Annotated in this window: 37 protein-coding genes; 26 read left to right on the forward strand and 11 right to left on the reverse strand. The window is 67.1% G+C overall.

Features of this window, described 5'->3' with window-relative positions; genetic code table 11:
* Nucleotides 1–75 precede the first annotated feature (75 nt).
* The 5 genes from C1876_RS15205 to C1876_RS15225 form a co-directional block, all read right to left on the reverse strand.
* Entirely contained in the window at nt 76–1,287 is a 1,212-nt protein-coding gene (locus tag C1876_RS15205; protein ID WP_114547575.1) for a molybdopterin molybdotransferase MoeA, read from the reverse strand.
* Nucleotides 1,288–1,378: 91 nt separating this feature from the next.
* Entirely contained in the window at nt 1,379–2,530 is a 1,152-nt protein-coding gene (locus C1876_RS15210) for an ABC transporter substrate-binding protein (RefSeq protein ID WP_114547576.1), read from the reverse strand.
* Nucleotides 2,531–2,564: 34 nt separating this feature from the next.
* Nucleotides 2,565–3,347: an ABC transporter ATP-binding protein gene (locus tag C1876_RS15215; protein ID WP_114547577.1), complete on the reverse strand. Its 783-nt coding sequence runs from the start codon at nt 3,345–3,347 to the stop codon at nt 2,565–2,567.
* Nucleotides 3,344–4,450 carry a FecCD family ABC transporter permease gene (locus C1876_RS15220; protein ID WP_114547578.1) on the reverse strand — a complete coding sequence of 369 codons (1,107 nt, stop codon included), beginning with the start codon at nt 4,448–4,450 and terminating at the stop codon, nt 3,344–3,346. The genes C1876_RS15215 and C1876_RS15220 overlap by 4 nt, the downstream gene beginning before the upstream one ends.
* Nucleotides 4,451–4,589: 139 nt before the next feature.
* Nucleotides 4,590–5,417 (reverse strand): DUF364 domain-containing protein, encoded by an 828-nt coding sequence (locus C1876_RS15225; RefSeq protein ID WP_114547579.1) that lies wholly within the window; start codon nt 5,415–5,417, stop codon nt 4,590–4,592.
* 121 nt (nt 5,418–5,538) lie between these two features.
* Between C1876_RS15225 and C1876_RS15230 the strand changes: the two genes are divergently transcribed.
* Nucleotides 5,539–6,183 (forward strand): nucleoside-triphosphatase, encoded by a 645-nt coding sequence (locus C1876_RS15230; RefSeq protein ID WP_114547580.1) that lies wholly within the window; start codon nt 5,539–5,541, stop codon nt 6,181–6,183.
* 118 nt (nt 6,184–6,301) lie between these two features.
* Entirely contained in the window at nt 6,302–6,988 is a 687-nt protein-coding gene (locus C1876_RS15235; RefSeq protein WP_114547581.1) for a flavin reductase, read from the forward strand.
* A gap of 62 nt (nt 6,989–7,050) precedes the next feature.
* Here C1876_RS15235 and C1876_RS15240 read toward each other — a convergent pair whose 3' ends face one another.
* The gene (locus tag C1876_RS15240; protein WP_114547582.1) at nt 7,051–7,959 is read right to left on the reverse strand and encodes a class I SAM-dependent methyltransferase; all 909 of its coding nucleotides are present in this window, start codon (nt 7,957–7,959) and stop codon (nt 7,051–7,053) included.
* Nucleotides 7,960–8,072: 113 nt separating this feature from the next.
* Here C1876_RS15240 and thyX point away from each other — a divergent pair, with 113 nt between their 5' ends.
* The 8 genes from thyX to C1876_RS15280 all read left to right on the forward strand — a co-directional run bounded on the left by thyX (nt 8,073) and on the right by C1876_RS15280 (nt 16,546).
* Nucleotides 8,073–8,753 (forward strand): FAD-dependent thymidylate synthase, encoded by a 681-nt coding sequence (gene thyX, locus C1876_RS15245; protein WP_114547583.1) that lies wholly within the window; start codon nt 8,073–8,075, stop codon nt 8,751–8,753.
* 1 nt (nt 8,754) lies between these two features.
* Nucleotides 8,755–10,119, forward strand: coding sequence for a DUF1385 domain-containing protein (locus C1876_RS15250; RefSeq protein WP_114547584.1), 1,365 nt, complete (start codon nt 8,755–8,757; stop codon nt 10,117–10,119).
* A 136-nt stretch (nt 10,120–10,255) separates the two neighbouring features.
* Entirely contained in the window at nt 10,256–10,987 is a 732-nt protein-coding gene (locus tag C1876_RS15255) for an ABC transporter ATP-binding protein (protein ID WP_244910169.1), read from the forward strand.
* Nucleotides 10,984–12,165, forward strand: a complete 1,182-nt coding sequence (locus C1876_RS15260; protein ID WP_114547586.1) for an ABC transporter permease — start codon at nt 10,984–10,986, stop codon at nt 12,163–12,165. The genes C1876_RS15255 and C1876_RS15260 overlap by 4 nt, the downstream gene beginning before the upstream one ends.
* Nucleotides 12,166–12,376: 211 nt before the next feature.
* Nucleotides 12,377–13,108: an amino acid ABC transporter ATP-binding protein gene (locus tag C1876_RS15265; RefSeq protein WP_114547587.1), complete on the forward strand. Its 732-nt coding sequence runs from the start codon at nt 12,377–12,379 to the stop codon at nt 13,106–13,108.
* A 183-nt stretch (nt 13,109–13,291) separates the two neighbouring features.
* Entirely contained in the window at nt 13,292–14,164 is an 873-nt protein-coding gene (locus C1876_RS15270) for a transporter substrate-binding domain-containing protein (RefSeq protein WP_244910170.1), read from the forward strand.
* 1 nt (nt 14,165) lies between these two features.
* Nucleotides 14,166–15,884 (forward strand): ABC transporter permease subunit, encoded by a 1,719-nt coding sequence (locus C1876_RS15275; protein WP_114547588.1) that lies wholly within the window; start codon nt 14,166–14,168, stop codon nt 15,882–15,884.
* A complete protein-coding gene (locus C1876_RS15280; RefSeq protein WP_114547589.1) occupies nt 15,884–16,546 on the forward strand; it encodes an amino acid ABC transporter permease in 663 nt (220 codons plus the stop codon). The genes C1876_RS15275 and C1876_RS15280 overlap by 1 nt, the downstream gene beginning before the upstream one ends.
* Here C1876_RS15280 and C1876_RS15285 read toward each other — a convergent pair.
* Together C1876_RS15285 and C1876_RS15290 are read right to left on the reverse strand one after the other, a co-directional pair.
* On the reverse strand, nt 16,543–17,670 hold the full coding sequence (locus tag C1876_RS15285; protein WP_114547590.1) for an Mbeg1-like protein: 1,128 nt from the start codon (nt 17,668–17,670) through the stop codon (nt 16,543–16,545). The genes C1876_RS15280 and C1876_RS15285 overlap by 4 nt on opposite strands.
* 4 nt (nt 17,671–17,674) lie before the next feature.
* On the reverse strand, nt 17,675–18,142 hold the full coding sequence (locus tag C1876_RS15290) for a hypothetical protein (protein ID WP_114547591.1): 468 nt from the start codon (nt 18,140–18,142) through the stop codon (nt 17,675–17,677).
* A 510-nt stretch (nt 18,143–18,652) separates the two neighbouring features.
* Here C1876_RS15290 and C1876_RS15295 point away from each other — a divergent pair.
* Together C1876_RS15295 and mdh are read left to right on the forward strand one after the other, a co-directional pair.
* The gene (locus C1876_RS15295; protein WP_114547592.1) at nt 18,653–21,202 is read left to right on the forward strand and encodes a DNA topoisomerase I; all 2,550 of its coding nucleotides are present in this window, start codon (nt 18,653–18,655) and stop codon (nt 21,200–21,202) included.
* Between the two features lie 55 nt (nt 21,203–21,257).
* A complete protein-coding gene (mdh, locus tag C1876_RS15300; protein WP_114547593.1) occupies nt 21,258–22,181 on the forward strand; it encodes a malate dehydrogenase in 924 nt (307 codons plus the stop codon).
* Nucleotides 22,182–22,207: 26 nt separating this feature from the next.
* Here the strand turns inward: mdh and C1876_RS15305 are convergent, their stop codons facing one another.
* Entirely contained in the window at nt 22,208–22,606 is a 399-nt protein-coding gene (locus C1876_RS15305) for a nuclear transport factor 2 family protein (protein WP_114547594.1), read from the reverse strand.
* A gap of 75 nt (nt 22,607–22,681) precedes the next feature.
* Between C1876_RS15305 and C1876_RS15310 the strand changes: the two genes are divergently transcribed.
* The 14 genes from C1876_RS15310 to C1876_RS15375 all read left to right on the forward strand — a co-directional run bounded on the left by C1876_RS15310 (nt 22,682) and on the right by C1876_RS15375 (nt 38,633).
* Nucleotides 22,682–23,476, forward strand: coding sequence for a nitroreductase family protein (locus tag C1876_RS15310; RefSeq protein WP_114547595.1), 795 nt, complete (start codon nt 22,682–22,684; stop codon nt 23,474–23,476).
* A gap of 2 nt (nt 23,477–23,478) precedes the next feature.
* A complete protein-coding gene (locus tag C1876_RS15315) occupies nt 23,479–24,669 on the forward strand; it encodes a winged helix DNA-binding domain-containing protein (protein WP_114547596.1) in 1,191 nt (396 codons plus the stop codon).
* An 87-nt stretch (nt 24,670–24,756) separates the two neighbouring features.
* Complete coding sequence (locus C1876_RS15320; protein ID WP_244910171.1) at nt 24,757–25,794, forward strand: fumarate hydratase; 1,038 nt, start codon at nt 24,757–24,759, stop codon at nt 25,792–25,794.
* The gene (locus tag C1876_RS15325) at nt 25,787–26,326 is read left to right on the forward strand and encodes a fumarate hydratase C-terminal domain-containing protein (RefSeq protein ID WP_170139527.1); all 540 of its coding nucleotides are present in this window, start codon (nt 25,787–25,789) and stop codon (nt 26,324–26,326) included. Before C1876_RS15320 ends, C1876_RS15325 begins: the two co-directional genes overlap by 8 nt.
* A 36-nt stretch (nt 26,327–26,362) precedes the next feature.
* A complete protein-coding gene (tmk, locus tag C1876_RS15330) occupies nt 26,363–27,097 on the forward strand; it encodes a dTMP kinase (RefSeq protein WP_114547598.1) in 735 nt (244 codons plus the stop codon).
* A 2-nt stretch (nt 27,098–27,099) separates the two neighbouring features.
* On the forward strand, nt 27,100–28,251 hold the full coding sequence (holB, locus tag C1876_RS15335; protein ID WP_114547599.1) for a DNA polymerase III subunit delta': 1,152 nt from the start codon (nt 27,100–27,102) through the stop codon (nt 28,249–28,251).
* Nucleotides 28,229–29,833, forward strand: a complete 1,605-nt coding sequence (locus tag C1876_RS15340) for a PSP1 domain-containing protein (protein WP_114547600.1) — start codon at nt 28,229–28,231, stop codon at nt 29,831–29,833. Before holB ends, C1876_RS15340 begins: the two co-directional genes overlap by 23 nt.
* A 28-nt stretch (nt 29,834–29,861) precedes the next feature.
* Entirely contained in the window at nt 29,862–31,322 is a 1,461-nt protein-coding gene (locus tag C1876_RS15345) for a nicotinate phosphoribosyltransferase (protein ID WP_114547601.1), read from the forward strand.
* A 61-nt stretch (nt 31,323–31,383) separates the two neighbouring features.
* Nucleotides 31,384–32,286 (forward strand): DegV family protein, encoded by a 903-nt coding sequence (locus C1876_RS15350; protein WP_114547602.1) that lies wholly within the window; start codon nt 31,384–31,386, stop codon nt 32,284–32,286.
* Nucleotides 32,287–32,352: 66 nt separating this feature from the next.
* Nucleotides 32,353–33,282: a DegV family protein gene (locus C1876_RS15355; RefSeq protein WP_114547603.1), complete on the forward strand. Its 930-nt coding sequence runs from the start codon at nt 32,353–32,355 to the stop codon at nt 33,280–33,282.
* Between the two features lie 49 nt (nt 33,283–33,331).
* Nucleotides 33,332–34,321, forward strand: coding sequence for an NAD(P)-binding domain-containing protein (locus tag C1876_RS15360; protein ID WP_114547604.1), 990 nt, complete (start codon nt 33,332–33,334; stop codon nt 34,319–34,321).
* Nucleotides 34,322–34,323: 2 nt separating this feature from the next.
* Nucleotides 34,324–35,256, forward strand: a complete 933-nt coding sequence (locus C1876_RS15365; RefSeq protein ID WP_114547605.1) for a radical SAM protein — start codon at nt 34,324–34,326, stop codon at nt 35,254–35,256.
* An 87-nt stretch (nt 35,257–35,343) separates the two neighbouring features.
* Complete coding sequence (locus C1876_RS15370; protein ID WP_158544711.1) at nt 35,344–36,759, forward strand: helix-turn-helix transcriptional regulator; 1,416 nt, start codon at nt 35,344–35,346, stop codon at nt 36,757–36,759.
* A 185-nt stretch (nt 36,760–36,944) separates the two neighbouring features.
* The gene (locus tag C1876_RS15375) at nt 36,945–38,633 is read left to right on the forward strand and encodes an FAD-dependent oxidoreductase (RefSeq protein ID WP_114547607.1); all 1,689 of its coding nucleotides are present in this window, start codon (nt 36,945–36,947) and stop codon (nt 38,631–38,633) included.
* A 96-nt stretch (nt 38,634–38,729) separates the two neighbouring features.
* Here C1876_RS15375 and C1876_RS15380 read toward each other — a convergent pair whose 3' ends face one another.
* Both C1876_RS15380 and C1876_RS15385 read right to left on the reverse strand, forming a co-directional pair.
* The gene (locus C1876_RS15380; RefSeq protein WP_114547608.1) at nt 38,730–39,644 is read right to left on the reverse strand and encodes a TIGR03915 family putative DNA repair protein; all 915 of its coding nucleotides are present in this window, start codon (nt 39,642–39,644) and stop codon (nt 38,730–38,732) included.
* A complete protein-coding gene (locus C1876_RS15385) occupies nt 39,635–41,095 on the reverse strand; it encodes a putative DNA modification/repair radical SAM protein (RefSeq protein WP_114547609.1) in 1,461 nt (486 codons plus the stop codon). The genes C1876_RS15380 and C1876_RS15385 overlap by 10 nt, the downstream gene beginning before the upstream one ends.
* Nucleotides 41,096–41,254: the final 159 nt, after the last annotated feature.

Consider the following 41,254-nt stretch of genomic DNA (forward strand, 5'->3'; position numbering starts at 1 on the left):
GGGGAGAGGGCACCAAGAAGGGGGAGAGGGCGCCGGGAAGGGGGAGAGGCCACCCCCCCGCCAAGGGGCGCTCGCTTACTCCCCAATAAACTCCTCGCCGCGTAGCAGCTCTACCTCGAGCAGGTCGCCTTTCTCCCAGCCGGCTTCGCCGAGCGGGGAGACGCGTTGGGCGTTCGAGGTCATGCAGGCGGCCAGTTCGCCGGCCTTGAAGTTGAGGAAGCGCGCCGTGTACCCCTCGTCGTCGCGGGTGAGGTGCACGCGGCCGATGTTCGCCATCTTCGGGATGCTCGACTTCGCCGCCTCGGCCCGCGCCGTCACCGTGGGGCGCCGGTGCAAGGGGATGCCCAGGAAGCGGGCCGTGATGGCCTGCAGGCACCATTCCGAGCCGAAGTAGGCGGCCATCGTGGGGCCGGGCAGGTCGATCACCGGCTTGCCGTCCACCACCGCCATCATGAGCGGCCGCCCCGGCACGGCGGCGATGTAGTGGTGCACCACCGTCCCGCGCCGCTCGATGAGCCGCACGTTGAAGTCCTCCTCGCCAACGGCGGAGCCGCCGTTCACCACCACGACGTCGGCGGTGGACAGCGCGGCCTCGAAGGCGCGCTCGAGTTCGGCGGGGTCGTCGTGGACGATGGGGAACACGAGGGGCTCGGCGCCGTACTCGATGAGCAGGTGCTTGCACATGAGGCTGTTCGTGTCGACGTTCTGCCCGCGGCGCGGCTTGATGCCGGCGGGCACGAGCTCGCTTCCCGTGGGGATGAACGCGACGCGCGGCTTGCGGCGCACGGGCACCATGGCGACGCCTCCCATGGCAAGGGCGGCCAGGTCGGTGGGGCGCACGATGCTGCCGGCGCTCAGCAGCGGCTCGCCGGCGCGCAGCGTCGAGCCGGCCGCACGCACGCCCGAGCCGGCTTCCACGCGCACGTCGTCGTCGAGCACGACCGAGCCGTCCGGCTGGATGGCCGCCTTCTCTATCATCACCACGGCGTCGAACTCGTCGGGGAAGTCGTCGCCCGTGTCGGCGCGCACGTAGTCGACGCCGAGCCGCCATGCGCTCGTGTCGGGCGGGCCGCTCGCGAACGCGGCGGACTTCACCGCGATGCCATCGAACGACGAGGCGCGCACCACCGGCAACGTGTTCGCCGATACGACGTCGCAGGCAAGCACGCGCCCCACGGCGTCGTCGAGCGTCACGTGCTCGGTGCGCATCGGCGGCTCCCACGCGGCGAAGAAGTCTGCCAGGGCCTCCTCGCGCGACGGGAAGCCGTCCATGATCTTCTCTCCCATATGCATCTCCTTGCTCGGCGGATGTTCTCGATCATATCAAGAAAGCCCGGCACGCGCCGGGCTTTCTTGGGGCTTGCGCACGCGGCGGAGGCTAGGCCTTCGGCTGTGCGTTCGCGGCGATCTCGTTGAACTCGGACTCGCTCAAATCGTAGTGGTAGAACGTCTTGAAGTAGCTCTTCGCCACGTCGTAGATGGAGTCGTCGAACTGGTCGGGGTACAGCAGGCGGGGCAGCCACTGCATGCCCATCACCTGGTTCACCGTCGGAGGGCTGTTGAGCCAGTTCCACGGCGTGCCGGGCACCTCGTAGTAGCTGCCGTTCTTCACGGCGTCCAAATCGGCGAAGGCGGCGTCGGAACCCACCGTGTCGTAGATGCTGCCTTCCGCGAACAGGATGGTCTGCGGGTTCCAGAGGGCCAGCTGCTCCATGCTGATCTCCACGCCGGCGCCGCTGCCCGACACCTCGCCGAGGTCGGCCACGTTGTTGGCCACGAGGTCGACCACCTGGCCCTGGTAGGAGTCCTTCGCGATGGTGTTCGTGCCCTTGTCGCCCAAGAGGTAGGCCACGTTCACGCGCTCGGAGTCGGGGATGTTCTTCATGACGGACACGGTCTTGTCGTAGGCGGCCGTGCAGTAGTCGGACAGCTCCTTGCCGCGGTCCTCCATGCCCAGCAGATCGCCGAGCATCTCGTAGGCCGCACCGTAGTCTTCCATCTTCGTCTCGATGACCACGACGGGGATGCCCAGCTGCTCCTGCATCGTGTCGAGATCCTCGGCGATGCCGTCCTTCAGCTCGCCGGTGTCGATGAGGATCTGCGCGCCGGAGGCGGCCACGGCTTCCTTGTTGAGGTCGCCCTTCGCGCCGAAGGCAGCGCCGGTGACGGGCAGGCTCGCGTAGTCCGCGCCCAGGTACTTCGCCTGGTCATCCGTCAGCTCCTGCGAGATGGTCACCATCTTCTCCGGGGCCATCGTCAGCAGGATCTGCGTGGCGGTGTGGCCGGCCGGCGCGATGCGGTCGATCTGCGCGGGAATCTCGACCGTGCGTCCGGCCGAGTCGGTGAACATGCGCGTCTCGCTCTTCGTCGCCTGATCGGACTGCGCGGACTGCTCGGCGCTCTGGTCCGTGGTCGCTTCCTGCTCCTGCTGCGCGCAACCGCCCAGCGCACATGCCACGCCGAAGCACAGCATGCAGGCGATCAGCAGGCGCGTTGCCCACGTTGTCTTTCGTGCTTTCGTCCCTCCCATGGGGCCTTCCTTTCGTCGTTCTTACTCTTCGAGCCTATCGCTCTATCTCGCGTACGGGCACGCAGACGCGCACCTTGTCGCCATACAGGGAATTGACCTCCACGTCCACGTGGTAGATGGTGCTCACCAGCTCCTTCGTGATGACGTCCTTGGGATCGCCGAAGGCGTGCACGCGGCCCTCGTTGATAACGAGGGTGCGGTCGGAATAGAGAAATGCCTGGTCGGGTTGGTGCGTCGACTGCACGATGGACATGCCCTCGCGCGCCAGCTGCCGCACGGTGGAAAGCACGCGCACGGTGTTGCCGTAGTCCAGCGCGCTCGTGGGCTCGTCCATCACGATGGTGCGCGCGTTCTGCGCGATGGCGCGCGCGATGAGCACGAGCTGCTTCTCGCCGCCCGATATCTGCGTGTAGGGCCGATGCCCCAAGCTTGCGATGCCCACGCGGTCGAGCGCCTCCCATGCGCGGTCGACGTGCTGCTTCTTCGGCGTGCCGAACAGGCCGATGTTGCCGCCCGCGCTCATGAGCACCACGTCGAGCACGTCGTAGTCGTACGTCGACGAGTGCGACTGGGGGATGTAGGCGATCTCGCGCGACCGTTCCCGCACGGACAGGTCGCGCAGGTTCTTGCCGTTCACGGTGATCTCGCCCGTCCAGTTCGCGTTGAGGCACAGGATGCAGCGGAACAGGGTGGACTTGCCCACGCCGTTCGGGCCGAGCACGTTCACCAGCATGTTGTCGGGGATGCTGAAGCTCAGGTCGTGCAGCACCTCGTGGTGCCCGTAGGAGAAGCTCAGGTTCTTCACGTCGATGCTCATAGCTGCTGCTTCCTCCTCGTGATGAGGTACAGGAAGAACGGCGCGCCCACGAACGCGGTCAGGATGCCGATGGGGATCTCGGAGGAGGCCACGAGGCGGGCGATGTCGTCGACGATGAGCAGGAAGCTGGCGCCCATGAGCATGCTGGCGGGCAGCAGTTTGCGGTAGTCGCAGCCGATGACCATGCGCGAGAAGTGGGGGATGACGAGGCCCACCCAGCCGATCATGCCCGATATGGCCACGCTCGAGGCGGTGACCAGCGTGGCGGCCAGGATGACGATGAGGCGCACGCGGCGCGCGTTCACGCCCATGGTGGAGGCTTCGTCGTCGCCCATGGTGAGCACGTTGATGCGCCACCGCAGCGCGAACAGCACCGCGATGCCGGCGGCGATGGGTCCGGCGGCCAGGGCCATGTCGGTCCAGCGTGCGCCGGTGAGGCTGCCCATGAGCCAGTACGTGATGGCGGCCAGCTGGTCGTTGGGGTCGGCGATGAGCTTGGTGAAAGACACGCCGGCCTGGAACAGCGAGCTGACCATGACGCCGGCCAGCACGACGATGAGCAGGTGGTTGCCGCGCGCCCGCGTGCCGATGAGCAGCACGAGCAGCACCGCCGCGATGGAGAACAGGAAGGCCGAAGCGGAGACGGCGAACGACCCCAACCCCAGCAGGATGGCGCACGCGGCGCCGAACGCCGCGCCTTGGGACGCGCCCAGGATGTCGGGCGAGACGAGCGGGTTTTGGAAGGTGCCCTGGTAGGCGGCGCCGGCCGTTGTCAGGCTGCATCCCACCATGATGGCCAGCACGATGCGCGGCAGGCGCACCTGGAAGAAGAGCGTCTCCTGCTGCGATGTCCAGAAGGGATCGATGGGCACCACGAGGTTGGCCAGCATGCCCACGGCTTCGACGGGCGTGATGGGGTAGCGGCCGAGCATGAGCGAGGCCAGCGTGCTTGCTACCAGCAGCACGCCGAGCGCGACGAGGATGAGGTTCGCGTGGCGCGCGTTGCGCTGGGAGGCGCAGCGAGCAGCGCTCTCGTCATCCGACCGAAGGGGCGCCCCTTCGGTCCCTCCGGCGCTTGCAGCGCCGGAGGGACCGCTTACCACCTGATCTAAGGTCTCTTCAATAGCTTCGATTGTTCTCGTCCCCCATGATTACCAAACAAGGATAATGCTGGGAGCAATATATACTAAATCTGAATTATTATCAATCTAGCATAATAAAAGACAAGCGATCAGCTTTGGGTTAGGCACGGGCGATGGAGGTCATCTGCAGCGCTTCGCCGAAGAACTGGCCGGCGCCGTTCATCACGGCGAAACGCGCCTTCTCCGGGTCGGCCACGACGCTGCCGGCCAGCATGTCGGCGCCCTGCTCGAACAGGTACGGCGTCATGACCACGCTCGGGCCCACGAACACGGTGGTCGCCCGCTTCGCGAGCTCGAGCAGGCGCGGCGCGGTCTTGTTGATGATGGTGACGCCGGTGATGAAGGCGTAGTCGGCGGAGGGCAGCACGTATTCGCAGGCGGGATCGGGCGTGTCGAGCTCCTGGGTGCAGTTTCGCTCGAGCACCGTGAGGTTCGCGTACTCGGCGATGCGGTGGACATGGGGGAAGTGGCCGATCACCGTGACGTTCTTGCGTTCCGCCCGCTCGATGCGCGGGCGCCACATCTCGAAGGCGTCCATCTTGCGCACGGTGCCGTCGGGCAACTCGACGGGCTCGTCATAGGTCGCTCCGAGGGGGTCGAGCAGCTCCTTGCGCGCGTAGAAGGCGTTGAGGGCCGCCACGCCGAGCGTGGCCTCTTCGAAGCACCACGACTTCGCCAACTGAGCCATCGTCCGCAGCGACGTGCCGCGCAGGTCCTGCTTGTACGTGCGCTTCGCGCCGCCTTTGCACGTGAAGCTCACGCCCATGCCGCAGTCGGCCTCGACGTAGGACCAGTGCGTGCCCAAGCAGTAGTCGCGCACGGCGAGATCCTCGGGAATGCCCTCGATGAGGTGGTTGTAGAGCGCCCACGGCGAGGCGGGGTCGTGCGTGCCGGGGAAGTCGATGACGGCGGTTTCGGGGCGGGCCATGGTAACCTTCTCTCCTTGGGGCGGCGCGCGTCCGGTGCGCCGCGGCTCTTCGGTATGCGGTAGAGTATAATATACGTTCGAGAATAAACAACCTGCGCAAGGGGAAGGGTGGGGCATCGCGATGCTGTTCCTGCTGACGGGAGACGTGCAAATAGGCAAGACGCGCTGGCTCGAGCGCCTGGCTGCGGAATTGGCCGCCGAGGGCGTGACGGTGGCCGGCGTGGTGGCGCCCGGCGTGTGGCGGGCGGACGGTGCGGGGTCGTTCGAGAAGCTCGGCATCGACAACGTGCTGCTGCCGCAGGGCGAGCGGGTGCCGTTCGCCCGCCGCCGCGACCTGGCGATGGCCGAGGGAACGTTCGACCCGACGAGCCAAAGCGCCGCCGCGCAGCTTGCATGGGAGATCTCCGACGACGCGATAGCGGAGGTCAACCGTCACTTCGATGCGATCATGCGAACGGATGTTTCACGTGAAACATCCGGGGGACCGGGAGATGCGGGAGAGGCGTCCGGCGCCTTTCGCGGGCTGGCGGTGGTCGACGAGCTGGGACGGCTCGAGCTCATGCGCGACTGTGGTTTGACCTCGGCCGTCGCGCTGCTCGACGCGGGCCCGACGGCGCGCCTCCCCCATGCGCTCGCGGTGGTGCGCGACTGGCTGCTGCCGAACGCCGAGGCGCGCTTCGCCGCCCGCTGGGGCGGCGCGCAGGTCCTCGCGCCCGGCGACGATGCCCGCGCCCTCGTGCGTGCGGCCTACGGGTTGGACCGGTGAGGGGCGCGCACCTTCGCGCACGCTTTCCCCACCCCGGGCTTCTTGACCCTTGCTTTCCTTATTGATAATCATTATCATTATTGATAAGGAAACCGAGAGAGCAGGGAAAGGCACCCATATGATCGATCAGACCGCGTTCTTCAGCTTGAGCTACGGGCTCTACATCGTTGCCGCGACGGACGGCGAGCGCAAAGCAGCCTGCGTCGCCAACACGTTTCAGCAGGTCACGTCCTCGCCGCTGCAGGTGAGCGTGGCGCTGAACAAGGAGAACGCCACCACGGACGTCATCCTCGACTCCGGTCGCTTCACGGTGTCGTGCCTGGCGAAGGACGCGACGATGGAACTCATCGGCACGTTCGGGTTCCACAGCAGCGCCGACACCGACAAGTTCGCCGCATGCGAGGCGCGCGCCGACGCGGCGGGCGTGCCGTTCGTGGCCGAGCAGTGCGTCGCGCGCTTCTCCGTGCGCGTCACGCAGGCCGTGAACCTCGGCACGCACATCCTCTACATCGGCGAGGTGGAGGAGGCGGAGAAGGTGTGCTCGGGCGATCCCATGACCTACGCCTACTATCACCAGGTGAAGGGCGGCAAGACGCCGCCGAAGGCCTCGAGCTACCTGCCCGACGCGCCCGACCCGGCGCCGGCGACGGCCGCGTCTGCAACCGACGGCGAGAAGGCCGCGCCGAAGTACGCATGGCGCTGCAAGGTGTGCGGCCACATCGAGTACGGCGACGAGCTGCCCGACGATTTCATCTGCCCCGTCTGCAGCGTTGCCCCCGACATGTTCGAGCGCATCGAACTCTAGGAGCGCCCTGTTCCCTGCATGCGAAAGCGGCCCCGAACCATCAGGTTCGGGGCCGCTGCGCGTTACTTGTTCCAGGCGAGGAAGGCCCAGGTGACGGTGCGGGGCTCTTTGAGGCGCAGCGCCTTCTCGGGCAGGCCCTTCTTGTCGAGCTGCCCCACGTGCTCGTTGGACACGAGGTTGTCGGCGAGCCAGGCGCGCAGGCGGACGAACGCCGCGGCGCGCTCATCCTCGCCGATGAACGTCGCGGTGGCGTCGTTCACCATGCGGGTGAACACGCCGTAGGCATCGTCGGCGGAGTCGAACGTGTCGGTACGCGTGCTGTCGATGTAGGCCACCTCGGGACGCAGCCCCTCGTTCGCCAGGATGTTGAAGGCGTAGAGGTGGTCGCGGCCGAGCACGCTGTGCAGGCCGATGGCGTTGAGGATGCGCTCGTCGGTGCGCGGGGACGTGCCCGTGGCAAGCGTGACGCACACGCGGCGGCGCGCCACGTCGGTGAGGCGCAGCAGCGAGTCTCGGAGATCGGCCGTCGCCACCGAGCGCGAGGCCACGGCAACGTCCACCATGCCGGGGCGCACGCCGAAGCTGGGCCAATCGTCCTCCCAGCTCATCTGCTTGGGGAACACGGAGCGGACGCCTTCCTGGTCGAGCGCCGCCTGCAGCTGGTCCAGCATGCCGCGCGAGAAGTCGGCGGCCACCACCTTGATGCTGCGCTTGCCGAGCGGCACCGACAGCGCGCCCGTGCCGCAGCCCATGTCGAACACCGTTTCGCCGGGCTCGATGCCGGCCAGTTCGAGGAACCGTTCGACGTAGGGGTTCGGCGCGTCCTTCGTGGAAAACGTGGCCGAGCGCTTGTCCCAGTAATCGGCGTCGTCGAATCGACGTCGTGCCTGTTGAAGCTGCTTCCACTCGTCGTTCCAGTCGCGGGTGGTCAGCTGCGGAACGAAGGGTTCGGGCGTGTTGTTTTCGGGCATGGGCGCGCCTCTCGCTTTGCGGGTTGTCGGCTTCGGGTACTATACTAGCGAACTACAACGCCCTTGTGCGCGCGATCCGCCGAATTTATCTCGAAGCGAGGAGCATCCATCCCATGCAAGTTGAACTGCTGTACCACACGCCCGATCCCGAGCGCGCCATCGCCACGGCGGCGCGCCTGTGCTATGCGCCCGTCGGCGCGTCCGAGCTCATGGAGACCATGCCCGAAGAGCGCGTGAAGAGCGTGCTGTCCACCATCATGAGCAGCGGCCACTTCTCCACGCTCGAGCACGCCAGCTACACGTTCGCCGTCGACGGCGTGTCGCGCGCGCTCACGCACCAGCTGGTGCGCCACCGCATCGCCAGCTTCAACCAGCAGAGCCAGCGCTACGTGAAGTTCACGAACGGCCTGGCCACGGTGAAGCCCGAGAGCATCGCGGCGGACGAGGAGACGAACGCGGTGTTCGACGAGGCCATCGAGGCCGCCATCGCCGCCTACGAGAAGCTGCTGGCCGCCGGCGTGCCCGCCGAGGACGCACGCTACCTGCTGCCGAACGCGGCCGAGACGAAAATCGTCATCACCATGAACGTGCGCGAGCTGCTGCACTTCTTCTCCCTGCGCTGCTGCAACCGCGCGCAGTGGGAGATTCGCGACATGGCGCACCGCATGCTTGAGTTGGCGTTGCCTACAGCGCCGTTCATCTTCATGGACGCCGGCGCGCCGTGCATCCGCGGGAACTGCCCCGAGGGGAAGATGACCTGCGGCAACCCGTATCCGCGCGTGAAGAGGGACTAACATGGCCGAGCAGAAGAGCGACCTGTCGCGCGCGTTCTCCGAGGACGGCGCGCTGAAAACCCACGTCGGCGGCCAGGCGCTCATCGAGGGCATCATGATGCGCGGCAAGTACAACTGGTCGGTGGCCGTTCGCGAGCCGAGCGGCGGCATCTACGTGGAAGAGCACGATCTGGCCTCGGGCCGCAACAAGAACGGCTGGATGCACTGGCCCCTCGTGCGCGGCTGCCGCGCACTGGTGGAGTCGCTCGTGCTGGGGTACAAAGCGCTTGAGATCGCGGCCATGCACGCATTCGGGGAAGAAGATGCAGCCGACGAACCGGTGCCCCGTTCCGTTGCCGCTGGCGAACTGGTGCCCCATCCCATTGAGGCTGACGAACCTGCGTCCCATCCCAGTGCGCCCGCTGATGGGCTTGCTGGTGACGGGAGTTCCTCCGCGGGCGCAAGGAGTGGGGGCGCTGGTTGCGGGGATGGGGATGCGGCCTCTTCTCCCTCCTTCTCCTGGAAGGACGACTTCGGGCGTCCCGACACCATGATCGATGCGCTTGGGGCGCAGCGCAGCCTCGAGGTGGTCGACGAGCCCGAATCTCAGCCCGAGAAGAAGTCCTTCATGGACGAGGAAGTGGAGTTCGGCAAGAAGGAGATGGCCGTTTCCATGGTGCTCGGCCTCGTGCTGGGCGTGGTGCTGTTCATCGTGGCGCCGGCGTTCATCACGAACCTCATCGTGGGCGAGTACGACTCCAACACGGTGCTGTGGAACATCGTGGACGGCCTTCTGCGCGTGGGCGTGTTCGTGTTCTACCTCTGGCTCATCGGGCGGATGCAGGAGATCAAGCGCATGTTCGGCTATCACGGCGCCGAGCACAAGACCATCCACTGCTACGAGCACGGGCTTCCCCTCACGCCGGAGAACGCGCGCAGCTTCCCGCGCCTGCACGTGCGCTGCGGCACGGCGTTCCTCATCATGGTCATGGTCATCGCCATCTTCGTGTACACCATCACGCCCTTGAACGGGCTCATCGCGGCATGGGGCGTGCCCGACGGCGCGCCGAAGCTGCTGCTCGTCATCGTCGTGCGCATCCTGCTCATGCCCATCATCGCCGGCATCTCGTACGAGATCACGGTGAAGTGGGCCGGCAGCCATCCCGACAACCCGCTGGTCAAAGTGGTGCTGTGGCCCGGCATGCAAATGCAGTACCTCACCACGAACGAGCCCGACGACGGGCAGATCGAGTGCGCCATCGCCGCCATGCAGAAGGTGCTCGAGCGCGAGGAAGCCGAGGACGCGAAGGCGAAAGCGGGCTCGAACGCGCCGGCGAACGCGAGCGCGAACGACGCCGTGGAAGAGCCGGCTTCGGCAACCGCCTAATCGGGGCAAGCGAAAAACGCTTGCCCCCCCCCCCCCTCACTGTTATACTCAAGCGGAATCGTTCCCGTTTCGACTCAGAGAGGTGCTTCCGTTGGAATCAGCCATATCCGCACAAGGGTTGCGGAAGACGTTCAACTTGTCCGCGAAGCAGCGCAAGGTGGAGCACACCGACACGCGCGTGAAGGTGGCCGTCGACAATCTGTCGTTCGACGTCGCGCCCGGCGAGATCTACGGGCTGCTCGGCCCGAACGGCGCCGGTAAAACCACCACGCTGCGCCTGTTGGCCGCGCTCGTGAAGCCCGACGAGGGCGACGCGCTCATCGAGGGCGCCTCCATCGTGTCCGACCCCACGCGCGTGCGGAGCCTCATCGGCTTCCTCACGAGCGAGCTCAAGCTGGAGGACGTCTTCTCGCCCGACTACCTGTTCGACTTCTTCTCCGAGCTGCACCATGTCGATCACGCTGTGCGCGACGAGCGCAAGCGCGCGCTGTTCGAGCGCTTCGGCATCGACCGCTTCGCCCACACGAAGGTGGCCGACCTGTCCACCGGCATGAAGCAGAAGACGTCGCTCGCGGTGTCGCTCGTGCACGACCCCGACGTCATCATCTTCGACGAGCCCACGAACGGCCTCGACGTGCTCACGGCGAAGACCGTCACCGACTTTTTGCTCGAGCTGGCCGCCGAGGGCAAGACGGTGCTCCTGTCCACCCATATCTTCAGCCTCGTGGAGAAGGTGTGCGACCGCGTGGGCATCATCATCGACGGCCGCATGGTGGCCTGCGGAACTCTGTCCGAAGTGGCGGGGGAGCGCACGCTCGAGGACGCGTTCTTCGACCTGTACGCGGCGTGTGTGGGTGAGGCCTCATGAGCGGCGGCAAGAGCAGCGCCATCACCATCGCGCGCAAGGAGCTCGCGCGCTTCTTCAGCAACAAGACGTCGGCGTTCATCTCCATCGTGCTTCCGGGCCTGCTCATCTTCTTCATGTGGACGTTCATGGGCGACGCGATGGGCGGCATGTTCAAGCCGGACATGAGCAAGACCCCCGTCGTGGCCGTGGTGAACGCGCCCGACAGCGTGAAGGCGCTCGCGGGCGACTCCGTCGTCAAGGTGGTGGACGAGGGCGCGCTGCCGAGCGCCGAGGAGATGCGCGAGCGCATCGAGCGGGGCGACGTCCAGGCATTCGCCGTGTTCCCCGAGGGCTTCGACGAGGAAGTGGCCGTCTACGATCCCGCGTCGGGAACGCCGGCGCCGCAGGTGGCGATCTACTTCAACTCCGTCGACCCCGATTCCTCGCAGGCGTACGCCACGTTCAAGAACCTGCTCGACGCCTACGAGTCGTCGCTGTCGAACCGCTTCGACGTGAACGCGGGGCAGGGCAGCTACGACGTGGCCGAGGAGCGCGACATCGCGGGCACGTTCGTGGTGTCCATCGTGCCGTTGCTGCTGCTCATCCTCGTATTCACCAGCGTCATGTCCATCGCCGCCGAGTCGGTGGCGGGCGAGAAGGAGCGCGGCACCATGGCCACGCTGCTGGCCACGCCCATCAACCGCCGCGACATCGCGCTGGGCAAGGTGCTGGCCATCACGCTCATCGGCCTGCTCATCGCCACGTCGAGCGCCATCGGCATCTTCGCGGGGCTTCCCAGCATCATGCAGGGCGCCGTGGACATCAACGTGTACGGCGCAACCGAGTACCTGCTGCTCGCGCTCGTCATCCTGTCGACGACGCTGCTCATCGTGATGCTCGTCACCATCGTGTCGACGTTGGCGAAGTCGGTGAAGGAGGCCACCATGTTCCTCACGCCGCTCATGATCGTGGTCATGCTCGTGGGCATTCTGGGCATGTTCGGCGGCGCGAGCGACGAGGTGGCGTACTACTTCATCCCGCTGTACAACGCCGTGCAGTGCATGATCGGCATCTTCTCGTTCGACTTCCAGCCGGTGAACGTGGTGGTGTGCGTGCTGAGCAACCTCGCGTACACGGCCCTCGGCGTGGCCGTGCTGCAGCGCATGTTCAACAGCGAGCGCCTCATGTTCGCCCGCTAGCCGATCCGAGCGCCCCGTGCCGAAAGGTGCGGGGCGCTTTGCCGATTTCGCGCGGAACGAGCCCGCTTTCGCTCTTGTCAAGCTCCCGTAACCTCCCTGCCATCTGGCACGATGACGTGCATGCTAGACTGAACGACGCATTCCATCACCAAACGAAGACCGCGGCGCCCCACCGAGATCGCGGCCTAGAAGCATACGGGAGGCGTCAAGCGTGGCTAACGCGATCACGGTTACGGATATCCGCAAGAACTTCGGCGCGGTCGAGGCGCTCAAGGGCGTGTCGCTCGACGTGGCCGAAGGCGAGAAGGTCGTCGTCATCGGGCCGTCCGGCTCGGGCAAGAGCGTGCTCATCCGCTGCATCAACGGCCTGGAAGTGCCCGACTCGGGCACGGTCGTGGTGGAGGGGATGAACCTGGCCGACCGCAAGGTGAACGCCCGCGCGCTCGCCCGCGACGTGGCCATGGTGTTCCAGAGCTACAACCTCTACCCCCACAAAACCGTTCTGGAGAACGTCACGCTGGCGCCCATCAGGGTGCTGAAGGTGGCGCGCGACCAAGCTGAACGCGACGGGCGCGCCTACCTCGAGCGCGTGGGGCTCTCCGACAAGGTGGACAAGTACCCCGATCAGCTTTCCGGCGGTCAGCAGCAGCGCGTGGCCATCGCCCGCGCCCTCAACATGCACCCGAAGATCATGCTGCTCGACGAGCCCACGAGCGCGCTCGACCCCGAGATGGTGCAGGAGGTGCTCGACGTCATCAAGTCGCTCGCCGAGACGAACATGACCATCGTCATGGTCACCCACGAGATGGGCCTGGCCCGCGAGGCGGCCGACAAGGTCGTGTTCATGGAGAACGGCCTGGTGGTGGACCAGGGCACGCCCCATTATCTGTTCGACGAAACCGACAACGCTCGCGTCAAGAGCTTCCTGTCGAAGATCCTGTAGGCCATGATGAGCAGGATGAAAGAGATAACAGGTGGCACGTGCACGGCGGCGAGCCTCGCTTGCGAACCTGCGCGCCCCCTTCCTTGCGCCGCGCGAACGACGGGTGGACCGGTGACGGTCCTCGCGACGCAAAGAGAAGAGGTGCGGACGCAAAGGGGAGGAATGCGGACGCAAGGGGAAGAGGTGCGGACGCAAACGCAAGGGGCGGAATCCAACCTGCAAACGACAGGCTCCAACTCGCGCTCCTCCTCCCTCTCGCGACGTTCGTTTGTGCGCATTGCGGGGCTTGCCGGGATCACGCTTGCGCTCGGCGGGGGGCTGGCGGGGTGCGCGCCCGATCCTAACGTGCTGCGCGTGGGCACGAAGATCGACGTGCCCGGCTTCGGCTTCCAGAACCCCGAGACGGGCAACATCGAGGGCATGGAGGTGGACATCGCGCGCGAGCTGGCGAAACGCATCAAGGGCGACCCGAACGCGCTCCAGGTCACCGGCGTGAACGTCACTACGCGCGGCGCCATGCTTGACAACGGCACGCTCGACGCCACCCTGGCCACGTTCACCATCACCGAGGCGCGCAAGAAGAGCTACAACTTCTCGCGCCCGTACTACACCGACCACATCGGCGTGCTCGTGAAGAAGTCCTCGGGCATCACCGAACTCAAAGACCTCGACGGCAAAACCGTGGGCGTGGCGCTGTCGGCCACGACGCGCGACAAGCTGACGGCGGCCGGCGACGAGATCGGCATCACTATGAAGTTCGCCGAATACTCGACGTATCCCGAGATCAAGATCGCGCTCGTCACGGGGCGCGTCGACGCGTTCTCGGTGGACCGCTCCATCCTCAACGGCTACGTGGACAACTCCACCATGCTGCTGAACGCGCAGTTCGCGCCGCAGGAATACGGCGTGGCCACCAAGAAGTCCAACACCGAGCTGGCCGATCAGGTGGACGCCGCCATCGGCGCCATGCAGGACGACGGCACCCTGACCGCGCTGCAGCAGCGGTGGGGGCTCGTGGACGAGACGGCGTCCGACGACGGCAAGGGAGGCGAGTAGCATGCTGGAAATCTTCGCCCCCTACAAGTGGGAAGCGCTGTTCGAGCGCTGGCCCGACATCCTCACGGCGTTCGGCACCACCGTGGGCATCTCGGTGCTCGCGCTCATCATCGCGCTGGCGCTCGGCATCGTGTTCGGCGTGCTGTCGGTGTCGCGCATGCCCGTGCTGCGCGGCATCACCCGCGTGTACGTCGAAGTCGTGCAGAACGTGCCGCTGTTGCTGCAGGTGTTCGTGTTCTACGCCATCTTCCCGCTGCTCGGCCTGTCGCTGGCGGCGTTTTGGATCGGCGTGCTGGCCATCGGCATCTACCACGGCGGCTACATCTCCGAGGTGGTGCGCTCGGGCATCGGCTCCATCCACCGCGGGCAGTTCGAGGCGGCGAAAAGCCAGGGCTTCTCGTACTGGCAGTCGATGTTCATCATCATCTTGCCCCAGGCCATCCGCATCATCATGCCGCCGCTTGCCGTGCAGGCCGCCAACTTGGTGAAGAACACGTCGGTACTCGCGCTCATCGCGGGCGGCGAGCTCATGTACTTCTCGAACTCGTTCGCCGGCGCGACGAGCTACTACGGCCCCGTGTACGTGGTGGCCGCCCTGCTGTACTTCGTCATCTGCTTCCCGCTGTCGCGCCTCGCGCTGTACCTTGAGCGACGCACCCGCTCGCACAAGCACATCACCACGGGCGATGCGACCGACGAGCTGGCCGAGGACGCCATGGAAGTCACGCCGGGCACGCACGACATCACCGGCCGCGCGGCGGCCGACACGATGGCCGGCGGCGTGCAAACCATGTACGGCACCGTGGACATCGCCCCGGCGCGCGTGGCTCCCTCGCCGCGCCACCCGCTGCACACGTTGGCCGAAGACGCGCTCGAGCCGGGCGTGGCGCCGGAGAACCCCTACGACCAGACGTTCACCGGCAATCAGGCCGCCGAGATCGCCGACGAGATCGGGCGCGAGATCGCCCAGGAGATCGCCGACGAGTACGGCGACGAGGAGCACGCCGCCCGCGCCATGCGCACGAAGTCGGGACGCGTGAAGGCGCACCGTCGCCTCGAGCGCCGTGTTGCTGCGCGCCGCGGCGTGGAGAGTTCCCGCGATGAAATGGGGGCGGCCGTGCCCACGACGCCGAGCGCCGCCGCCGAAGGCGCGCGCGACGAGCAGGCGCGCCGTCGTTCCCCCGAGGCCGACGAGGCGCTGGCCTCGCGCGCCGAAACGGTAACAAGCGATCGTATTACGAGCGACGTCCGACGTCGCGTGGACGCGGGTGCGCAGGCGCAAGCCGAGCGCGAGCGCGTACGCGACCGGGCGGAGCTTGGAGAGGAGGCCTTTATGGACAACGACTACCTTCCGGGCGAGCTGGAGCAGTCCGACGAGCGCGTCGCCCAGGTGCGCGCACCGCACGACGAAGCCGATTTCGACGCCGAGGCGACCGACGCCGTGCAGCGCGAGGATCGTCGCGAGCAGCGCGAAGAGCGCCGCGAGGAACATCGGGAGGAGCGCCGCGAGCGTCGCGAAGCGCGCGAGAAGGCCGACCAGACGGGCGGCCCGCAAACCGTCGAGCCCGACGACGTGCGCCTCGACCAGGAAGCGGACGTCGCGGTGGAGGATGCCGAAGAGGCGGCCGAGACCGACGAGCGCTCCATGGACGTCGAGCGGGGCGAGCTCGCCGACGGCGAAGAAGCCGCCACTACCGACGAAGGGCGAGAGGACCGCTGATGAGCGACATCGCCGCCTTGTTCACCTGGGTCAACATGCGCTTCCTGCTGCAGGGGCTCGGCATGACGCTGCTCATCTCGGCGCTGGCCATCCTCTGCTCGGTGGTGCTGGGCACGGTGATCTCGGTCATGCGCACGTCGCACAACCGCCTGCTGCGCGGCATCGCCACGGTGTACATCGAGATATTCAAGAACACGCCGCTGCTGCTGTGGATCATGTTCACGTTCTTCGTGGCGCAACTGCCTCCCATCGGCGCAGCCGTGCTTGCATTCACGCTGTTCACCAGCGCGAGCGTGGCGGAAATCGTGCGTGGCGGCCTGGCAAGCGTGCCGCACGGGCAGTACGAGGCCGCGAAATCGCAGGGCTTCAGCACCGTGCAGACCTACGCCGTGATCATCTTGCCGCAGGCGCTGCGCAACATGGTGCCCGCGCTGCTGAGCCAGTTCGTGACCACCATCAAGGACACGAGCTACCTGTGGGGCGCCATGGCGCTGCAGGAGCTCATGGGCCGCGGCATGATCCTCATGAACAGCTACAACTCCACCGCGCAAATCTTCGCCATCTTCGGCATCATGGCCGTGATCTACTTCATCGTGTGCTTCACCCTGTCGCAGATCGTGCGCGCCTACCAGCGCCGCTTGAAGGAAGCCCGCGCCAGCTAGGGCCGCACATGCTCGGGGCGCGCGACGCTCGCGGCAAGGCGGCCGACGAACGAGCGCGTCACGCGACGCAGCCGACGGCGGCCCTCGCAGGGCAGCGCGCAGTAGGCGCGCGCCGTCGTTTTCGCGTGCGCGACCAGCCTGAACGGCAGTCCTGCGAGCGTGTCGGCACCCGTTGAGGAGAGGACGGCGAACGCGTCGTCGATGAATCCCCGGCGCTCTTCGAGCGGCAGCTCGGCAAGCCAGGCTTGCAGCTGCGCGGCGGCGCTTGCCGTGCGCGGGCTGAGCGAAGGCGCGGGGACGAATGCGTGCGTGCGCACGTGCCACGTGCCGGGCGGGTGCGCTGCGAGCCCCCAGCCGGACGAGGCGACGATGCGGCAGGAGGCCGGGTCGGTGAACAGCAGGCCGTAGAAGGACGAACGCGGGATCACTTTGTGCAGGCGGGCTTGCATGCGGCGATACGGCTCGCCTTCGCGGTCGGCCGCCCGCAGTCCGGGGCCGTCGAGGTTGTACACCGTCTCGACGCGTGCGCGCACGTCCGGGTGCGCATGGAGCACCGCGTGCTCGGCGAGCGTCCCGCCTTTCGAATGCCCGCCGACCCGCAGCGGGCCGTCCACGACGCGCGCCGCATCGTGCAGGTAGGCGAGCGCGTCGTGCTGCGAGGGGATGTCCTCCTCGCACAGCATGTCGAAGTCTTCCTTCCATCCCGTGAGCGAGAGGTCGGTGCCGCGGTACGCGACGAAATGCGTGCCGTCCCCGAGGCAAAACGTGGTGGCGGAGAACTGCCGAGCCGGCTCGCCGCGGGCGGAGCGCTCGTCGACGTGCAGGCCGGCGAGGACGGCTCCGTACCGGGCGCTCGCTCCCACGCTCCGGGCGAAGGCGCGATCGACGCGCGGATTCCAGAAGCAGTGATCGCCCTTGAGGGCGTCGAGGTGCCGCTCGCTCAGGATGGCGGAGAGGGGCGTCCAGCGTGGCGCTTCGTCGTGCGCCGGGGCGGCCACGAGGCCCGTCAGCGCGAAGCGGCCGATGTCCGCGAGCACGGCGGCATCGACGTCGCCGAAGGCGAGCTCGTCGAACGAACGCTGCTCGAGCGATGCGGCGCGGGCGAGCGGAAGGCCGGCGCGCATGACGTTACTGCACGTAAGCGAGGTAGGGAAGGTAGGTCTGCGCGCTTTCGGGCACGGCGAGGGTCACCGTTTGGCCGTACGCCTCGACCGAGATGTAACCCGGGTCGTCATAGGTGGTGATGGTGCCGTCGATGCCGGCGGCGCTTCCGTCGATGGTGCCGGTGGCCGAGGCGCTCGCCGGCAGGGGAGCGGCTTGCCATTCGTCGATGTTAAGCTCGTTGATGGCTTGGTCGACCTGGGTTTCCGTCAGCCCGGTTGCCGCGGCGATGGTGGCCTTGTTGTCCTCGAGGGCGCTTTTCGCCTTGTCCTTGAGGCCGGTGGCGTCGATGGCGGCGTTCGTCGCGGCCGCTTTCGCGTCGTTCGCAAGATCGCTCACGGGACCCGCATTCGTGCCCGAGAGCGCGAACACCCCCACGATTCCGACGATGATGAGGGCGATCAGCCCCAGGAACACGCCCAGAACTCGTTTCATGGCACAACCTCCTGTGCTTGGGGTTCGGTCTGTTCGTCGGGACGCCGCCGCTGCTTCATTCGTGGTGCGTGCGAGGCGGAGCGGTGCGGCGATTCGGCGGCTCATCCCTTGCGTCAAGGGTACCCGAGAAGTGCCCGCTTCACAAAACACCCCCAGCATCTCCAACGCACGGTGACGAAATAACCACTCGATTTCCGGAAGTTGAGAGAGACGCTGGGCGGAAGCTGGGAGGGTATGCGAGCCGGGGCGAAGGGGCTTGGCAAGCGGTTGCGCATCAGCTTCGTGTAGGCGAGCGTCCGGCTGCTTTCGTCTTGCTTTGCTTCAAGTTGGCAATTTTGCTCGCGCTTTTCGCAAAATCGTGTATGCTAACAGCTGCTGTGCCCGACGGCGCGGCATGCGCGGCCCGACGGGCTGCGAAACCAATCCCCGCACACGTTAATAAATAGGTGGGGCAACCGTGTGAATACGTAGGCTGCGGGAGGCGGCCGGAGAAGAACAGGAGGGAACCGCGTGAAACTGGTGGTAACCGAGAAGAACGACGCGGCTCAGAAAATCGCCGACTTGCTCGGCGTCAAGAAACCCAAAGCGGAAAAAGTGTATTCGACGCCGGTGTACCGCTTCGACGTCGACGGGGAAGAGTGGGTGACCATCGGCCTGCGCGGCCACATCCTGGAGCCCGACTTCGCCCCGACCATGGTGTACAAGAAGCGCGGCGGCTGGCAGGGCGTCACCGAGGAGGGCGAAACGCTTCCGGCGGATCTGCCCGCATCGCTGCCGAAGCCCCCGTTCAAAAAGAAGAAGCCCTTCACCGAAGACGGCGTGGAGCTGAAAACCTGGAAGATGGACGCGCTGCCGTACCTCGTGTACGCGCCCATCAACAAGCTGCCCAAGGAGAAGGAGATCATCCGCTCCTTGAAGAACCTTGCGAAGAAGGCCGACTCGGTCATCATCGCGACCGACTTCGACCGCGAAGGCGAGCTCATCGGCTCGGACGCGCTCAGCTGCATCCAGGAAGTGAACGCGACGGCGCCCGTATCACGCGCGCGCTACTCCGCGTTCACCAAAGAGGAGATCACGCACGCTTTCGACAACCTCGTCGAGCTCGACACGAACCTGGCAAGCGCCGGTGCGTCGCGCCAGGACATCGACCTCATCTGGGGCGCGGTGCTCACGCGCTACCTGACGCTCGTGAAGTTCGCCGGCTACGGCAACGTGCGCTCGTCGGGCCGCGTGCAAACGCCCACGCTCGCCCTCATCGTGGCGCGCGAGCGCGAGCGCCTCGCGTTCATCCCCGAGGACTACTGGGTGATCCGCGGCGGATTCGGCGTCGACCCCGACGCGTTCGAGGCCCCGCACGCCACGGCCCGCTTCAAGGCCGAAGCCGAGGCGCTGGCCGTCATGGCCCACGTCGAAGGCGCCACCGTGGCCACCGTGGCGTCGGTGGAGAAGAAGAAGCGCACGGTGCAGCCGCCCGCGCCCTTCAACACCACCTCGCTCATGGCGGCTGCTTCGGCCGAGGGCCTGAGCCCCGCGCGCACCATGCGCATCGCCGAGAGCCTGTACATGGACGGCTACATCTCGTACCCCCGCGTGGACAACACCGTCTACCCGAGCTCGCTCGACCTCGCCGACACGGTGAAGGCCATCTCCGGCAACCCGGCCTACGCGCCGTACTGCAAGGAGCTGCTGGCGAAGGACAAGCTCACGGCCACGCGCGGCAAGAAGGAGACGACGGACCACCCGCCCATCTACCCGACGGCCAAGGCCACGCCCGACGACCTCGCGCCCGCCGACTACAAGCTGTACAACCTCATCGCGCGCCGCTTCCTGGCGACGCTGTCCGAGGCGGCCGTCATCGAGGGCACGAAGGTGACGCTCGACGTGAACGCCGAACCGTTCGTGGCGAAGGGCGACGTGCTGTCGAAACCGGGCTTCCGCGCCATCTACCCGTACGGCCTCAAGAAGGACGAGCAGCTGCCCGCGCTTTCCGAGGGCGAGCAGATCGCCTTCAACGGCGCCACCTGCACGAAGAAGCAGACCGAGCCGCCCGCGCGCTACAGCCAAGGCAAGCTCATCCAGGAGATGGAGAAGCTGGGCCTGGGCACTAAGTCCACGCGCCACTCCATCATCGAGCGCTTGTACGCGGTGAAGTACTGCGTGAACGACCCCATCGAGCCGAGCCAGCTGGGCATGGCCGTGTGCGACGCCCTCGACAAGTTCGCGCCGCACATCACGCACCCCGAGATGACGGCCGAGCTCGAAGAGGAGATGGACAATATCGCCGACGGCCGCACGACGAAGACCGAGGTGGTGAACACGAGCCGCAACCTCCTCTCCGAGCAGCTGGCAAGCCTGCTGCCGCACTCCGAGGAAGTGAAGGACGCCCTGGCCGACGCCGTGGCCGCCGACGCCTACGTGGGCCCGTGCCCGAAGTGCGGCAAGGACCTGCAGCTGCGCGCCTCGCAGAAGACGCGCTCCATGTTCATCGGCTGCTCGGGTTGGCCCGACTGCGACGTGACCTACCCGCTGCCCAAGGGCAAGGTGGAAGCCGTGCCCGAGCCGTGCCCCACGTGCGGCATGCCGCAGGTGAAGGTGACGGCGTTCCGCTCGAAGCCGCGCACCATCTGCATCGACCCGCACTGCGCCACGAACAAGGAGCCCGACGTGGTGGTGGGCGAGTGCCCCGCGTGCAAGGAGAAGGGCATCACGGCGAAGCTCATCGCGCAGAAGAACCCGCGCACCTTGAAGCGATTCATCCGCTGCGAGAACTACGACGACTGCGGCACGGGCTACCCGCTGCCCCAGTACGGCGCGCTCACGGCCACCGAAGAGGTGTGCGAGCACTGCGGCGCGCCCATGGTGATCGTCACCACGGCGCGCGGCCCGTGGAAGCTCTGCCCGAACTTCGACTGCCCCGGCAAGGAGCAGAAGGAGGACGCGAAGGACGCGAAGGACGCCAAGGGAGCCGCTGCGAAGAAGCCTGCGGCGCGCAAACCGGCTGCGAAAAGCGGAAAAACCGCGAAGAAGCCGGCCGCGAAGGCCGCTCCGAAAACGAAGTAGCCCGCGCCTGCGGTACAATCATGCGAAGTACGATCAACGAACGAGGAGCTATCACATGCCTAAAGTAACCATCGTCGGAGCGGGCAACGTCGGGGCGACCGCGGCCCATATCATCGCATCCAAGAACCTGGCCGACGTCGTGCTCATCGATGTTGCCGAGGGCCTGCCGCAGGGCAAGGCGCTCGACATGATGCACATGCGCAGCGTCGAGAAGTTCACGGTCAAGGTGACCGGCACGAACGACTACGCCGACACGCGCGACTCCGACGTGGTGGTCATCACCGCCGGCATCGCCCGCAAGCCCGGCATGACGCGCGAGGACCTGCTCGGCGTGAACGCCGGCATCATGAAATCGGTCATCGGCGCCGCCATGGAGGCTTCTCCGAACGCCGTGTTCATCTGCGTGACGAACCCGCTCGACGTCATGACCACGCTGGCGTACCGCGAGTCCGGCCTGCCGGCGAACCGCCTCATGGGCATGGGCGGCGTGCTCGATTCCTCGCGCCTCGCGTACGCGGTGTGCGAGCAGCTGGGCTGCCCGCCGGCCGACGTGGTGGCGTGGGCCGTGGGCGCGCACGGCGAGGGCATGGTGTGCTGGCCCCGCTTCACCACGGTGGACGGCACCCCCATCACCGAGCTCATGGACGAGGCGGCCGTGGCGCAGGCCATCCAGCGCTGCGTGAAGGGCGGCGCCGAAGTGGTGGCCTTCCTCAAGACGGGCAGCGCCTACTACGCGCCGGGCGCGTCCATCGCGAAGATGGTTGAAGCCATCCTCACCGACTCGCACGAGGTCATGAGCGTGTGCGCGCACATCGACGGCCAGTACGGCATCGACGACCTCTACATGAACGTGCCGGTGCGCCTCGGCAAGAACGGCGTGGAGGAAGTCGTCGAGTTCGACCTCAACGACGACGAGCTGGCCGCCCTGCAGGCAAGCGCCGAAAGCGTGCGCGCCGGACTGGCAAATTTGCCGGAGTAGGGAGCGCTGACGCGCGTTGATCGAAGCTAGGGAGTCCGGCTCTGCGCGGTGTGCGGAGCCGGACTCTTCGTTTCCGACTCGGGCGTGATGCGCTCTCCGCGGTGGAATACGAGGACGAGGCGGTCGTTGCGGTTTTCCCAAAGGGAAGTGCGGAAACTCCTCGTGTCCCGATCGCGATCGACGGCCACGTAGCGTGCGAGATACGAGTTTGCGCTGATGCGTTCGACTTCGAAGTCGCTTATTTCGATGGCGCGGTCGAATTCGAGCCTGCTCAGCTGGTCGATCACATCGCGCCTGCCGAGCGTGCGTCCGGATTGGCCGACTTCTTGGAACTCGGGCGCGAGCGCGGATTCGAGATTAGCCGTATCACGGCAGAAAGCAGCCGAGAAGAATTGTTTTTCATGTACGAGGATGTCGTGTTCCATGGCGGTTTCTCCCGGTCGGGTGGGTTCGGTTCACGGTACGCTGAACGGAATGGAAAATCAAGGAGGAGCAAGCGTATGCTGATCGAGATCGACGAGGGGCGCTGCATCGGGTGCGGGGCGTGCGTCGCGGACTGCGTGGGGTCGAACCTGCTGGTGGAGGACGGCCTGGCACACGTGAAAGGGCGCTGCATCATGTGCGGCCACTGCGTGGCCATCTGCCCGACGGAGGCGGTGTCCATCCCGAGCTACGACATGGCCGACGTGGAGCCGTCCGCGCCCGCGAGCGAAACGCTCGACGCGGCCGTGCTGCTGCGCGCCATCAAGTCGCGGCGCAGCGTGCGCGACTACCGCCCGCGGCCGGTGGCGCCCGAAGCGCTCGCGACCGTGCTCGAAGCGGGCCGCTACACGGCCACGGCGAAGAACGCGCAGGGCTGCCGCTTCGTCGTGGTGCAGGATGCCCTCGACGAGCTCAAGGCCCTCGTGTGGGACGGCATCGACGGCCTGCTTGCGCTGCCGCCGGCAGATAAGCCGCGTTGGGCGAAGGTGTACAAGCCGTTCAGCCGCGGCCGCCGCGCCGACGCGGGCGAGGACTTCCTGTTCCGCAACGCGCCGGCCGTGGTGTTCATCGGGTGCGATCGCGCCGACGACGCGGGCCTCGCCGCGCAGAACATGGAGCTTGTGGCGGCGTCGCTCGGCTTGGGCGTGCTGTACAACGGCTACCTGTGCCGCGCCGCCGAAGAGCTGCCCGCGGTCAAGGCGTTCCTCGAAGCGCAGGACAAGCCGCTGCAGCTGTGCATGCTGCTGGGCTATCCTTCGCGTTCCTACCCGCGCACGGCCCCTCGGCTCCCGGGCGATTTCGTGGTGAAGTAGCCATGGGGCTTGCGGACGTGAGCGTCGAGCAGGCGCGGAACTTCCGTTTGCGGGCGCATCGTTTGGATCGTGCGTACGGAATGGACGACGTCATCGCGGCGGCGGGGGCGTGCGGGATGCAGAACACGCCGCCGGGCGCGTGGGAAGCGGCTCTCTTCAACCGTGTGCCCACGTGCGGCCTGCGCGATATGGAGCGCCTGCTCGACGAGGACAGGGTGCTCGTCCAGGCGTGGAGCATGCGCGGCGCGCCCGTCGTGTTCCCGACGAGCGCGAGCGCTGCGTTCCTCGGCGCGCTCGTGCCGCAGGGCGACGAGCCGTGGATATACACGAAGGGCATCGGGATGGCTCTCGACGCGCTCGGCATGGCGTTCGAGGAGCTGCTGGACCTGCTCGTGCAGGTGATGCCGAAGCTGGACGACGTCGTCATCGCGAGCAAGGTGACGCTCGATCAGACGCTGGCCGATTGGGTGGAGCCCTTGCTGCCCGCGGGGAAGCGCGCCGCGTGGCGGGAGCCGTCGATGTACGGCAGCCCCGACAAGCAGACGGTGGGCGGCGCGGCGGTGTCGTTTCTGCTGCGGCCCTGCGCGTTTCTCGGGCTGATCGTGTTCGGCGCGCGCGACGGCGGCAGCCCCACCTTCACGTCCTACCGGCGGTGGACGGGGCGCGCGATGCGGCCTGCCGACGATGCGGCGGCCCCGCTCGTGCGCATGTTTTTGCGGTGCTACGGCCCGACGCGGCCCGACGCGCTGGCCGCGTGGCTCGGCTGTTCGGGCGCGCAGGCGCGCCGCCTGTGGGCGTCGGTTGAGGGCGAGCTGGCGCCGGTGACGTTCGGCGGCAAGCGGGCCTGGGTGCTTGCGGAGGACGTCGAGCGCCTGGCGGTGCCGGAGCCGCTCGAACGCGACGTGCTGCTGCTGGCCGGGCACGACCCCTACCTCGATCAGCGCGACCGCGCGACGCTGCAGGCGAATCCGATTCTGCAGCGCAAGATATGGCGGACGGTGGCGAACCCGGGCGTCGTCGTGCGACGCGGCGAAGCGGTGGGCACGTGGACGCCCCGGAAGAAGGGCGCGGGTATGACCGTGGCGTGCGAGCTATGGGATGCGTGCCCGGAAAAGACGCTGCGTGATCTGGCCGAACGGTACGCGGCTTTCCGCGGGCAGAAGCTGCTCGACGTGACGATCGAGACGGTTTGACCGGTCCTCGGCAGCCCGCCGAAGCCCGGCCCCCTGTTTCGCTTGCGCGGTGATCGCCGCGCGGCGCTTGCGGTATAATTCTCCCTTATGGAAACCATTATCACGAAATCATCGGTCGCACGCGCTGTCTATGCGGCCATTCCGCAGCTTGCCTGCGTGCTGCCCGCCGATATCGAGGCCGGGCTCATCGCCGCCCGCGAGGCGGAGGACAACCCGCGCGGGCGCGCCGTGCTCGACCAGCTCGTGCTGAACGCGTCGATTGCCGCCGAGGATCGCGTGCCCATCTGCCAGGATACCGGCACCGTGTGGGTGAGCCTCGAGATCGGGCCCGACGTGCTCGTGCGCGGCGACGTGTTCGCCGACGTCGACGATGCGGTGGCGCGCGCCTACGACGAGGCGCGCCTGCGCAGGTCGGTGGTGCGCGACGCCGTCCTCGACCGTGCGAACACCGGCGACAACACGCCCGCGTTCTGCGACATCCATCCGGTGGACGAGCCGGGCGCGGCACGGCTGCACATCATGCTGAAGGGCGGCGGCTCGGACAACGCGAGCCGCGTGGTCATGCTCGTGCCGGGCGCCGGCAAGCAGGGAATCGTCGACGAGCTCGTGCGCTGCGTGCGCGAGAAAGCCGCGAACGCGTGCCCGCCGCTCGTGGTGGGCGTCGGCATCGGCGGCACGTTCGACAAGGTGGCCGGCCTCGCGAAGCGGGCGCTCATGCGCCCGGTGGACGAGCCCGCGGCCGACCCGCAGGTGCGCGCGCTCGAGGAAGAGCTGCTCGAAGCCGTGAACGCCACGGGCGTGGGCCCCGGCGGCCTCGGCGGTCGCACCACGGCGCTTGCCGTGCGCGTGGCGACGGCCCCCTGCCATATCGCGGCGCTTCCGCTGGCCATCAACATGGGCTGTTCCGCCATGCGAAGGGTCACGGTTGAGCTGGGAGCAGAGGAGTCCCTTCTCTTGGCGCGGGGCAAAGCATGCGACCAGGGCGTCAAGGGCCGCGCCCATGAAGGTGAGGCGCAGGTTGGCGGCCTTGAGGAGGCCGGCGGGTCCCCCTTGCTGACGCGTGATGAAGCGTGCGACCAGGGGGCCGAAGGCCGCGCCTGCGGAGAAGGGGCTCGTCATGTCTGATTCCATCAGCCTTTCCCTTCCGCTCGACCGCGCGCGGCTTGCAGCGCTCGAAGCGGGCGACGCCTGCCTGCTCACCGGGCCGCTCTTCACGCTGCGCGATGCGGGGCATGTGCGGCTCATGGCCGAACTCGAGGCGACGGGGGGCGCATTGCCCTACGGCCTCGACGGGCAGGCCATCTTCTATGCGGGCCCGACACCCGAGGCGGCCGGCCGGCCGTTCGGCGCCGTCGGCCCCACCACGGCGAGCCGCATGGACTTCGCCGCGCCGGCGCTCCATCGCGCGGGCGTCGCGGCCACGGTGGGCAAGGGGCGTCGCTCCCCCGAGGTGCGCGCGGCGTGCCGGGAGACGGGTTCCGTTTATTTCGTGGCATGCGGCGGGGCCGCGGCCTATCTGGCGAAGTGCGTGGCATCATCGGAGACGGTGGCGTACGACGATTTGGGAACCGAGGCGCTCCGCCGCATCCAGGTGGTGGACTTCCCCGTGTTCGTCGGCGTCGACGTGCGGGGCAACGACGTGTACGACCTCGTATAGCCCCTGATCGCACAGGAGAAGGATCGAATCATACCCGTGACACAGGAACTTTCACACACAACCGATGCCCCTCGCGGCATCTTCATCACGTTCGAGGGCGGCGAAGGCGCCGGCAAGACGACGCACATCCGCTTCCTCTCGGAGGCCCTGCGCGCGCACGGCCGCGAAGTGCTGTGCCTGCGCGAGCCCGGCGGAACCGACATCGGCGAGCAGCTGCGCGCCGTCGTGCTCGACCCGAAGAACGAGGGCCTTGCCGACGAGGCCGAGCTGCTCATCTACGAAGCAGCGCGCGCCCAGCTCGTGGCGCGCGTCATCGCGCCGGCGCTCGAGCGCGGCGCCGTGGTGCTGTGCGACCGCTTCACCGACTCGACGGTGGCCTACCAGGCCTACGGGCGCGGGCTGCCGCGCATGTTCGTCGACCGCGTGAACGAGTTCGCCTGCCAGGGCGTGCATCCCGACCGCACCATCCTCATGACCACGGGCGGCACGGCCGCAACCGGGCTCGTGCGCGCCACGCATCGCGGAGGGGCCGACCGCCTCGAGCAGGCGGGCGAGGAGTTCCACGGCCGCGTGAACGAGTCGTTCCTGGAGATCGCGCGACGCGACCCCGAGCGCATGCGCGTGGTGGTGTCGGGCGGGCGCAAATCGGCGACGGCCGCCGCGGTGTTCGCCGAGCTGACCGACCTGTTCCCCTGGATGGCGGACCTCGTCGAGCGCGACCCCGGCTTCTTCGACCGTCTTGACGTCAAGCGTTCGCAGGTGGAGGCGTAGCCGTGGCCGATGCGTTCGAGAACATCCTCGGCCAGCCGCAGGTGCGCGAGTTTCTGCGCGCCACGGTGGCGCAGGACAAGGTGAGTCACGCCTACCTGTTCACGGGTCCGGCCGGGTCGAACAAGACCATGGCCGCCTACGCGTTCGCGCAGGCCGTGCTGTGCCCGAAGGGCGCTTCGGGCCCGCGCGGCGGCAACTGCGGTGCGTGCGACGCCTGTCGACGGATCATGCGCAAGAAGCATCCCGACGTGCGCTACTTCGCCCCCGAGGGCGCGGGCGGCTACCTCGTCGAGCAGATTCGCGACATCGTGGCGGACACGTCGCTCGCGCCCATCCAGGCGCATAAGAAGGTGTACATCCTCGATCGCGTGGACCTGCTCGGCGTGCAGGCGGCCAACGCGTTCCTCAAGACGCTCGAGGAACCGCCGTCCGACGTGGTGCTCATCCTGCTCGCGCGCACGCGCGAGAGCGTGCTGCCCACCATCCTGTCGCGCTGCCAGGTGGTGCCGTTCCGCACCATCCCGGCAAGCGAGGCCGCGGGCATCATCGTGCAGAACACGGGCGCGTCGCGCGAGCAGGCGCGCATGGCGGTGGAGGCCTGCGACGGTTCCATCACGCGCGCGGTTGAGTTCCTCAAGTCCAACGAGCGCCTGGCGTTTCGCACCCGGGTGCTGGAAGTGATGGGCTGTTTGCGCAAGGCTGACGACTGGGACGTCATCGGGTTCGCCGCCGATCTCGTGGTGCTCGTGAAGGCGCCGCTCGACGTGACGCGCGCCGAGCAGGAGCAGGAGCTTGCCGAGAACGCCGACTTCCTGGCGAAGTCGGCCATCCGCCAGATCGAAGCGCGCAACAAGCGCCAGCTGACGGCGAAGACCTTCGAATCGCTGCGGCAGTGCACGGCCATCGCGCGCTCGTGGTTGCGCGACGTCATGGCCGTGTGCGCCGAGACGTCGGAGCTCGTCATCAACGTGGACGCCCGCGCGTCCATCGACGAGGCGGCCGCCGCCACCGACGAGGCGCGCGCTGCGGCCGCGCTTGCCGCCGTTCGCCGCTGCGACGCGGCGATCTCGTATAATGTATCACCGGAAACGTGCATCGACGCGATGCTGTTCGAGATAAGAGAGGTGCTCTATGGTTCGCATAGCGCCGATTAACCTGTACTACAACCCCAAGACGCTCTGGTTCGACGCCGGAGACCTCGACGTGCGCGCCGGCGACGGCGTGATCGTGTCCACCGCCCGCGGCACCGAATTCGGCCGTGCGGCAAAAGACGTGTTCGAGGCCGACGAGGCCCAGGTGAAGAAGCTCAAGACCCCGCTCAAGCCCGTCATGCGCATCGCGTCCGAAGAGGACGTGGCCCGCGCCGACGAGCTGGAGGCCAAGTCGCGCGAGGCGCTGCCCGTCTTCAAGGAGATGGCGGCCGAAGCGAGCGGCGACATGCATCCCGTGTCGGTGGAGTACCTGTTCGAGGGCGACAAGGCCATCTTCTACTTCGAGGCCGAGGAGCGCGTGGACTTCCGCGAGCTCGTGCGCAAGCTGGCCGCGCACTTCCACGTGCGCATCGACATGCGCCAGATCGGCGTGCGCGACGAGGCCCGCATGGTGGGCGGCCTGGGCCATTGCGGCCAGGAGCTGTGCTGCAAGCGCCTGGGCGGCGAGTTCTGCCCCGTGTCCATCCGCATGGCGAAGGAGCAGGACCTCTCGCTCAACCCGCAGAAGATTTCGGGCGTGTGCGGCCGCCTCATGTGCTGCCTGCGCTACGAGTTCGACGCGTACAAGGACTTCAAGAGCCGCGCTCCCAAGCAGAACGCCACGGTGGAGACGCCGGACGGCCCCGCGAAGGTGATCGACCTCGACGTGCCGCGCGAGATCGTGTCCCTCAAGATCATGGGCGAGAAGCCCGTCAAGGTGCCGCTGGCCGACTTCGAACCGCCCGAGGAGGGCTCGAACCGCCCGAATCGCGTGGGCGAGGACGCATGGATCGACGCCACCACGCAGGACCCCATCGGGATTGCGAACGAGTCGGCCCTGTTCAGCACCGTGCAGCTGACCGGTCAGGACAAGCTGGCCGATCCGGGGTCGGTGCGGCGCACGGGTCGCGGCGCGCAGAAGTCGTCGCGCGGCGGATCGAACGGCAACGGCGGCAACGGCAGCGGCGGAGGCAGCGGTCGCAACGGCGGCGCGAAGAACGGCGGCGGCAAGCAGGCCGACGCGCAGGGGCAGAGCTCCCGCAAGCCGCGCCGCAGGCGTTCGACGAAGGTGGGCGGCGAAGGCGCGGCCTCCGAGGCGAGCGAGCAGCCGCAGAAGCGCAAGCAGAAGCCGCAGAACGGCGGCGCGCCGAAGAACGGCAACGGCCAGGGGCAGCAGCAGAAGCGCAAGCAGGGCAACGGCCAGGGCCAGGGTCAAGGCCAAAGCCAGGGCCAGAACGGCAAGAAACAGGGCGCGAAGGGCATGCAGCCGTCGAAGAAGCAGGGGCCGCGTCCCGGCCAGAAGTCCTCGGGCCTGCGTCAGGGCTCGCAGGGCCAGGGCGGCCAGCAGGCCCCGCAGGGGTCGAAGCCGCAGTCGCGTCAGGATCGCGCGCCGCGTTCCGAGCGCACCGGAGCGGCGGGCGGCGAGGCCAATCGCGCCGCCGACGGCGGACATCGCCGCGCACGGCGCCGCAGCCACAAGGCCGGCGGGCAGGACGGTGCGGGCGCGCCCCCGGCGAACGGCGGCGCGACGCCGAGCGGCGAGTAACTGAAACGACGGAGGAGGCTCATCGGTCATGAGGATCGACTATGCGTTGTTGACGGACCTGTACCAGCTCACCATGGCGCAGGGCTATTGGGAGAGCGGCCAGGGCGACACGCAGGCCTGCTTCCATATGTACTTCCGCGACTACCCGTTCAAGGGCGGCTACGCCATCGCGTGCGGCATGGCGCAGCTGGCCGACCTCGTGGACGAGTTCTCGTTCTCCGACGAGGACATCGCCTACCTCGGCTCGCTCGACGCGCCCGGCGGCGGCAAGCTGTTCAAGCAGGCGTTCCTCGACTACCTGCGCACGTTTGAGCTGCGCGTGGACATCGACGCGGTGCTCGAAGGCACCGTGGTGTTCCCGCATGAGCCCCTCGTGCGCGTGACCGGTCCCATCATGGACTGCCAGCTCATCGAGACGGCGCTGCTGAACTGCGTGAACTTCGAGACGCTCATCGCCACGAAGGCGGCGCGCGTGTGCTTGGCGGCGCAGGCCCCCGTGGCGGAGTTCGGCTTGCGGCGCGCGCAGGGCGCGGGCGGCGGCCTGTGGGCCAGCCGCGCGGCCGTCGTGGGCGGGTGCGCTTCCACGTCGAACGTGCTGGCGGGCAAGCTGTTCGACATCCCCGTGTCGGGCACGCACGCCCACTCATGGGTCATGTCGTTCCCCGACGAGCTCACGGCGTTTCGCGCCTACGCCGCGGCCTTCCCGAAGAACTGCGTGCTGCTCGTGGACACCTACGACGTGGAGCAGGGCATCAAAAACGCCATCACCGTGGGGCTCGAGATGCGCGAGCGGGGCGAGCGTCTGGCCGGCATCCGCATCGACTCGGGCGACCTCTCGTGGCTCGCGAAGATGGCGAGAGAGATGCTGGACGAGGCGGGGCTCGCCGACTGCGGCATCGTGCTGTCGAACGACTTGGACGAATTCACCATCCAGTCCATCCGCGACGAGGGCGCGCAGGTGACCTCGTGGGGCGTGGGCACGAAGCTGGCGTGCGCCTACGACCAGCCCACCTTGGGCGGCGTGTACAAGCTGTCGGCCACGCGCGCGCCCGGCGAGACTGCCTGGACCGACCGTCTCAAGATATCCGAGTCGGCCGCGAAGCTGACCACGCCCGGCGTGCTGGACGTGCGGCGCTACTTCTACTGCGGAAGCGGGCGGCTCGCCGGCGACATGGTGTTCGACGTGAACGCTCCGGGCGACCCGAAGCGCGAGGTGATCGTCGATCCGTCGGACGACCTGCGGCAGAAGAACCTCGCGGGCCTGTGCTCCGAGACGCTGCTCAGGCCGCTCGCGCGCGACGGGCGCACGGTGCTCGATGCGTCCGAGCGCAACGCCTTGGCCGCACGCGAGCGCGCGCAGGCGGGGCTCGCGACGCTCGACGAGAGCCAGAAGCGCATGCTGAACGCGCACACGTACCCGGTGGGGCTCGAATATGGTCTTTTTGAGCGTCGCCGCGATCTGGTTGTGAAGCTGCGGGGCATCGCGTAGGGTACGAGGATACGCGATTTGTTCGAGGGCGCCTGCGCCCCATGTCTCTAGGAAGGATGTCATGATCAAGATACTCACCGATTCGGTCGCCTCCATTCCGGCCGACGTGGCGCGCGAGGCCGGTATCGACATCGCCACGCTGTTCGTGAACCGCGAAGGCACCGAGTACGCGGATGCCGACATGGACCTCGACGCCTTCTACGCGGACATCTACGACATGGTGGACAACATCCCCACGTCGAGCCAGCCGTCCCAGCTCACGCTTGAAGCCCTGTTCGAGGAGGCGGCGAAGGCCGGCGACGAGGTGCTGGGCATCTTCATCTCGTCGGGGCTGTCGGGCACCTACGAGGGCGCCGTGCGCGCCGCGCGTGCCGTGAAGGCCCGCAACATCGACTTCTCGTACGTCATCGTGGACTCGTCGTCGTGCGGCTACGACGAGGCCTGGCCCGTGTTCGACGCCGTCGCTGCGCGCGATGCGGGCGAAGACCTGGCCGGATGCGCCGCCGCGGCGCTCGAGGGCATCACGTCGACGCGCTTCTTGTTCACGCCCGAGACGCTCACGTTCTTGCAGAAGGGCGGGCGTATCGGCAACGCGGCGGCTTTGCTGGGCAACCTCATCCAGCTGGCTCCCGTGCTCACGGTGACCGACGGCAAGGCCACCACGCTCGCGAAGGTGCGCACGCGCAAGAAGGCCCTCGACAAGATCGTGGCCACGTTCAAGGGCGACATCGAGGCGCACGGGCTGAAGCACGTGGCGGTGCACTACATCGGCGACAAGGCGCCGGCCGTCGAGTGGGCGCGCGAGGTCATCGAGCCGCTCATCGGCCGCACGGTAAGCGTGCTGCCCGTGAGCCCCGTCATCGGCCTGCACGTAGGGCCGGCGGTGGGCATCGCCTACGAATGCCTGAGCGCCGTCGCCGACAAGCTCACCGGGCCGGTGCAGGCGCGCGCCACCGCATCGTAGCGCCCGCGCTCCTTCCGCATCCATCTGTCATCACGCATGCAAACCGCTAAGGAAACGAGAGACTCCATGCAGCATCAGTGCAACCTCATCATCGACTCGTGCTGCGACCTGCCGTACGAGGTCGTTGATCGCGAGGGCGTCGAGCTCATCAAGTTCCCGTACGTCATGAGCGACGGCGAGCATGCCGACGACCTGTACCAGGCATCGTCGGCGCACGATTTCTACCAGGCCATGCGCGGCGGGGAAGAGCCGACGACGGCGCAGGTGCCCGTCCCGGTGTTCCGCGACGCGTTCGAGCGCGCCATCGCGAGCGGCGTGCCCACGGTGTACCTGAGCTTTTCGAGCGGGCTGTCCGGCAGCTTCGATGCGGCCATGCTCGTGCACGGCCAGCTGATGGCCGAGCACCCCGACGCGGAGCTGTACCTCGTGGACACGTGCCTCGCCTCGGTGGCCGAGGCGCTGCTCGTGTACGAGGCGCTGCGTCAGCGCGACAACGGCATGACAGCGCTCGAGCTGGTGCGATGGGCCGAGGAGGCGCGCTTTTTCGTGGACGCCGAGTTCATGGTGGACGACCTCGAGTCGCTGCGCCGCGGCGGGCGCATCCCGAGCTCGGTGGCGTACGCGGGCTCCAAGCTGGACGTGAAGCCCCTGCTCACCATCACCACCGACGGCAAGCTGTCGCTGGCGGGCGTGGCGCGCGGGCGCAAGAAGGGCATCAAGCAGCTGGCCGAGTACTACCACAAGCGCAAGGCCGATTCGCGGCCCGGGCGCTGCGTGGTCATCGGCAACGCCGACTGCTCGAAGGACGCGGCGCGTTTGCAGGAGGCGCTCGCGAAGACCGACGACAGCATCCTGTTTTTGGAGAGCAGCATCGGCCCCGTTATCGGCAGCCATGTGGGCCCCGACATGATTGCGGTCGTGTTCTGGGGCAACGATAAGCGCGAGGAGCTGTCGGTGGCCGACCGCATCGCGAAGAAGGTCAAGGGCGCCGAATAGGCCCCCGCATCGCACGAACACGTGACGCACATCAAGAAAGGTGCTTTGGATGGAAAAGTCGTTTGCATATTCCGGCAACGAAACGGTGGGCGCGATGGTGACGGCGCGCCTCGAGGCGGCTGGGTGCACGCGTACCGATGATCTGCCGCATGCGGAGATCATCATCACGTACTGCACGTCTCAGACGGCGCTCGAGGACGCATACTTCGACGAGGAGGGACTCGTGCAGGCGGCGGGCAAGGGCGCGCTGCTCATCGACCTGTCGGCTTCGACGCCGAGTTTCGCCCGCGAGCTGAACGCCGTGGCCGTGGTGAGCGACCTCATGTCCGTGGAAGCGCCGATCGTGGTCATCGACATGGCGCGCGCCGACGCGTTCGGCGACAAGGACAACCTCGTGTGCTTCGTGGGCGGCGACGAGGAAGCGGTCGACGAGGCGCGCGAAGTGCTCGAAGCGCTCGCCGGCTCGGTGCAGGATACGGGCGGGGCGGGCTCGGCGCAGCTCGCGCGCGCCGCGTACACGTTGCAGACGACGGCCCAGGTGATTTCCGCTGTGGAGGCCGACGCGCTGTACCGCGCCGTGCGCCGTTCGTCGGCGTCGCTCGATCAGGCGGTCGAGCGCGTGGGCGCGGCGACGCCGGTGGCCGAGCAGGTGCTTGCCGCGGTGAACACGGGCTTCTTCGACGGCACGTACACGGTGGAGATGTTCATGGCCGAGCTGTCCGCCGCGCTCACGGCGGCCGACGACGTGGACCTCATCCTGCCGCAGGCCGAGGCGTGCCTGCATCTGCTGGAGCTGCTGGCCGTCATCGGCGGCGCCGACAAGGCGCCCGCCGCGCTCGCGCTCGTGTACGGCGAGGAGAAGACGTGCGCCGAACAGGGCCTCGACTGGACGCGTGCCGAGCAGGCCTACGGGGATGCGCACGACGACTTCGACGAGTTCGAGGGGTACGACGACGGCTGCGGCCACGACCATGATCACAACCACGATCACGGCTCCTACCCCGACTATCCCGGCTACGGCGCCTATTCCGCGAACTAGGGATGGCCTGCGATCTCTGTCCCCGCGCGTGCGGCGTCGACCGTGCGGCGGGGGAGCGCGGCGCATGCGGGGCCGACGACCGCCTGGTGGTGGCGCGTGCGGCGCTGCACTTCTGGGAGGAGCCTCCCATCAGCGGCGAGCGCGGCAGCGGCACGGTGTTCTTCGCGCACTGCCCGCTGCGGTGCGTCTACTGTCAGAACGCCGTCATCGCCGCGGGCGATGCGGGCGCGGAGGTGAGCGTCGAGCGGCTTGCCGCGATGTGCGTGGAGCTGCAGGAACAGGGCGCGCTCAACATCAACTTCGTCACGCCGACCCATTACGCCGTTGAGGCGCGCGCCGCGGTGGCGCGGGCTCGCGCACACGGACTGACGTTGCCCGTCGTATGGAACACGTCCGGGTACGAGACGGTGGAAGCCGTGCGGGCGAACGCGGGCACGGTGGACGCGTACCTCACCGATTTCAAGTACGCCGACGGCGCGCTGGCGCGCCGCTATTCCCATGCGCCCGACTATCCCGCGGTTGCCCTGCGCGCGCTCGAGGCCATGGTGGAGGAGGCGGGGGAGCCGACGTTCGACGAGGTCGACGGTGCGCCGCGCCTCACGGGCGGCGTGGTGGTGCGCCATCTCATGCTGCCCGACGCGCTTGAGGACTCGCAGCGCGTGGTGCGCCTCGTGCACGAGCGCTTCGGCTCGAGCGTGCTGCTGTCGCTCATGAACCAGTACACGCCCGTGCTTGCCGACGCGGCCGCCGCAGGCGACGAGCACGCGGCGGCGACCCTGCGCCGCTGTCCCGAGCTGGCCCGCCGCGTGCCCGACACCGACTACGAGCGCCTGCTCGACTACGCCGACAGCCTGGGCATCGAGGACTACTTCTGGCAGGAGGGCGGAGCGGCCGAGGAGAGCTTCATCCCCCCGTTCGATCTGACCGGAGTGTGAAGAGGGGCGGGACGGGGCCCGGTCTTCGTTGTGGTACGATAGGTGCCGAAGACGGCCAGGGGAGGTCTTCTCGGATAGGGGATGCTCATGGGAGGCAGTGGGGGGCCGCAGGGCGGCGTCAAGTTGTTCGGCTTGGTGGGGCTTGGGTTTTGGCAGGCGTGGTGGATGGTTGCCATGTGCACGGACGTGCTGCTTCCCGATCCGGCCCGCTCTCCGTTTCCCGTGAGTCTATCGGTGTTGCTGCTCTCGTTCAGCTGTCTGGGGTATCTCATCGTAGTGCTCGTCTGGAAGGTACCCGGGCGTAACGAGAGCGCCGGTCGACGGGTTCCGCGTTTTGCGCTCGTGGCGGCGGCTGCGTGCTCCGTGGCAGGGTCGCTTGGCATGGGAGCTGTTGCGCACAGCGCGTTGCTCGGCATGTTCGGGGGCTCGTTGTTCGTACTTGCCACAGCGGCGTTTTCGCTCGGCAATGCGATGCTGCTCGTGACGTGGGGCGTTTTGTGGAGCACGTTGGCAACCGGATACGTGGGAAGGTTGCTGTGCGTATCCTATACGGCCGCCTTTGTTCTTTTCTTCCTCGTGCGGACGCTGCCGCTCGGTTTGGCCATCGCGGCGTGCGCGGCGCTTCCGCTCGCATCGCTGGCGGGTCTGGTGTACGCTTCCCGGGCACCGCGACGGACGGCTTCGGCGCGGCGCGAGGTCGCTCTCGACGCTTCGCTGTATCGTCGGGCGCTGTTGGCTATCGTGGTGGCGAACATCGTGTGGGGCGTGACGCAGAAGTACCTGTACGTGGCCGACGGTGAGGTGGCGAACCTCGCGTTCGCCTTCGGCGGCGCATGTTTGCTTGCGTTCACGGCATACCTGTTCATCGCGGCTCCCACCGATGGGCCGCGCGTGCTGTATCGCCCTATCGTGCCTGGGCTTGTGTGCGGCATCGCCTTGATCGTGGCGCTTCCCGCGGCCGACGCCTTCCTCGGGGAAGGCGTCATGATATACGGCGGCTACTGTCTTGACATGCTGATCATGCTTGTTGCGTCCGACATCGCCTTTCGTACGGGACGTCCCGTGGTGCTGCTGTTCGGGGTCGCTCTGTTCGTTGCGCGTTTGGGATCGCTGGTGGGAACGGTGGTTGGTGAATGGTGTGCGCAGGCGAGTGCGTCGCCCGTGCTGGTGGCCATGCTCTGCATCGTGGCGTTGACGCTGGTGGGCTCGGTGCTGTTCTCGCAGGCCGATCTCGACCGGGTCTATCAGGTGCAGGTCGAACCGCGCGGGGACGTTTCGTACGAGAGAGTATGCGCACGCCTTGTCGAGGAGTGCGGGTTGACGGCGCGCGAGGGAGAGGTGCTCGTTCTGCTTGCGCGCGGGCGCAGCGCTCCTTATATCGGGCAGGATCTGGGCATCGCCGTCGGGACGGTGAAGAACCACGTGTCGAGCATCTATCGCAAGCTCGGAGTGTGCGATCGACAGAGCCTTCATAACGTCATCGAGCGCGGCAGCGCGGAATAACGGTGGGCCGATAGGCGAGAGGTGGTTTCGTTTTACCTGTTCAGATGATGCATGACCTTTCGGCCTAGGGACGGTTTCCTCAAAACGTGACGAAACGGTGCATGCGCTGACGCACGCTTCCGTGTTATTCCTGGGTTCGGCGGAGCGCGAGGGGCGCTACCGCGCGAAGAAACCAAGGAGGAATCATGGATAACCGGGAAACGAAGGGCATGTCGCGCAGGAGCTTTCTGAGCGGGGCTGCGGCAACGGGTGCGTTGGCCGCGGCTGCGGGGCTGATGGGTTGTGCGCCCCAGGGTGCGACAGGGGCTTCCGAGCAGAAGACGTCGTCGAGTGCGGCTGAGACTTCGACGGGGACGTCTGCGACGGAGTGGTCGTGGGAGACGAAGCCCGAGCCCATCGCCGAAAGCGACATCGCCGAAACCGTTGAAACCGATGTGCTCGTGATCGGTGCGGGCAATGCGGGCGTTTCGGCTGCATGCTCCGCGGTGGAGCATGGCCTTGCCGTGACGGTCATCGAGAAGACGACGACGGTGAACGGCCGCGGGGGCGGCGTGGGAGCGTGCAACTCGCGATTGAACAAGGAGCTTGGATTCGAAATCGAGCCTGTGGCCGCGCAGTACCGTTGGAACCGCACGTGCGGAAACCGCAACAACGAACAGCTGGTCACGCAGTGGTTCAAGAACTCGGGTCCTGCGTTGGACTGGCTGCTTGACAAGGCCGACCAGTACGGTGCCGCCTACACGCTGTATGCCGGCTACTCGCGCAGCGCCATTCTGCCCGAAGAACCCGACTTCCATACGTTCCAGGCGGGCACGTTCGCCATTCCCGAAGAGGCGGGCTACTTCGTGCCGACGGCGCTGCTGTACCAATCGTGTCTCGATCAAGGCGTTGAGTTCCTGTTCGAGCATACGGCCGAGCAGCTTGTGCAGGATGAATCGGGCGCGGTGAGCGGCGTTGTCGTGAAGGATGCCGACGGTGTCAATAAGCGGTTCAACGCTACGAAGGGCGTGGTGCTTGCGACGGGCGATATTGCGGGCGATCAGGAGATGCGCGACGCATATTTGGAGCCGCTGTTCCGCGACATGCGCAGCGACTATATGCCGCAGGGAGCTAACACGGGCGACGGCCACAAGATGGGCATGTGGGCTGGCGGTGTGATGCAGGATGGGCCGCTGCCGAACGCGCTGCATCCGCAGGGCGGCACCATGTTCCATGGTTCGTTCATGTTCGTGAACAAGAACGGCAAGCGCTACTTCAACGAAGCGAACTGGGTGCAGGCGAAGTCCATCCAGACCATGAAGCAGCCCGGTCAGGTGGGCTATTCCATCTTCGACAAGAACTTCGGCACCGACAACAAGGAGAGCCTCAACTACGGCGGCGGCATGTTCTGGGACACCATGAGCCGCAGCGTCACGCAGGAATTCGACCCCGCCGAGATCGAGGCGACGGTGGAGGCCGAGGTGGAGAAGGGCGCAACCGCCTGGAAAGCCGATACGCTTGAGGAGTTGGCCGACAAGATCGGCGTGGACAAGGAGGCGTTTCTCGCCGAGGTTGAGGCATACAACGCGATGTGCGAAGCGGGGGAGGACACGCAGTTCGAAAAGGAACCGGTGTTCCTATTTCCCATCAAAGAGGCGCCGTTCTATGCAACGAAGGTGGAAGCGGTCATCCTCGTGTGCGTCGGCGGCCTGAAAGTGGATACCGATTTGCGCGTGCTCAAAGAGGACGGCACGCCCATCAAGGGGCTGTATGCTACTGGCAATACATCAGGCGATCTGTACGCGGTCGATTATCCCATCAATATGCCCGGCAACTCGAACGGTCGTTGCTTGACGTGGGGATACATGCTGGGGTCCATCTTGGCCGGCAAGTAGGATTCGGGCAAAAGAGAGATTTGCCGCGGAGCGGGGCGTCGCAGCGAGTGGCTGTGGCGCCCCTCTTGCGTTTGGAGGAGAGGCGTATGCTCCGGTCTACCGCGGGGAGATTTCGGTGCCGGGGAGGTCTTCTTGCATCTCGGTGAGGTTCTTCCAGAAGCGCTTGGGCATGAACTGGCGGCGGAGCTCGGGGTTGTACCGGGCTTCGACGGCCACCGTGTCGTAGAAGCGCTTCCAGGCCTGTTGCATGAGGCGCTCTTCGGCGGCGCGCTCGGGCAGGTCGACGGTCTTCGACTCGACGAGGTACCAGTCACGGCCCTCGTACACGCCGGCCATGCCGTGCGCCTCGTCGAAGATGATGAACGGCTGCGTGTTGAAGCGGCCGGTGAACCAGTCCATGATCAGGGGGATCACGGCGGCGCTCGGGTTGCAGCGGGCGAACCACACGCCGTTTTCCAGGTGCTCGAAACGGAGGAACTGCAACATGCGGTGGCGCTCGTTCATGACGGAGCGGTCGAGCTTGAGCAGCGGCCCGACGGCGGGGTGGGCGAGGTCGTTGAGCACGCTGTCGCCCCGCCGCCCGCGGGCGGTGCACGCCGAGGGGCCGGCGCATCCGCGGCGCTTCGGGCAGCGCGCGCAGCTGTGCGGACGGTTCTGAGCCATGGCGTAGCGGATGAACCGGTAGGCGATGGTGCCCGCATGGGGGTCGTCGGAAAGCGAAGCGTGCATGACCGTTTCGAACGACCCTTGCCCGCAGGCGCGGCGGATGCCCTTCTGCACGCGCACGGCGTGTTCGACGTTCGTCTCGATGGTGCGCACCGTCTGCCCGAGGCGCGGTTGCAGCACGTGGGCCGATGCCACGTCCTGCGGGTCCTCGCGGCGCGCGTACGCTTCGAACACCGCCGACAGCAGCCCTTCGAGCGTGCCGTCGTGGCAGTACGCCACGTTGAGGAGCGGCTCTTCGGGAAGCGCTGCGGCCCGCTCGATTCCCTCGCCGTTCTCTAGGCGCATACTGCGTGCGCGGTGTCGAGGGCGCGCTGCCATCCGAACAGGCCGTCGGCCACGTTTGCGTGCGTCGCACCCGCGCTGCCCGTGTCGAGCGCTTTCGTCGCGCCGGTGCCGCCGGCGATGCGGGCCTTCTCGGGCGTCTCGACGCTTTCGAACAGGCTCATCTGCCCCGGCGTGGTCTTGTTCGCGCGGCGGCCGTGATTGCCGCCCTTGATGGGCGCGGCCAACTGCGCGCGCAGCCCCTCGCGCGAGAAGTCGACGCCCTGGCCCGCGTAGCCGCCCGAGCACGTGATGAAGAAGCGGGCGCGCTTGTAGGCGATGCCCAGTTTGCGCAGCTCGGGCTCGCGCAGGCATGCGGTGCGACGGGCGCGCATGATGAGCTGCGCCCCGCGCACGCCGATGCCCGGCACGCGCAGCAGCGCTTCGAGCGGCGCCGTGTTCACTTCCACGGGAAAGAAGTCCAGGTGGTTGATGGCCCAGTTCGCCTTCGGGTCGAGGTCGGGGTCGAGGAAAGGATTGTCCTCGTCGATGATCTCGCTGACGTCGAAGCGGTAGAAGCGCAGCAGCCAATCGGCCTGGTACAGCCGATGCTCGCGGTTGAGCTGGATGGCGTCGGTGCCGGGAAGGCGCTTGTCGTCGTTCACGGGCGTGTAGGCGCTGAAGAACACGCGCTTGAGCGACAACGTGCGATAGAGGGCCGCCGACAGGTTGAGGATCTGGAAGTCGCTCTCGGGCGTGGCGCCGACGATCATCTGCGTGGACTGGCCGGCCGGCACGAAGGCGCGCTCCTTCTTCTTGGGGCGGATCTGCTTCATGTACGTGGTCTGCTTGCGCACGAGGGCGCGCGTGTCCTTATCGACGGCGATGTTGTCGCGTATCTGGCGCATGGGCGCGATGATGTGCTGCTTGTTCTTCTCGGGAGCGAGCAGCTGCAGGCTCTTCTGCGAGGGCAGCTCCATGTTCACGCTCATGCGATCGGCGAGGTGCCCCAGCTGATCGACGAGTTCGGGGGAGGTGCCGGGCACCGCTTTCGCGTGGATGTAGCCGCGGAAGCCGTGCTCCTCGCGCAGGATCTGCAGCGTTTGGATCATGAGCTCGGTGGTGTAGTCGGGGTTGCGGATGACGCCCGAGCTGAGGAACAGGCCCTCGATGTAGTTGCGCCGGTAGAACGCGATGGTGAGGTCGGCCAGCTCGCGCGGCTTGAACGCCGCTCGCGGCATCTCGTTCGACACGCGGTTCACGCAGTAGGCGCAATCGTACACGCAGACGTTCGTCATGAGCACCTTGAGCAGCGTGATGCAGCGGCCGTCCGCCGCGAAGCTGTGGCAGCATCCGGCGGCCAGGGTGTTGCCCAGCTTGCCCTTCTGCGCGTCGCGATCGATGCCCGACGAGGTGCAGGCCACGTCGTACTTCGCGGCATCGGCGAGGATTTCCAGCTTCGCAACGAGGTCCATACACACGTCCGTTCGTCAGATCAAATGTTCGCGGGAATGTTTGTTCGTATATAGTACGCAAACGGGTGTTCGGAGTCAAGGCCTGTTGCGCGCAATGCAACCCCTCTGCCCAAACCTCCTCAAACTTTTATTGAACCGCAGGTCAGGGGCGGGTGGGGG

The sequence above is a fragment of the Eggerthella sinensis genome (assembly GCF_003339815.1).
In the GTDB taxonomy this organism is placed as follows: Bacteria; Actinomycetota; Coriobacteriia; order Coriobacteriales; family Eggerthellaceae; genus Eggerthella; species Eggerthella sinensis.

Bases quoted from the DNA above. Each gene is read 5' to 3' on its own strand.
- C1876_RS15205 (WP_114547575.1), bottom strand. From the start codon at position 1,287: ATGGGAGAGAAGATCATGGACGGCTTCCCGTCGCGCGAGGAGGCCCTG.
- C1876_RS15210 (WP_114547576.1), bottom strand. From the start codon at position 2,530: ATGGGAGGGACGAAAGCACGAAAGACAACGTGGGCAACGCGCCTGCTG.
- C1876_RS15215 (WP_114547577.1), bottom strand. From the start codon at position 3,347: ATGAGCATCGACGTGAAGAACCTGAGCTTCTCCTACGGGCACCACGAG.
- C1876_RS15225 (WP_114547579.1), bottom strand. From the start codon at position 5,417: ATGGCCCGCCCCGAAACCGCCGTCATCGACTTCCCCGGCACGCACGAC.
- C1876_RS15230 (WP_114547580.1), top strand. From the start codon at position 5,539: ATGCTGTTCCTGCTGACGGGAGACGTGCAAATAGGCAAGACGCGCTGG.
- C1876_RS15235 (WP_114547581.1), top strand. From the start codon at position 6,302: ATGATCGATCAGACCGCGTTCTTCAGCTTGAGCTACGGGCTCTACATC.
- C1876_RS15240 (WP_114547582.1), bottom strand. From the start codon at position 7,959: ATGCCCGAAAACAACACGCCCGAACCCTTCGTTCCGCAGCTGACCACC.
- thyX (WP_114547583.1), top strand. From the start codon at position 8,073: ATGCAAGTTGAACTGCTGTACCACACGCCCGATCCCGAGCGCGCCATC.
- C1876_RS15250 (WP_114547584.1), top strand. From the start codon at position 8,755: ATGGCCGAGCAGAAGAGCGACCTGTCGCGCGCGTTCTCCGAGGACGGC.
- C1876_RS15260 (WP_114547586.1), top strand. From the start codon at position 10,984: ATGAGCGGCGGCAAGAGCAGCGCCATCACCATCGCGCGCAAGGAGCTC.
- C1876_RS15275 (WP_114547588.1), top strand. From the start codon at position 14,166: ATGCTGGAAATCTTCGCCCCCTACAAGTGGGAAGCGCTGTTCGAGCGC.
- C1876_RS15280 (WP_114547589.1), top strand. From the start codon at position 15,884: ATGAGCGACATCGCCGCCTTGTTCACCTGGGTCAACATGCGCTTCCTG.
- C1876_RS15285 (WP_114547590.1), bottom strand. From the start codon at position 17,670: ATGCGCGCCGGCCTTCCGCTCGCCCGCGCCGCATCGCTCGAGCAGCGT.
- C1876_RS15290 (WP_114547591.1), bottom strand. From the start codon at position 18,142: ATGAAACGAGTTCTGGGCGTGTTCCTGGGGCTGATCGCCCTCATCATC.
- mdh (WP_114547593.1), top strand. From the start codon at position 21,258: ATGCCTAAAGTAACCATCGTCGGAGCGGGCAACGTCGGGGCGACCGCG.
- C1876_RS15305 (WP_114547594.1), bottom strand. From the start codon at position 22,606: ATGGAACACGACATCCTCGTACATGAAAAACAATTCTTCTCGGCTGCT.
- C1876_RS15310 (WP_114547595.1), top strand. From the start codon at position 22,682: ATGCTGATCGAGATCGACGAGGGGCGCTGCATCGGGTGCGGGGCGTGC.
- C1876_RS15315 (WP_114547596.1), top strand. From the start codon at position 23,479: ATGGGGCTTGCGGACGTGAGCGTCGAGCAGGCGCGGAACTTCCGTTTG.
- C1876_RS15320 (WP_244910171.1), top strand. From the start codon at position 24,757: ATGGAAACCATTATCACGAAATCATCGGTCGCACGCGCTGTCTATGCG.
- C1876_RS15325 (WP_170139527.1), top strand. From the start codon at position 25,787: ATGTCTGATTCCATCAGCCTTTCCCTTCCGCTCGACCGCGCGCGGCTT.
- C1876_RS15340 (WP_114547600.1), top strand. From the start codon at position 28,229: ATGGTTCGCATAGCGCCGATTAACCTGTACTACAACCCCAAGACGCTC.
- C1876_RS15345 (WP_114547601.1), top strand. From the start codon at position 29,862: ATGAGGATCGACTATGCGTTGTTGACGGACCTGTACCAGCTCACCATG.
- C1876_RS15350 (WP_114547602.1), top strand. From the start codon at position 31,384: ATGATCAAGATACTCACCGATTCGGTCGCCTCCATTCCGGCCGACGTG.
- C1876_RS15355 (WP_114547603.1), top strand. From the start codon at position 32,353: ATGCAGCATCAGTGCAACCTCATCATCGACTCGTGCTGCGACCTGCCG.
- C1876_RS15360 (WP_114547604.1), top strand. From the start codon at position 33,332: ATGGAAAAGTCGTTTGCATATTCCGGCAACGAAACGGTGGGCGCGATG.
- C1876_RS15365 (WP_114547605.1), top strand. From the start codon at position 34,324: ATGGCCTGCGATCTCTGTCCCCGCGCGTGCGGCGTCGACCGTGCGGCG.
- C1876_RS15370 (WP_158544711.1), top strand. From the start codon at position 35,344: ATGGGAGGCAGTGGGGGGCCGCAGGGCGGCGTCAAGTTGTTCGGCTTG.
- C1876_RS15375 (WP_114547607.1), top strand. From the start codon at position 36,945: ATGGATAACCGGGAAACGAAGGGCATGTCGCGCAGGAGCTTTCTGAGC.
- C1876_RS15380 (WP_114547608.1), bottom strand. From the start codon at position 39,644: ATGCGCCTAGAGAACGGCGAGGGAATCGAGCGGGCCGCAGCGCTTCCC.
- C1876_RS15385 (WP_114547609.1), bottom strand. From the start codon at position 41,095: ATGGACCTCGTTGCGAAGCTGGAAATCCTCGCCGATGCCGCGAAGTAC.